The organism is Xanthobacter sp. NM-25, from assembly GCF_022138605.1.
Classification (GTDB): domain Bacteria; phylum Pseudomonadota; class Alphaproteobacteria; order Rhizobiales; family Xanthobacteraceae; genus Xanthobacter.
On the sequence record NZ_JACBFS010000011.1, the window covers coordinates 1 to 51,983 of the forward strand.

The 51,983-nt window shown below is 68.2% G+C and carries 55 protein-coding genes and 1 pseudogene; 26 read left to right on the forward strand and 30 right to left on the reverse strand.

Translation table 11 applies throughout. The annotated features are described in order from the left end of the window. From MEU52_RS21120 to motA, 22 genes are all read right to left on the reverse strand, one after another. On the reverse strand, window positions 1-238 hold a 238-nt coding region (locus MEU52_RS21120; RefSeq protein WP_238125027.1), incomplete at its 3' end, for a hypothetical protein. Beyond that, window positions 235-1,407, reverse strand: coding sequence for a MotB family protein (locus tag MEU52_RS21125; RefSeq protein ID WP_238123858.1), 1,173 nt, complete (start codon window positions 1,405-1,407; stop codon window positions 235-237). The genes MEU52_RS21125 and MEU52_RS21120, both read right to left, overlap by 4 nt. Beyond that, window positions 1,391-2,122 (reverse strand): hypothetical protein, encoded by a 732-nt coding sequence (locus MEU52_RS21130; protein WP_238123859.1) that lies wholly within the window; start codon window positions 2,120-2,122, stop codon window positions 1,391-1,393. Before MEU52_RS21130 ends, MEU52_RS21125 begins: the two co-directional genes overlap by 17 nt. Further along, window positions 2,119-3,798 carry a flagellar basal-body MS-ring/collar protein FliF gene (gene fliF, locus MEU52_RS21135; RefSeq protein ID WP_238123860.1) on the reverse strand — a complete coding sequence of 560 codons (1,680 nt, stop codon included), beginning with the start codon at window positions 3,796-3,798 and terminating at the stop codon, window positions 2,119-2,121. Before fliF ends, MEU52_RS21130 begins: the two co-directional genes overlap by 4 nt. Before the next feature lie 308 nt (window positions 3,799-4,106). Further along, window positions 4,107-5,150, reverse strand: a complete 1,044-nt coding sequence (locus tag MEU52_RS21140; protein ID WP_238123861.1) for a flagellin N-terminal helical domain-containing protein — start codon at window positions 5,148-5,150, stop codon at window positions 4,107-4,109. A gap of 260 nt (window positions 5,151-5,410) precedes the next feature. Continuing rightward, complete coding sequence (fliP, locus tag MEU52_RS21145; RefSeq protein ID WP_238123906.1) at window positions 5,411-6,199, reverse strand: flagellar type III secretion system pore protein FliP; 789 nt, start codon at window positions 6,197-6,199, stop codon at window positions 5,411-5,413. A gap of 56 nt (window positions 6,200-6,255) precedes the next feature. Continuing rightward, window positions 6,256-6,765, reverse strand: a complete 510-nt coding sequence (locus MEU52_RS21150) for a flagellar basal body-associated FliL family protein (RefSeq protein ID WP_238123862.1) — start codon at window positions 6,763-6,765, stop codon at window positions 6,256-6,258. 11 nt (window positions 6,766-6,776) lie between these two features. Then, the gene (locus MEU52_RS21155) at window positions 6,777-7,496 is read right to left on the reverse strand and encodes a flagellar basal body L-ring protein FlgH (protein WP_238123863.1); all 720 of its coding nucleotides are present in this window, start codon (window positions 7,494-7,496) and stop codon (window positions 6,777-6,779) included. Continuing rightward, on the reverse strand, window positions 7,493-8,119 hold the full coding sequence (locus MEU52_RS21160) for a MotE family protein (RefSeq protein WP_238123864.1): 627 nt from the start codon (window positions 8,117-8,119) through the stop codon (window positions 7,493-7,495). The genes MEU52_RS21155 and MEU52_RS21160 overlap by 4 nt, the downstream gene beginning before the upstream one ends. Window positions 8,120-8,244: 125 nt before the next feature. Next, a complete protein-coding gene (flgI, locus tag MEU52_RS21165) occupies window positions 8,245-9,363 on the reverse strand; it encodes a flagellar basal body P-ring protein FlgI (RefSeq protein ID WP_238123865.1) in 1,119 nt (372 codons plus the stop codon). Further along, the gene (gene flgA / locus MEU52_RS21170; RefSeq protein ID WP_238123866.1) at window positions 9,360-9,926 is read right to left on the reverse strand and encodes a flagellar basal body P-ring formation chaperone FlgA; all 567 of its coding nucleotides are present in this window, start codon (window positions 9,924-9,926) and stop codon (window positions 9,360-9,362) included. Before flgA ends, flgI begins: the two co-directional genes overlap by 4 nt. After that, a complete protein-coding gene (gene flgG, locus MEU52_RS21175) occupies window positions 9,926-10,714 on the reverse strand; it encodes a flagellar basal-body rod protein FlgG (protein WP_238123867.1) in 789 nt (262 codons plus the stop codon). Before flgG ends, flgA begins: the two co-directional genes overlap by 1 nt. 21 nt (window positions 10,715-10,735) lie before the next feature. Further along, on the reverse strand, window positions 10,736-11,062 hold the full coding sequence (locus tag MEU52_RS21180) for a flagellar hook-basal body complex protein FliE (RefSeq protein ID WP_238123868.1): 327 nt from the start codon (window positions 11,060-11,062) through the stop codon (window positions 10,736-10,738). Next, on the reverse strand, window positions 11,062-11,478 hold the full coding sequence (gene flgC, locus MEU52_RS21185) for a flagellar basal body rod protein FlgC (RefSeq protein WP_238123907.1): 417 nt from the start codon (window positions 11,476-11,478) through the stop codon (window positions 11,062-11,064). The genes MEU52_RS21180 and flgC overlap by 1 nt, the downstream gene beginning before the upstream one ends. A gap of 2 nt (window positions 11,479-11,480) precedes the next feature. Next, window positions 11,481-11,870, reverse strand: coding sequence for a flagellar basal body rod protein FlgB (flgB, locus tag MEU52_RS21190; RefSeq protein ID WP_238123869.1), 390 nt, complete (start codon window positions 11,868-11,870; stop codon window positions 11,481-11,483). Between the two features lie 69 nt (window positions 11,871-11,939). Next, window positions 11,940-12,398, reverse strand: coding sequence for a hypothetical protein (locus MEU52_RS21195; protein WP_238123870.1), 459 nt, complete (start codon window positions 12,396-12,398; stop codon window positions 11,940-11,942). Next, entirely contained in the window at window positions 12,385-13,461 is a 1,077-nt protein-coding gene (gene flhB, locus MEU52_RS21200; RefSeq protein ID WP_238123871.1) for a flagellar biosynthesis protein FlhB, read from the reverse strand. The genes MEU52_RS21195 and flhB overlap by 14 nt, the downstream gene beginning before the upstream one ends. 32 nt (window positions 13,462-13,493) lie before the next feature. Further along, entirely contained in the window at window positions 13,494-14,516 is a 1,023-nt protein-coding gene (locus MEU52_RS21205; protein ID WP_238123872.1) for a flagellar motor switch protein FliG, read from the reverse strand. Window positions 14,517-14,527: 11 nt separating this feature from the next. After that, window positions 14,528-14,956: a flagellar motor switch protein FliN gene (gene fliN, locus MEU52_RS21210; protein ID WP_443267961.1), complete on the reverse strand. Its 429-nt coding sequence runs from the start codon at window positions 14,954-14,956 to the stop codon at window positions 14,528-14,530. Window positions 14,957-14,986: 30 nt separating this feature from the next. Beyond that, a complete protein-coding gene (locus tag MEU52_RS21215) occupies window positions 14,987-15,265 on the reverse strand; it encodes a hypothetical protein (RefSeq protein ID WP_238123873.1) in 279 nt (92 codons plus the stop codon). Then, the gene (locus MEU52_RS21220) at window positions 15,249-16,175 is read right to left on the reverse strand and encodes a flagellar motor switch protein FliM (protein WP_238123874.1); all 927 of its coding nucleotides are present in this window, start codon (window positions 16,173-16,175) and stop codon (window positions 15,249-15,251) included. Before MEU52_RS21220 ends, MEU52_RS21215 begins: the two co-directional genes overlap by 17 nt. A 3-nt stretch (window positions 16,176-16,178) precedes the next feature. After that, entirely contained in the window at window positions 16,179-17,069 is an 891-nt protein-coding gene (gene motA, locus MEU52_RS21225) for a flagellar motor stator protein MotA (protein ID WP_238123875.1), read from the reverse strand. Between the two features lie 252 nt (window positions 17,070-17,321). Between motA and flgF the strand changes: the two genes are divergently transcribed. The 21 genes from flgF (at window position 17,322) to MEU52_RS21330 (ending at window position 37,458) form a co-directional block, all read left to right on the forward strand. Further along, the gene (gene flgF, locus MEU52_RS21230) at window positions 17,322-18,044 is read left to right on the forward strand and encodes a flagellar basal-body rod protein FlgF (protein WP_238123876.1); all 723 of its coding nucleotides are present in this window, start codon (window positions 17,322-17,324) and stop codon (window positions 18,042-18,044) included. Window positions 18,045-18,066: 22 nt separating this feature from the next. Continuing rightward, window positions 18,067-19,389 (forward strand): flagellar protein export ATPase FliI, encoded by a 1,323-nt coding sequence (gene fliI, locus MEU52_RS21235; RefSeq protein WP_238123877.1) that lies wholly within the window; start codon window positions 18,067-18,069, stop codon window positions 19,387-19,389. A 97-nt stretch (window positions 19,390-19,486) separates the two neighbouring features. Then, window positions 19,487-20,752, forward strand: coding sequence for a flagellar hook protein FlgE (locus MEU52_RS21240; RefSeq protein ID WP_238123878.1), 1,266 nt, complete (start codon window positions 19,487-19,489; stop codon window positions 20,750-20,752). Between the two features lie 35 nt (window positions 20,753-20,787). Next, on the forward strand, window positions 20,788-22,245 hold the full coding sequence (gene flgK / locus MEU52_RS21245; protein ID WP_238123879.1) for a flagellar hook-associated protein FlgK: 1,458 nt from the start codon (window positions 20,788-20,790) through the stop codon (window positions 22,243-22,245). Window positions 22,246-22,250: 5 nt separating this feature from the next. Beyond that, window positions 22,251-23,300, forward strand: a complete 1,050-nt coding sequence (locus MEU52_RS21250; RefSeq protein ID WP_238123880.1) for a flagellar hook-associated family protein — start codon at window positions 22,251-22,253, stop codon at window positions 23,298-23,300. 13 nt (window positions 23,301-23,313) lie between these two features. Continuing rightward, the gene (flaF, locus tag MEU52_RS21255; protein ID WP_238123881.1) at window positions 23,314-23,655 is read left to right on the forward strand and encodes a flagellar biosynthesis regulator FlaF; all 342 of its coding nucleotides are present in this window, start codon (window positions 23,314-23,316) and stop codon (window positions 23,653-23,655) included. Further along, window positions 23,652-24,071, forward strand: coding sequence for a flagellar biosynthesis repressor FlbT (gene flbT / locus MEU52_RS21260; RefSeq protein WP_238123882.1), 420 nt, complete (start codon window positions 23,652-23,654; stop codon window positions 24,069-24,071). The genes flaF and flbT overlap by 4 nt, the downstream gene beginning before the upstream one ends. Before the next feature lie 219 nt (window positions 24,072-24,290). Beyond that, window positions 24,291-24,707 (forward strand): flagellar hook assembly protein FlgD, encoded by a 417-nt coding sequence (gene flgD, locus MEU52_RS21265; RefSeq protein ID WP_238123883.1) that lies wholly within the window; start codon window positions 24,291-24,293, stop codon window positions 24,705-24,707. A gap of 3 nt (window positions 24,708-24,710) precedes the next feature. Next, on the forward strand, window positions 24,711-24,977 hold the full coding sequence (gene fliQ, locus MEU52_RS21270) for a flagellar biosynthesis protein FliQ (protein WP_238123884.1): 267 nt from the start codon (window positions 24,711-24,713) through the stop codon (window positions 24,975-24,977). Between the two features lie 47 nt (window positions 24,978-25,024). Continuing rightward, window positions 25,025-27,109, forward strand: coding sequence for a flagellar biosynthesis protein FlhA (gene flhA, locus MEU52_RS21275; protein WP_238123885.1), 2,085 nt, complete (start codon window positions 25,025-25,027; stop codon window positions 27,107-27,109). After that, complete coding sequence (fliR, locus tag MEU52_RS21280; RefSeq protein WP_238123886.1) at window positions 27,106-27,861, forward strand: flagellar biosynthesis protein FliR; 756 nt, start codon at window positions 27,106-27,108, stop codon at window positions 27,859-27,861. The genes flhA and fliR overlap by 4 nt, the downstream gene beginning before the upstream one ends. Before the next feature lie 11 nt (window positions 27,862-27,872). Next, window positions 27,873-28,280, forward strand: a complete 408-nt coding sequence (locus tag MEU52_RS21285) for a hypothetical protein (protein WP_238123887.1) — start codon at window positions 27,873-27,875, stop codon at window positions 28,278-28,280. 69 nt (window positions 28,281-28,349) lie between these two features. After that, complete coding sequence (locus MEU52_RS21290) at window positions 28,350-28,886, forward strand: rod-binding protein (RefSeq protein WP_238123888.1); 537 nt, start codon at window positions 28,350-28,352, stop codon at window positions 28,884-28,886. Continuing rightward, window positions 28,883-29,290 (forward strand): hypothetical protein, encoded by a 408-nt coding sequence (locus MEU52_RS21295; protein ID WP_238123889.1) that lies wholly within the window; start codon window positions 28,883-28,885, stop codon window positions 29,288-29,290. Before MEU52_RS21290 ends, MEU52_RS21295 begins: the two co-directional genes overlap by 4 nt. Continuing rightward, window positions 29,287-29,823 carry a hypothetical protein gene (locus MEU52_RS21300; protein ID WP_238123890.1) on the forward strand — a complete coding sequence of 179 codons (537 nt, stop codon included), beginning with the start codon at window positions 29,287-29,289 and terminating at the stop codon, window positions 29,821-29,823. The genes MEU52_RS21295 and MEU52_RS21300 overlap by 4 nt, the downstream gene beginning before the upstream one ends. A gap of 9 nt (window positions 29,824-29,832) precedes the next feature. After that, on the forward strand, window positions 29,833-31,506 hold the full coding sequence (locus tag MEU52_RS21305) for a methyl-accepting chemotaxis protein (protein WP_238123891.1): 1,674 nt from the start codon (window positions 29,833-29,835) through the stop codon (window positions 31,504-31,506). A 169-nt stretch (window positions 31,507-31,675) separates the two neighbouring features. Continuing rightward, a complete protein-coding gene (locus MEU52_RS21310; RefSeq protein WP_238123892.1) occupies window positions 31,676-34,459 on the forward strand; it encodes a hybrid sensor histidine kinase/response regulator in 2,784 nt (927 codons plus the stop codon). Next, entirely contained in the window at window positions 34,456-34,950 is a 495-nt protein-coding gene (locus tag MEU52_RS21315) for a chemotaxis protein CheW (RefSeq protein ID WP_238123893.1), read from the forward strand. The genes MEU52_RS21310 and MEU52_RS21315 overlap by 4 nt, the downstream gene beginning before the upstream one ends. An 11-nt stretch (window positions 34,951-34,961) precedes the next feature. Continuing rightward, entirely contained in the window at window positions 34,962-35,342 is a 381-nt protein-coding gene (locus MEU52_RS21320; RefSeq protein WP_238123894.1) for a response regulator, read from the forward strand. Beyond that, window positions 35,339-36,502: a protein-glutamate methylesterase/protein-glutamine glutaminase gene (locus tag MEU52_RS21325; protein WP_238123895.1), complete on the forward strand. Its 1,164-nt coding sequence runs from the start codon at window positions 35,339-35,341 to the stop codon at window positions 36,500-36,502. Before MEU52_RS21320 ends, MEU52_RS21325 begins: the two co-directional genes overlap by 4 nt. Continuing rightward, the gene (locus tag MEU52_RS21330) at window positions 36,499-37,458 is read left to right on the forward strand and encodes a CheR family methyltransferase (RefSeq protein ID WP_238123896.1); all 960 of its coding nucleotides are present in this window, start codon (window positions 36,499-36,501) and stop codon (window positions 37,456-37,458) included. Before MEU52_RS21325 ends, MEU52_RS21330 begins: the two co-directional genes overlap by 4 nt. A 216-nt stretch (window positions 37,459-37,674) precedes the next feature. Here MEU52_RS21330 and MEU52_RS21335 read toward each other — a convergent pair whose 3' ends face one another. Continuing rightward, window positions 37,675-38,373 (reverse strand): protein phosphatase CheZ, encoded by a 699-nt coding sequence (locus tag MEU52_RS21335; RefSeq protein ID WP_238123897.1) that lies wholly within the window; start codon window positions 38,371-38,373, stop codon window positions 37,675-37,677. A gap of 198 nt (window positions 38,374-38,571) precedes the next feature. Here MEU52_RS21335 and MEU52_RS21340 point away from each other — a divergent pair, with 198 nt between their 5' ends. The 3 genes from MEU52_RS21340 (at window position 38,572) to MEU52_RS21350 (ending at window position 41,951) form a co-directional block, all read left to right on the forward strand. After that, window positions 38,572-38,955 carry a response regulator gene (locus tag MEU52_RS21340; RefSeq protein WP_238123898.1) on the forward strand — a complete coding sequence of 128 codons (384 nt, stop codon included), beginning with the start codon at window positions 38,572-38,574 and terminating at the stop codon, window positions 38,953-38,955. A 426-nt stretch (window positions 38,956-39,381) separates the two neighbouring features. Next, the gene (locus MEU52_RS21345) at window positions 39,382-40,056 is read left to right on the forward strand and encodes a response regulator transcription factor (protein ID WP_238123899.1); all 675 of its coding nucleotides are present in this window, start codon (window positions 39,382-39,384) and stop codon (window positions 40,054-40,056) included. Between the two features lie 218 nt (window positions 40,057-40,274). Further along, window positions 40,275-41,951 carry a methyl-accepting chemotaxis protein gene (locus tag MEU52_RS21350; protein ID WP_238123900.1) on the forward strand — a complete coding sequence of 559 codons (1,677 nt, stop codon included), beginning with the start codon at window positions 40,275-40,277 and terminating at the stop codon, window positions 41,949-41,951. A gap of 148 nt (window positions 41,952-42,099) precedes the next feature. Here the strand turns inward: MEU52_RS21350 and MEU52_RS21355 are convergent, their stop codons facing one another. After that, complete coding sequence (locus MEU52_RS21355) at window positions 42,100-43,353, reverse strand: EAL domain-containing response regulator (protein WP_238123901.1); 1,254 nt, start codon at window positions 43,351-43,353, stop codon at window positions 42,100-42,102. Window positions 43,354-43,745: 392 nt separating this feature from the next. Here MEU52_RS21355 and MEU52_RS21360 point away from each other — a divergent pair, with 392 nt between their 5' ends. Beyond that, window positions 43,746-44,129: a response regulator gene (locus MEU52_RS21360; RefSeq protein WP_238123902.1), complete on the forward strand. Its 384-nt coding sequence runs from the start codon at window positions 43,746-43,748 to the stop codon at window positions 44,127-44,129. Beyond that, entirely contained in the window at window positions 44,113-46,248 is a 2,136-nt protein-coding gene (locus tag MEU52_RS21365) for an ATP-binding protein (protein ID WP_238123903.1), read from the forward strand. The genes MEU52_RS21360 and MEU52_RS21365 overlap by 17 nt, the downstream gene beginning before the upstream one ends. A 10-nt stretch (window positions 46,249-46,258) precedes the next feature. Here MEU52_RS21365 and MEU52_RS21370 read toward each other — a convergent pair whose 3' ends face one another. The 6 genes and pseudogenes from MEU52_RS21370 to MEU52_RS21395 form a co-directional block, all read right to left on the reverse strand. Then, the gene (locus MEU52_RS21370; protein WP_238123909.1) at window positions 46,259-46,951 is read right to left on the reverse strand and encodes an SGNH/GDSL hydrolase family protein; all 693 of its coding nucleotides are present in this window, start codon (window positions 46,949-46,951) and stop codon (window positions 46,259-46,261) included. A 189-nt stretch (window positions 46,952-47,140) separates the two neighbouring features. Then, entirely contained in the window at window positions 47,141-48,466 is a 1,326-nt protein-coding gene (locus MEU52_RS21375) for a TRAP transporter large permease (protein ID WP_238123904.1), read from the reverse strand. Beyond that, a complete protein-coding gene (locus MEU52_RS21380; RefSeq protein ID WP_238123905.1) occupies window positions 48,463-48,969 on the reverse strand; it encodes a TRAP transporter small permease subunit in 507 nt (168 codons plus the stop codon). The genes MEU52_RS21375 and MEU52_RS21380 overlap by 4 nt, the downstream gene beginning before the upstream one ends. Before the next feature lie 147 nt (window positions 48,970-49,116). Then, the gene (locus MEU52_RS21385; protein WP_443267985.1) at window positions 49,117-50,130 is read right to left on the reverse strand and encodes a TRAP transporter substrate-binding protein; all 1,014 of its coding nucleotides are present in this window, start codon (window positions 50,128-50,130) and stop codon (window positions 49,117-49,119) included. 141 nt (window positions 50,131-50,271) lie between these two features. Then, window positions 50,272-51,813: a malonate--CoA ligase gene (locus MEU52_RS21390; RefSeq protein WP_273546422.1), complete on the reverse strand. Its 1,542-nt coding sequence runs from the start codon at window positions 51,811-51,813 to the stop codon at window positions 50,272-50,274. Window positions 51,814-51,822: 9 nt separating this feature from the next. Continuing rightward, window positions 51,823-51,983 (reverse strand): annotated as a pseudogene (locus tag MEU52_RS21395) (MCD, Malonyl-CoA decarboxylase MCD); the annotation flags it as partial.

Here is a 51,983-nt window from a genome sequence, read left to right on the forward strand (position 1 = left end):
AGGCCGCGGGCGTGCTCTCCGCGGCCTCGGCCACGGGGCGCAGGCCGGCCCAGGGATCGACCGACTGGGCGTGGGCGCCGAGCGGCAGGGTGAGGCCGGCCAACACCAGCGCGACGCCGGCGGTGGACCGCTTGCGAGCCGCGCTCATGCCGGCAGTGCGGCAGCGGAAGGCGGTCATGGTGTCGCCGGTCATGGTGTCGCCGGTCATGGTGTCGCCGGTCATGGTGTCGCCGGTCATGGGGCGGGCGCCCGCAGCAGGATCTCGATGCGCCGGTTTTCCGGGGCATTGGGATCGTCGGCCTTCTTGGGATCGCGGGCCGCCACGCCCTCGATCTTCACCACCCGCTGCTCGTCGAGCCCGCCGCGCACCAGCATGTACAGGGCCATGTGGGCGCGGGCGCTGGACAGCCGCCAGTTGTCATAGGTGTCGGACCGGAACGGACGGGCGTCCGTATGGCCACGGATGGTCACCTCGCCGGGGCGCTGGGCGAGGGTGCGGGCGATCTGCTCCATGGCGCGCACCAGCCGGCCGTCGGGGATCGCCGAACCCACCGGGAACATGGCGAAGTCGATATTGTCGGTGAGGTCGATGATGAGCCCGTCCTGGCCGGCGCGCACCTCCACCTGGGGCGCGCGGCCGCCGGGGAAGCTGCTGGCGAGGGCGCTCTTCAATTCCTTCGCCAGCGCCTGGGCGGCCGGATCGCCGGTGGCGGGGGTCGCGCCGGTCGCGCCGGTCGCGCCATTCATCTTGGCGGCGCCGGCGGCTGCGCTGTCGCTCGCCTTCTGCGGGGCCGGGGGGCCACCGGCGTCGGGCCGCCCGGCGGCGGGCGGGGCGATCTTCGAAGGGCTTGGCCGCGCCACCCGGGCCTGCAGCGCCGCCGACATCTGCCAATAGGTGGGGTCGAACGGATCGCGGTTGACGTCGCCATTGCCGGTGCCGGGCGAGCCGAGGTCGCCGGCGGTGGCGTCGGGGGTGCCGCCCGGCCGCGGGTCGGCATCCCCGGCCAGCTTGTTGAGCACCGCATAGGGGTCCTGGAAGGCGGCGCGCTCCTTGTCGCCCTGCTGGCGATCGTCGCCGGCGCCGGATTTGCGGCCGGTGGTGTTCTTCAGCGACGACATCTTCTCGCCGTCGCTGGAGGTGCCCTTGGCCTGGGTATCCTCGGGGTCGTTGAGGCCGCGCACGTCGGTGATGGAGGAGGCGAGGTCCACCGGATTGAAGTAGTTGGCGATGGCCTTGCGGGTGTCCTTGTCGGTGACGTTGATGAGCCACATGATGAGGAAGAAGGCCATCATCGCCGTCATGAAGTCCGCATGGGCCACCTTCCAGGCGCTGGAATGGTGGTCGTGCTCCTCGTCGTCATGGCGTTTGACGATGATCAGTTCGCCGTGTTCATCCTTCCCCGACACCGGCGCCTCCCTGGTTCTGGGGCCGCGCATTGCCGCCGAGCCGTTCCACCCAGGCGGCCAGCCGGGTCTCGATGATGGTGTCGTCGCAGGTGACCGTCAGGTCCGCCGCACCGGTGGCGCAGAAGCGCACCCCCGCCGGGTCGCCGAGGCTGTGGGCGAGGGCGGTCACCAGGTCCTGCGGCCCGCTGACGGTGAGCAGCGGCGCGGCGTGGCCGGCGCGCAGCATGGCGATGTGCCCTTTCATCTCCTCCAGGGCACGGGCCCGCACGGCGGCGGTCACGAATGGCGTCAGCGCCTTGCCCAGCGCATTGCCGAGCCGCGTTTCCAGGTCGGCGAAGGCGTCGGCGACGGCCGCCGCCAGGCGCTCCGCCTCGCCCTGGCACCAGGCGACGCGGGCGTCCGCCAATTGCTGGTCGAAGGCCGCCTGCAGCCGCTCGGCGTCCGCGCTGCGCGCTGCCTCGCTGGCGGCCAGGGCGGCGCGGGCCTCGGCCTCGGCCTCGCTGCGGGCCTCGTTTCGCGCCTCGTGGCGGGCGCGCGCCACCGCCTGGCGCAGGTCGTCGCCGCTGAAGCTGGGCAGGGGCGCGCGGGGCGCTTCCGCCGCCGGCCCCTCGCGACGGGGCGGGGCGGCGATGTCACGCGCCTCGCCGTCGGCGGGCAGGGCGACCCCGGACGGGCCGAAATGGGGAAGATGGCGCAGCAGCGTGTGCATGGTCATGCCCGGGCCTCCTGGTGCAGCCATTGCCGCAGGATGGCTGCCGCCTGCTCTTCATCGAACTCGACGATCTGCTCCAGCCGCTTCTGCGGCGAGCGGTTCTTGCGGCTGGTGAGATCCTCGATGAGGTTGAGGGTGTCTTCGTCGCCCTCCGCCGCCGGCGCGGCGGCGGGCGCGCCGGCCGGCTCACCCGGGCCGCCCACCGCCGGGATCTGCGGCGCCGCCAGCATGGCGGCCTCGAGGCGCGCCACATCGGCCTCGATGGCTTCCGGCTCCGGACGGGCGAGAATGGCGCGCACCGCCGGCTTCAGCCCGAACCAGATCAGCAGGCCCGCCACCACCAGGATGGTCAGTGCGTTGATCATGGTGCCGGCCTGGCGCAGCAGCAGCTCGGTCCACGGCAGCGGCGGCACCGGCTCCAGCGCGTGGCCACCATCGGCGAACGGCACCGCCACCACCTTCAGCTTGTCGCCGCGCTCCTTGTCGAAGCCGGCGGCCGAGCCCACCAGCTGCTCCACCTCATAGATCTGCTGCTCCACCGGGATCACTTCGCCACCGGGACCTGAGGGCGCGGCGAGGCGCTCCTTGTTGACCAGCACGGCAATGGAGAGGCCGCGCACCAGATAGGCGTCGCGCACGGTCTGCACGGTGCGGGTGGAGACCTCGAAATTGGTCAGTTCCTCACGGCGCGAATTGTTCTCGCTGGAATCGGTGCCGTTGTCGGAGCTGCTCTGCTGGGCGGGAATGTTCTGCTGCACCGAGGTGGAGGGTTGCTTGGTGCGGTTCTGGGTCTGGCCCAGCTCCTTCACCACCCGCACCGAGCGTTCCACCTTGGAGGCGGGGTCGAACGTGGTTTCCTGGGTGGTCACCTTGTCGGTGTCGAGCCGGGAGGTGACCGAGACCTCGAAATTGCCCATGCCGAGATAGGGGGTGAGGGTGCGGCGGATCTTCTCCTCGGTCTCCCGATTGACCTGCTGCTGCAGCGCCGCCTTCTTGCCGGTGGCGGCATTGGCGCCGTCGTCGCTGGCGGAGAGCACCGCCCCTTCGGTGTTGAGCACCGTGACATCGTCGAGCTTGAGGCCGGGCACCGCGGCCGCCACCAGGTGGCGGATGGCCTGGGCGGTGGAGGCATCCTCGGCATTCTCGGTGCGGATCACCACCGAGGCGGAGGCCTGCTGCTGGTCGCGGCGGAACGAGGCGCGATCGGGCAGCACGATGTGCACCCGCGCGGCCTTGACGCCCTTCATGGTCTGGATGGTGCGGGCGAGCTCGCCCTCCAGCGCCCGCACCCGCGTCACCTCCTGCATGAAGGAGGTGAGGCCGAAGGCGCGCACGTCGTTGAACAGCTCGTAGCCGGTGTTGGCGCTCTGCGGCAGTCCCTTCACCGCCAGCAGCATGCGGGCCTTGGCGGTGTCGGAATGGGCCACCAGCACGCTGGTGCCGTCGGCGGCCACGTCGAATGGGATGCCGGCATCCTTGAGGGCGCCGCCGATGCGGTTCACATCCTCGCGGGTGAGGTTGGAATAGAGCGGCTCGCGCTCCGGCTGGCCGAGGTAATAGGCGCCAAGGGCGATGGCGCCCACCACCACCAGGGCGATGAGACCGAGCGCGATCAGCCGGCGGGTGCCGAGATCGCGCAGGTTCTTCCACAGGAGTTCGAGCTGGTCCTTGCCGATCATCGGCTGATCTCGTCCGATTGCGCCTCGCCCCGTGGCGCAATGCGCCGCCGGAGCTGTCGAAGTGAGGATCGGGCACACGGGGCTTTGTGGCCCCGCTCATGTGCCTTGGAGCAATCTCGACGTTCAAACTTGCCTGGGCGTTGCAGACGCCGCGGCCAGAAAAAAGGCCACGCTCCGGAGGGAGGCGTGGCCAGGGGGCCGGCGCGCGCGGCCGGCTGGCAAGGAGCGCTGCAGGGAAACCCTGCAGGCCGCCCGGGGGAAAGACGCCCGCGCCGGCGACCGGCGCGGGTGGAGGGCGTATGCCCAGCTCAGCGGAACAGGCTCATGACGTTCTGCGACGAGCTGTTGGCGATGGACAGCGACTGCACCGCCAGCTGCTGCTGGGTCTGCAGGGCCTTCAGCTTGGTCGATTCCTCTTCCATGTTGGCGTCGACCAGCGAGCCGATGGAGGAGGTGTTGAGGTCGATCAGGCTCTGGGCGAAGGTCTGCTGAGACCCCAGCCGGGTCGAGGTGGTGCCGAGCGTGGTGGCGCCCTGCTGCAGCTGCTGCATGGTGGCATCCACGATCTTCACATAGGCCTGGATCTTGGCCAGGTCCGCATCGGTGTTGCCGAGGGTCGACACGTCGAAGTCGGAGATGGACTCGGTGCCGGCCGTGGCGGTGCCGCCGATGACGTACTTGGTGTCCATGAAGCCCTTCAGGCTCCCGGCCGTGGTATCCACGGCGACAGTGGCGCCGCCGGTCACGTTGGCCGCCGTGGCCACCGCCGTCACCCCCTTGTCGATGGTGGAGGAGGAGCCGGTGGCGGTGTTGCCGGTGGAGGCGTCATAGACGGTGAACGAACCGGTATCGATGGCGGTGGAGCCCACCGTCACCGTGGAGCCGGTGCGCGAGAACGACGACAAGAGGTTCTTGGTGCCGTTGAAGCCAGACGCGCTGGAGTCCACCGAGAGCCAGTTGGAGCCGTTCATCACCGTGTTGTCGGAGGTTGTCTTGATCTCGCTGACGTAGGACGCGATCTCGGTCTGCAGCTTGTTACGGTCGACGTTGGGCGAGAGCGCGGCGGTGAGGTTGTTCTTGATCTTGGACAGCGAGGAAACCACCGCGTTGACGCCGGTCGACGCCGCATCCACCGAGTTCTTGTCGAGGCTCATGGCATCCTTCACCGCGCCCAGGGCCCCGTTGTCGGAGGTGAGGGTGGTGGCGATGGACCAGTAGGCCGCACCGTCAGCCGCGGAGTTGATCCGCTTGCCGGTGGAGACGTGGGTGTTGGTGGTGTCGAGGTTGGCGTTGATGGTCCGCAGGGTCTGCAGGGCCACCATCGCGGAGTTGTTGGTGATCAGGCTGGTCATGACGAAATGTCCCTCTTGGGTTGCAAGGTCTGAGTGTCAGGGGGACATGCCGGGCTTTCACCGGCATGGCAGGGCGGCATCATGCCTTTGATCGGCCGGCCCGCTCGGGGGTCCGGCACCGGCTCGCGAGAGCCGTTCAACCTGCCATGGGACACACCCTAGCGCGCCGAGCTTGCGCGGGGCTTGCGTCCTCGTCGTCCGGGGGGCGAAAACAAAAACCCGCGCCGGAGCGCGGGTTTTGCTGCGGGCTTCTGGCGGTTTCAGAAGAACGAGCGGATCAGCCCGCTGACCAGAAGATTCCAGCCGTCGATGAGGATGAAGAACAGCACCTTGAACGGCAGGGAAATCACCGCCGGCGGCATCATCATCATGCCCATGGACATCACCAAAGTGGCGACGATCATGTCGATCACCAGGAACGGCAGCACGATGAGAAAGCCGATCTCGAAGCCGCGCCGCAGCTCGGAGATCATGAAGGCGGGAATGAGCACCCGCATGGAGATCTTCTCCTCCGCCTTGGCCGGCGTCGCCGGGGTGGCGGGGGCGGGCTTGTCCTTGCCGCCGCCGGCCTGGCGGGCGGCGAGATCGCTGAACAATTGCAGATCCTTGGCGCGCACCTGGTTCAGCATGAAGTCGCGGAACGGGTCGGCGATCTTCTCCACCGCCTCCTGTTCGCTGATGCGGTTCTCGGTCAGCGGCGCCACGCCGTCCTGCCAGGCGCGTTCGAAGGTGGGGCCCATGACATAGAAGGTCATGAACAGCGACAGGGAGATCAGCACCAGATTGGCCGGGGTGGACTGCAGGCCGAGCCCCGAGCGCAGGAATGAGAAGGCGATGACGAAGCGGGTGAAGCTCGTCACCATGATCAGCAGCCCCGGCGCCACCGACAGCACGGTGAGCAGGGCCACCATCTGCATGACGCGGCCGGCGGCGCTGCCATTGCCTTCGGGTAGCAACTGATCCAGCGAGGGCAGCTGAGGCGCAGTCTCGGCGAGCCCCGGGGCGCTCGAGGCGGCCAGCAGCGCCGTGGCGGCCAGCAGCACCGCCATGGTGTGCCGCGCCGCGCGGGCGGCCGGATGGCGGACCGGCGTCGCCTGGGCGCCGCTCATTGCACCACCAGGGACACGAGCACCAGCTCGGCCACCTTGCCCTCGGAGCGCACGCCGGCGCGGTCATTCAGATCCTCGCGCAGGTGCTGGAGCGCGCTCGGGCCCTCCAGCTGGCTGAGCGAGAGGGTGCGCACATAGGCCATCATGTCCTCGCGGATCTCGGCGGCGGTGACATCGGGATTGGCGAGGGCGCCGTTCTTGAACACCAGGGCCGCTTCGAGGCGCACGAAGGCGGAGCTCGGCGCCGCCAGGTTCACCACCACCGGCTTCAGCTCCTTCAGGGTCATGTCGCCGGCGTAGCGCAGCGGCGGGGGTGGCTCCACCTTCGGCTCGGCGGCGATCTTGGCGCTGACCACCTTCTCGACGGTGCCGGCCAGCTGGTAGCCGAGCCCGCCGCCGAGTCCCGCCGCCAGCAGGGTGAGGATGAGGAGGGCGACGATCAGGCCGCCGCCCTTCTTGGCGCCGCCGGCGTCTTTGCCGGCGTCCTTGGACGGTGAGGGGGGCATGGGTCGCGTCCTCAGAACGGCACGACGAGATCGTAGATGCGCTGGCCCCAGGCCGGCTGCTGCACATCCATCTGCCGGCCACGTCCGCCATAGGAGATGCGGGCTTCGGCGATCTTGTCGTAGGGAATGACATTGCCCGAGGAGATGTCGAGCGGGTTGACGATGCCGGCGATGTTGAGCACCCGCACCTCGTAATTCACCTTGATCTCCTGTGAGCCGCTGATCATCAGATTGCCGTCGGGCAATACTTCCGTGACCACCGCGGCGATGGACAGGCGCAGCTTTTCCGAACGGTCGATGGTGCCCTTGCCCTTGGTCTCGGTGTCGGAGCTGATGTTGAGGTTGCCGGAGGCGGCCCCCGCGTTGGCACCCTTGCCGAGGCCGGAGAGGTCGATCCCGGTGTCGAAGCCCAATTTGCTCTTGGCCTCGCGGGAGCGGTCGGTGGCATTGTCGAACTGGGCCTTGTCGTCGAGGGCGATCGACACGCGCAGCACGTCGCCCACCTTGGCCGCGCGCAGGTCGCGATACATGCTGCCGGAGCGGTTCTGGTCCCAGGTGGAACGGAAGCTGCGCACCGGCGGCTGCTGGAAGGTGGTGGGCACCGGATCTCGACGGGTGTCGAGCCCCGAGCCCACCGGGCTCAGCGAGGGGCCGAGCAGCAGGTTGTCGTGGCTGGTCTGGCAGCCGGCGAGCACCAGCGCCAGCCAGACGGGCAGGGTGGCGCGCTTCATCCCGCCTTGCCTTCCGTGTTGCGGCGGCTGAGGCCCACCATGGTGGAAGTGAGGCGGGCGGCGCGCGCCGGGTCAATCTCGTTCAGGATGGCGCTGGCCACCCGCGGGTTGAGCTTGGACAGCAGCGCCGCCGCCATGTCCTCGTTCATGGCCGACATCTGGGCGGCGGCGGCATCGGGCCGCATCTGCGAGACCACCGCCACCAGCGCCTCGTCCGCCTTTTTCAGGAAGATCTCGCGGCGCTGCAGCCAGTCCTCATATTCCTTGCGCTTGGCTTCCAGCTGCGCCACCCGCGCCTCGATGGCCTTCTCCATGGCGGACAGGGCCTCCTTCTGCCGGGTGAAGCGGGCGTCGGCGGCCGCATCGGCGATGTTGCGGCAGTATTGGGCGGCATTGGTGTCTTGAGCGGCAGCCTGGGCCGTCGCCGGGCTGGCGGCCGCGACCACCGCCTGGGCGTGGGCATCCAGCGGCGCGCCGAGCAGCAGGCCGGCGGCGAGCAGTGGGGCCGCGTGGCGGGCGGTGCGACGCAGCGCGCGGGTAGGGCCTTGAAGCAGGCCGCCGAAGGCGCCTGCGGCGAGGCCGGCCGCAGCGGCCGCAAACAAAGCGGGCAGCGTGAGGCTCATGGGGGACACTCCCTGAAAAATCACCGCCGCCGCGCGGTGCGCTGCGGCGGCGGGCAGGTCGGTTCTAGGGAGGCTGACTTGCGTGGCGCTGTCATCCCCGGCCGGGGCTGGCGCGGGGCTGACGCCTATTGGAACACCAGTTCCGCCTGCAGCGCCCCGGAGGTCTTCACCGCCTGGAGGATGGAGATGATGTCGCTGGGCTTCAGGCCGAACCGGTTGAGGCCGTTCACCAGCGTGTGCAGGTTCGTGCCATGGACGATGCCGATGGGGCCGGAGCTTTCCTGGGCATCGATCTGGGTGCGGGGCACCACCACCGTCTGGCCGTCGGAGAACGGCTCCGGCTGGGACACGATGGGGGTCTCCGTCACCTGAACCGTCAGGTTGCCCTGGGTGACGGCGAAGGTGGACACCTGGACATTGCGGCCGATGACCACGGTTCCGGTGCGCTGGTCCACCACCACCTTCGCCGGCGTGTCCGGTTCCACCCGCAGCTCACCGAGCTCGGCGATGAAGCGGGCGGGATTGGCATTGGCCGGGCGCTGCACTTCCACCGTGCGCAGGTCCAGTTCCCGCGCCAGGCGCTTGCCATAACGCGCCTGCGTATAGGCGTTGATGACGTCGGACATGCTGGTGGCGGTGCGAAAGTCCGGGTTGGTGAGGGCGAGGCGGAACACGCCCAGCTCAGCGAGCTGGCCGGGGATCTGCTTTTCCACCAGGGCGCCGTTGGCGATGCGTCCGGCGGTGGGCACCCCCTGGGTGAGGGTTTCCGCCTGGCCGGTGATGGCGATGCCCGACACCAGCTGGCCCTGGGCGACGGCGTAGACGATGCCGTCGGCGCCGTTCAGCGGGGTGATGAGCAGGGTGCCGCCGCGCAGCGAGGTGGCATCGCCGAGGGAGGCGATGGTGACGTCGATGCGGGAGCCGACGGTGGCGAACGCCGGCAGCACCGCCGTCACCGCCACCGCCGCCACGTTCTTGGCCCGGAGCGAGAGGCCCTGCACATTGATGCCCATGCGGTCCAGCATGGATTGCATGGCCTGTTCGGTGAACGGCGAGTTGCGCAAGGTGTCGCCGGTGCCCTGCAGGCCGATCACCAGCCCGTAGCCCACCAATTGGTTGTCGCGTACCCCCTGCACCGACGAGATGTCCTTGATGCGGGTGAGGGCGGCGGCCGGTGTGATGGCCGCCGATGCGAGGCCGGCAATGAGGCAGAGGCCGAAGGCGAAGCGCAGCAATCGTCTCATGGCATGGGCACCCGCACCGATCCGTCGGCTTCCACCTGGCCGACGATGATCTGGCCGCTGTCCATGTTCTTGAGCCGGATGAAGGCGCCGACCGGACCGGACTCCAACGCCAGCGCATAGCCGGAGATGGCGAGCCCGCCGGCCTTGAGGTGGATCCGCGTCGCCACCCCCTTGGTCACCACGGTGGCATCGGTGATGGCATTGGTGGGCACCGGCTGGCCGGCGGGCAGGGTGCGCCGGGCCACCTTGCCGGCCAAGGCCTCTTCTCGGGCGATGATGCCGCCCCGGTCCACCAGCTCCTGCGGCACCATGCGGCTGCCGAAAGCGGCGCTCGCCAGGCTGTCGCCGGGATAGAGGGTCACTGCCGGCACCGGCACGGGAACCCCCGCCGCCATCGGCGCGGCCGCCGCGGCGGGAGGCGGCGCGGTGTCGGCCGGGGCCGCCCGTTCCGCCTCGGAGCGGGCGGTGAGGGTGGCGATGCTCTGCGCCGCCGCGCCGGCGCCGCCGAGCGGGGCCAGAAACAGGGCCACAAGCAGGGCCGTGAGGCCGGGTGCGCGGGGCATCAGCGGATGCCCTTGGAGACCACGCCGGCCATGTCGTCGGCGGCCTGGATCACCTTCGAATTCATCTCATAGGCGCGCTGTGCGGAGATGAGGGCGGTGATCTCCTTGATGGGATCGACGTTGGAGCCCTCCAGATAGCCCTGGACGATGGAGCCGAAGCCCACGTCGCCGGCCACCCCGCTCACCGCCTGGCCGGAGGCCGGCGTTTCCCGGTAGAGGTTGTCGCCCACCGGCTCCAGGCCGGAATCGTTGGCGAAGGTGGTGAGGGACAATTGGCCGAGGAGCTGCGGGCTGGTCTGTCCGGCCACCTGCGCATAGATCTGCCCGGCCTCGTTGATGACGATGCTGGAGGCGTTGCTGGGCAGGGTGAGCGAGGGGTTCACGGTATAGCCGTCGGCGGTCACCAGCTGGCCGGTGGGGCCTTTGTTGAAGCTGCCGGCGCGGGTGTAGAGGGTTTCGCCCGAGGGGCTGGTGATCTGGAACCAGCCGCGTCCGTTGAGGGCGAGGTCGAGGGGGTTGCCGGTCTGCGACAGCGGCCCCTGCAGGTGCAGGTTGCGGATGCCGATGGTGCGCACGCCGAGGCCCACCAGCGCCCCTTCCGGCACCGGCTCGGCCCCGTCCTGATTGGGTACGCCCTGGGCGCGCTCGGCCTGGTAGAGCAGATCGGTGAACTCGGCGCGGGCCCGCTTGAAGCCGGTGGTGTTGATGTTGGCGATATTGTTGGCGATCACTTCCACATTGGTCTGCTGGGCGGACATGCCGGTGGCGGCGATGGCAAGGGCGCGCATGGGTGGTTCCTCCAAGGCCGGTCAGATGGCCATCCGGCTGATTTCCTGATAGGCGGCGACCACCTTGTCGCGCACCGCGATGGCGGTCTGCAGGGTCTGCTCGGCGGACATCACCGCTTCCACCACCTGCTGCACGGACACCCGGCCCTGAATGCCGGAAATGGCCGCCGCCTCACCCGCCTTCACCGAATCCACCGCGGTGGAGGACATGCGGGCGAGCATGGTTGAGAAGTCCGCCAGGCCGCCGGCATTGGCGGCCGCGGCGGGGTCCACCTGAGTTTCGGTGCGGGCGCGGGTGACGCCGGCGGCGGCATGGCTCACCGACGAGAGGGAGAGGGGATCGATCATCACGGCGTCCTCAGCAAGTCGATGGTCATGGCGACCATCGCGCGGGCCTGCTTGATCATCTGCAGATTGGCCTCATAGCCCCGGCCGGCCTCGCGCAGGTCCGCCATTTCGATGAGCGGATTGACGTTGGGCAGCTTCACCAGGCCGTTGGCGTCGGCGGCCGGGTTGCCGGGGTCGTATTCGGTGACGAACGGCGTCTTGTCGGTGCCGGTCGACTTCACTTTCACCTGCGCCACGCCGAGCGTGCGGTCGAGTTCGGAGGCGAACGCGACGGTCTTGCGGGTGTAGGGATCGGCGCCGGGGGTGGCGCCGGTGGAGCGGGCGTTGGCGATGTTCTCCGCCACGATCCGCATGCGCGTGGACTGGGCCGCGATGCCCGAGCTGGCGATGGCGGTGGCCGCCTTCAGGGGATCGATGATCATGTCTTCACGCTCGTCAGAAGCATGCGGTGGAAGGTCCGCATGATGGTGGTGTCGAGGGAGTAGGCCCGGTTGACCTCGTCGGCCTTGAGCATCTCCGCTTCCAGGCTCACCGAATTGCCCGACAATGTGGTGCCCCAGCCGTCCTTTCCGCCCTTGGCGGCGTGGCCCTGGCGGATGGCATCGGCGGCGGGCAGCTCGAGATGGCCGCCGTCGGTGCGGGCCATGGCGAGCCGGGTCTTGTCCAGCACGGCGCTGAAGGGGGCGACGTCCATCGCCTGGTAGCCCGGCGTGTTGGCATTGGCGATGTTGCCGGCGATCGCCGCCTGGCGCAGGGTGGTCCATTGCGCGTGGCGAGATGCCAGACCAAGCAGGTAAAGGGGCTGCATGGCGATCTCCCTGGTGATGTGCGCAGCGTAGCGCGTCAATCTTGCCCGAGGCTGGAGGGCGGCGCCGGCTCAGTGGGGCGGCAGGCGGGCGGCCTCCAGGGCGCCGGCGAGCCGGCTGAGGCAGTCGTCATAGCCCTCATAGGCCTCGGTGAAGACGATGCTGGCGATCTCGATGCCCGCCGCCGTCTCGTCGAACACCATGCGGAAATAGACCCGCAGGTCCGTATGGTGCAGCTCCAGCGCGATGCTCACGGTGGGCGGGTGGCCCCAATCGGAGAAGGTGGAGGCGTGCCCGGCATAGGTGAGGGTGCCCGGCCGCAGCGAGCGCTCGGCGGAGGACACCACGAGATCCTCGATGATGGAGCGCTTGCCGGCGTTGATATAGGCGATCAGCAGCCCGGCATTGGTGAAGAACAGCTCCACCACCACCTCCCGCAGGGCGGTGGCGAGCAGGCGCTCGAACGCCATGCTCTCGAGGGCCGGGCGGGTCGACAGGTCGAGGATATGGTAATGGTCATGGGGTGCCATGGGCGCGCTTCGTGTAGATGTAGTGAAGGATCTGGGCGACCGGGCGATAGAATTCGCGCGGAATCCATTGGTCGACATGCACCGCGTCGTACATGGCGCGGGCGAGCGGACGGTCTTCGACCACCGGCACCTTGTGCTGCTCGGCGATCTCGCGGATCTTGAGGGCGACGAGGTCGGTGCCCTTGGCCACCACCAGGGGGGCGCCACCCAGCTCGCGGTCGTATTTGATGGCGATGGCGTAGTGGGTGGGATTGGCGATCACCACCGAGGCCTGCGGCACCGCCGCCATCATCCGCTGCCGGGCGCGCTCGCGGGCGACGGCGCGAATGCGCGCCTTCACCATCGGGTCGCCTTCGGACTGCTTGAACTCGTCCTTCAGCTCCTGCTTGGTCATGCGCAGCTCGGATTTCCAGTTCATGCGCGACCACACGAGGTCGGCCCCCACCAGGGCGATGGTGCCTACGCACACCGCCGACACCAGGCGGATGGCCAGGGTGAGGACAGTGGACGGCAGGGTCAGCGGATCGGAGAACATGGCATCCACCAGCTGGCGCTGCTGGCTGTAGAGCACCAGCGCGGCAATGACGCCGATGGCGGTGAGCTTGAACAGGGCCTTGCCGAATTCGATCCGCCCCTGGGTTCCCAGCAGCCGCTTCAGGCCGGCGGCGGGGGAAATGCGGTTCCATTTCGGGCTGATGCGGTCGAGCACCAGGGCAGGCACGTTCTGGAACGCAGCCGCCACCAGCCCGGCCAGCGCCAGCACCAGCACGATGGGGGTGAGGAAGCGCCCGCCGGCCATCATCACCTGCCACAGCAGGCCCACCGCATCGCTGCCGCGCTCCAGCCGGAAGCCGCCGGGGTCGTCCAGCAGCCGGGCGAGGTCGTCGGTCAGCAGCCGCACGGGGCCGCTGATGAAGAAGGCCAGCGCCGCCAAAACGCCCAGCAGCGAGGCGAACAGGGTGGCCTCCCGCGAGAACGGCACATTGCCCTTCTCGATGGCGTCGGCGATCTTCTTCTCGCTCGCCTCTTCGGTCTTGCTGTCCTTGTCGTGATCGTCAGACATGGACGCCTGCCGGGCGCCGGCGCGCCACCGCCTCAGCGCACATAGGCATCCTCCTCGGCGCCGCTGTTGAGCTCGATCTCGCCGCGGCCGGCCATGTCGAGGGCGAGATCGGTGACGGTGCGCCGCGCCTCCGCCACGTCGCGGGCGGGGGCCGGATCGGAATTGGACATCTCCTGCTCCACCATGCGCCGCACGCGGGCGCCCAGGGACTGCAGGATGATCTCGCGGAACTCCGGCTCGGTGCCCTTCAGCGCCAGCACCAGCTTGTCGTTGGGCACCTGGTCGAACAGCGCGGTGCGGGCGCGCGGGGTGAGCTTGATGATGTCGTCGAAGGTGAACAGCAGGCCCTTCAGGATCTCGGCGGACTTGGGTCGGGTGGCGGCAAGGCTCGTCAACACCGTTTCCATGTCATCGCGTTCCATCTTGTTGATGATGTCGGCCATGCGGGCGTGGGGATCGGCGCCGGCATTGCGCGAGAAGTTCATCATGAAGTCCTCGTGCACCGTGCGTTCGATCACCTGCATGGTGGCGTCGACGATGGGCTTGAAGGTGAGCATGCGGCGCAGGATGCCGTTGCGCCGCTCCTCGGGAATGAAGCTCAGCACCTTGGCGGCGCAGGCGGGGCGCACCTTCGAGAGCATCAGGGCCGCGGTCTGCGGATGCTCCTTCGCCACATAGGCGGCGAGCAGGCTTTCCGAGACGGTGGAGATGCGGTCCCAGATGGAGTGGTTGGCCGCGCCCAGCAGCTCGTTCATGATCTCGGTGATCTGCTCCGGCGGCAGCACGCCGGTGAGCAGGCGCTCCACGTCCGCTGCGGTGCCGACCAGGTTGGCGCCGGAGACGAAATGGTTCGCGAAATCCTCGATGATGCCTTCGATCTGGGTGGAGGAGACCGGCTTCAGCTCGGCGATGGAGCGGGTGACGAGCTTGATTTCTTCCGCATCGAAATGCTTGAGGATGCGGTTGGCCACGGGCGCGCCCATGGTCATCAGCAGCGCCGCCACCTTGTCGCTGCCGTGCAGGGGACGCGATTTGCTGGTGCTCGTCATCGCCATGGCGGCCTCGCTCAGCCCAGCTCGTTGCCGCCCGGCCCGACGATCTCCGTGAGAGAGACGCCGAAGCGGGAGTTGTCATCCTCCACCACCATCACTTCGCCGCGGGCGATGACGCGGCCGTTGACCACCACGTCCACCGGCTCGCCGACCCGGTGGTCCAGGGGCACCACGGCGCCGCGGCCGAGCTTCAGTAGGCTGGAGACGGGCATGGAGGCGGAGCCGAGCACCACCTGCAGCAGCACCGGGATGCGCTTGACGCTTTCCAGCCCGCGGCCGGCGCCCAGCGTCTCGGTGGGCTCGCTGGCGGTGGGGGTGAGCAGCGCCTCGTCAAGGGCGGCCTTGGCTGAGGGGCTGGCGCCCTGCGAGGTGGCGGCCTGCGAGGTGGCGCCCTGCGAGGTGGCGCCCTGGGGAGCGGCGTCGCGGAGATCGGTCTCGGTCATGGTGGGTTCCTGATGAACTGTTGCGGCCGGTCACAGGCTGTGGGCGCGGGCGCGAGCATCGAGCTCGGCGATGACGCCGTGCGCATCGTCGATGCGGCCGGCGAGCAGGGTCAGCACCTCGCGCCCGTCACTGGAGAAGGTGACGAGGGAATCGCGGGCCGCCAGCAGCGCCAGCGAGGCTTCGTCCAGCGCCCGCTCGTAATCGAGGTTGAGCCGGTCGAGCCGCGTCAGCCGCCGATGCAGCATCACGGTGCAGGTGGTGGTGGTGAGGAGAGCTGCCAGCAGCAGCATGTCAGCGGGGGAGAACATCGTCGACAAAGTCCTGGCTGGGGTTGATCTGTTCATCGAGGCGCACGACATAGGCGCCGTCGGCCTGGCCGAGCTGGCACCAGTACAAAGGCTGGTCGGCGCTCTCGAGCTTGACCTTGGTGGACGGGCTGGCGTTGAGGTGGATGACCTGCCCCACCTTCAGCGCCGCCACATCGCCCAGCTCCACCTCGCGCTCCTCCAGGATGGCGCGGACCTTGACGGAGGTGCGGTTCACCTCGTCGCGGATCTTCTGCGCCCACTTGGGGTCGCGGCTGGAGGATTCCGCATTGGCGGTGTGCGAGAGCACCCGCCGCAGCGGGGTGAGGGCCTGCTGGGGAATGAGGACGAACATCTCGCCGCCGCGGTTGAGCGCCTGCAGCAGGAATTTGGCGATCACCGCCAGGTTGTTGCGCCGGCCGATAACGGCGAAGTCCATGCGCGTTTCCTGCCGCTCGAACTGGAACGAGGTGTCGCTCACCAGCGCGAACGAGGCTTTCAGCGCCTTCGCCATCTGCTCGAACAGCAATTGGGCCACCCGGGCCTCGATGTTGGAGAAGGAGCGTTCATCCTCCACCGGCGGCTCGGAGCCGTCGGCACCGAACAGCGCCTCCACCATGGTGAAGATGAAGTCGCGGTCGAAGCCGACGATCAGCTGGCTGTCCCAGGACGGGGCCTGGAAGATGCCGGCGATGGCCATGCCCTCATAGGTTTCCAGCACGTCGCCGATGCGCCCGCTTTCGACGCTGCACAGGGAATAATAGGCCTGGGAGGCCGCGAACTGGCGCAGGCCGTCGGCGCAATGGGTCGCCATCCGGTCGAACACCACGTGCAGCATGGGCAGCCGGTCCAGGGAGAGGCCGGCCGCGTCCAGCAGCATGTCGCGGATGTCCTGGTGCTTGTGGCTCGACATGGTTCAGGCCGCCTGCTGCTGGACCGCGCCGCTGGACGAGGGCGCCGCCTGGATGGATTCGCTTTCCACTTCATCAATGCTCGGCCGCTCGCCGGCGGAGATGGTCTTGCGGCCGTGCTCCAGGGCGATGGGCGGCAGCGCGCCGTTCATGAAGGCGATGAGCGCCTGCTTGGTGATGATGAACGGCTGGCACTGCTTCTCGCGCGTCGCCTTGATCTTGGCCGACAGCGGCGTGAGGATCGCGTAGGACGAATAGATGCCCACGAAGGTGCCGATGAGCGCCGAGCCGATGTAGTGGCCCAGAATCTCCGGCGACTGGTCGATGGCGCCCATGGCCTTGACGATGCCCAGCACCGCCGCGCAGATGCCCAGCGCCGGCAGCGCCTCCGCCACCGTGGAAATGGCGCCGGCGGGCTTGGTCTTGTGCTTCTTGATGGTGGAGATCTCCTGTTCCATCAAGGCTTCGATCTCATGGGACTTGGCGTTACCGATGAGAATCAGGCGTGCATAATCGCAGATGTACTGGGTAAGCTCCTTGTCCTTCAGGATGCTGGGGAAGTGTCCGAACATCGGCGAATTCTGCGGATCGTCGATATGGGCTTCCACTTCATTGCGCGGCTTCTGGCGCATGTCGCGCATCAGCGCATAGAGAAGACTGAGAAGAGCCAGGAAATCCTTGCGCTTGGGCGAGACGCCCATGGCGGCATGCATGATGCCCGATCCCGTATCCTTGATGACCGAGATGGGGTTGGCGATGATGAACGTGCTGAGCGCGATGCCGCCGATGATGAGATATTCAAACGGCTGCCACACCACCTCCGGATGGCCGCCCATGGCCATGAAGCCGCCGAAGGTGGCGCCGAGGCCGAGTATGATGCCGATGATGACTGCCAAGACACCGTCCCCCTGACGTATCCGTGCCGCGCTCCTGACGCGGCGTTGCCCCAAGCAGTACGAGCGCAGGATTGCGCGAGGCTGCCATGGGCGATGTGCGGGGGCCGGGGGCGGTAGTTCGTGGCGGGGCAGGTTCGCGCAAGCCATCGCGCCTAGCTGTTCGGCGAGGAGGGTTGGACCCGCGTCCGACCCCGAATCCGATCCCGCGTCCTTCCTTGGCCGTTGCGGCTCCGCCCGCGCATGGAGGCTGCCGTGTCCTCGACCGTCTATGTGTCCCTGTCCGCGCAGATGGCGGCCGACAAGCGGCTCGCCACCATCGCCAACAATATCGCCAACCTGGGCACCCCCGGCTTTCGCGCGGAGGCGGTGCGGTTCGAGAGCGTCATGTCCGAGGCCGGCGGCGATAGCGTCGCTTATGTGTCGAAGGGCGAAACCTTCACCTCCCTCAAGGCCGGTTCGGTGACGCCCACCGGCAATCCCCTCGACATGGCGGTGGAGGGGGACGGCTGGTTCGCGGTGCGCACGGCCCAGGGCACCGGCTACACCCGTGACGGTCGGCTGAAGATGAGCCCGGAGGGCGAGCTGCGCACCATGGGCGGCGCGCCGATCCTCGATGCCGGCGGTGCGCCGGTGATGATCGACCCTACCGGCGGCGAGGTGCGCATCGGCGCCGATGGCGCGGTGTTCCAGGGCCGCAAGGCGGTGGCCCGGGTGGGGCTGTTCCTGCTGCCGCCGGGCGCCACCCTCACCCGCCACGACGGCGCGACGGTGATTGCCGACCAGCCCGGCACCCTGGTGCAGGACTTCACCCGCAACATGGTGCGCCAGGGCTATGTGGAAGGCGCCAATGTGGATCCGGTGCAGGAGATGACCCGCCTCATCACCCTGCAGCGGGCGTTCGAGGAGGCGGCCTCGGCGGTGTCGCAGAGCGAGGACGCCACGTCGAGCGTCATCCGCCAGCTCGGCCCCAGCTGAGCCGCGCGCCGGGAGGCTTGTGATGAACGCATTGGAACGCCTGGGCGCGGCGGTGGAAGCGGGGTTGGAGGCGTGCCCTCCGGTCCGGGTGGGGGGCGTGGTGCGGCAGGTGGCCCCCACCCATTTCGAGATCGCCGGCCTCTCCAGCCTGCTGAAGCTGGGCGAGCGCGTGGGCCTGGAGGGCGCGGGCGGCACCCGTTTCGGCGAGGTGGTGCGCATCGACGGCGCGGGCGCGGTGGTCAAGCCTTTCGATACGTCCACCGACATCGGCATCGGTGCCCGGGCCTACCGGCTCGGGCCGCTGGCGCTCAGCCCCTGCGCCGGCTGGCGCGGCCGCGTGGTCAACGCCCTCGGCCAGCCGTTGGACGGGCGGGGGCCGCTGCCGAAGGGCGAGCGGGCCATGCCGCTCGATCGCGAGCCGCCGCCCGCCATGGCACGGGGGCGGGTGCACCGTCCGCTGCGCACCGGCGTGCGGGTGGTGGATCTGTTCACGCCGCTCTGCGAAGGCCAGCGCATGGGCATTTTCGCGGGCTCCGGCGTCGGCAAGTCGACGCTGCTGTCGCTACTGGCCCGCTGCACCGGCTTCGATACGGTGGTGGTGGCGCTGGTGGGTGAGCGCGGCCGCGAGGTGCGCGAATTTCTGGAAGGGCCGCTGGCCGCCAATCGCGACCGCGCCGTGGTGGTGGTCTCCACCTCCGACGAAAGCCCGATGATGCGCCGCATGGCGCCCCAGGCGGCGCTGGCCATCGCCGAGCATTTCCGCGATGCCGGCGAGAGCGTGCTGCTGATCGTCGATTCCGTCACCCGCTACGCCCATGCCGCCCGCGATGTGGCGCTGGCGGCGGGGGAGCCGGCGGTGGCGCGGGGCTATGCCCCCAGCGTGTTTTCTACCCTGCCCAAGCTGCTCGAGCGGGCCGGGCCGGGCACAGAGGGCACCGGCGCCATCACCGGCATCTTCTCGGTGCTGGTGGATGGCGACGACCACAACGACCCGGTGGCCGATGCCATCCGCGGCACGCTGGATGGCCACATCGTGCTCGATCGCGGCATCGCGGACCAGGGCCGGTTTCCGGCGGTCAATGTGCTGGGCTCCGTGTCCCGCCTGGCCGGCGAGGTGTGGAGCCCGGCGGAGCGGGACCTGGTGCGGCGGCTGAAGGCGATGGTGGCGCGCTTCGAGGATACCCGCGACCTGCGGCTGATGGGCGGTTACCAGGCCGGGGCCGATGCCGATCTCGACCAGGCGGTGGCGGCAGTGCCGCGCATCTACGAGGCGCTGTGCCAGACCCCCGACATGGCGCCGAGCACCGATGCGTTTTCCGAGCTGGCGGCCGCCCTGCGGCCCTAGGGGCAGCCTCGCACAAGCCATCGCGCGCCAGATGAACGGTGAAGAAAATCCAAATATCCGCCGCGTGAGCGGTTCTCTGATTTGAGGAACGGGACCGATGAGCCTTTATGGAATGCTCAACACCAGCGTATCGGGCATGAACGCGCAGTCGAACCTGCTCGGGACCGTCTCCGATAACATCGCCAATTCCGGTACGGCGGGATACAAGGCGGCGGATACCGAGTTCACCTCGCTGCTGCTGCAGTCTGGAGAGACGAGCGGGGCGGAATACCAGCCCGGCGCCATCAACACCAAGGTGCGCTATGCGATCTCCCAGCAGGGCGCGCTGAACTACACTTCCTCGCCCACGGATCTTGCGGTGCAGGGCAACGGCTTCTTCGTGGTGAACGACACCGCCGGCCAAGCGCTGCTGACCCGCGCCGGCGGCTTCCATGTGGATGCCACATCCGGCAACCTTGTGAATGCCGGCGGCTACACGCTGATGGGCTATGACGTGCGCGACGGCGCCGCCGATCCGGTGCTGAACGGCACCGCCGGCCTGGTGCCGGTCAATCTCGGCAGCACCACGCTGGCGGCCAGCCCCTCCACCACCGGCACCTTTGCCGCCAACCTGCCAGCGGCGGCCGACGTCATCACCGGCGCCACCGCGGGCAGCAATGGGGCGGGCGCCACCTTCAGCGAGAAATCGTCCCTCGTCACCTATGACAATCTGGGCGGCCAGGTCACCCTCGACATCTATCTGAGCAAGACGGCGCAGAGCCCGGCCCAGTGGGAAATGGCGGTGTACAACCGCGCCGATGCCCCCGCCAGCGGCGGCTTCCCCTACGCCTCCGGCTCACTCGCCACCCAGACCCTCAGCTTCGATGCCAGCGGGCGGCTGTCGTCCAGCGGCACCGTGGACATTCCTGTGCCCAATGGGTCCACGCTCGCCCTCGACATCTCAGGCATGTCGCAGCTCGCCACCGGCTACACGCCGCTGACGGCCACCGTGAACGGCAATGCGCCGGTGTCGGCCTCCGACGTTTCGGTGGGTGCGGATGGCACCGTCTATGCGGTGGACCAGACCGGCCAGCGGGTGCAGCTGTTCAAGCTGCCGCTCGCCTATGTGGCGAGCCCGGACGAGCTCGCTCCCGTCACCGGCAACGCGTTCTCCATCTCCGAGAAATCCGGCAACCTGCAGGTGGGCTTCGCCGGTGAAGGGGGCCTTGGCGCGGTGGTTTCCGGCGCCACCGAGCAATCCAACGTGGACATGGCCTCGGAATTGACCCGCATGATCGTCGCCCAGCGCGACTACACGGCCAATTCCAAGGTGTTCCAGACCGGCGCCGAGCTGCTCGACGTGCTCATGAACCTGAAGCGCTGAGCGCTTCGCCCTGACGTTCCCGGGAAGGATCGGCCATGTCCCTGTCGCTCGCCTTCAACACCGCGCAGTCGGCGCTCGCCACCACGGCGACGCAGCTGCAGGTGTCGAGCCGCAACGTGGCGGCGGCGAACGATCCTTCCGCCGCCCGCAAGATCGCGGTGACGACCACCACACCCGATGGCTCCACGCGGGTGGTCTCCATCACCCGGGCGGCGGGCGGACAGCTGTTCGTGCGCATGCTCGCCGCCACCGCCGGCACGGCGGCCCAGCAGGCGGTGGATGAGGGGCTGACCACCCTGAGGAGCACGGTGGACGACAGCAACACCCCCACCTCGCCCGCCGCCCGCATTGGTGTGCTCGCCGATGCCCTGTCGCAGGCGGCCAACACGCCCGATGATCCCACCCTCGCGCGCCAGGTGGTGACCGGCGCGCAGGACCTCGCCGGCGCGCTCAACAGCGCCACCGCCACGGTGCAGCAGGCCCGCGGCGCCGCCGACAGCGCCATCGCCAGCTCGGTCACCCAGATCAATGATCTGCTGCGGCAGTTCCAGGTGGAGAATGCAGCGGTGGTGCGCGGGGTGTCGGCGGGCGCGGACATAACCGACACCCTCGATCGCCGCGATGCCATCCTCTCGCAATTGTCGCAGGAGATCGGCATCTCGACCGTCACCCGCGCCAACAACGACATCATGATCTACACCGATAGCGGCGCGACCCTGTTCGAGACCACGCCGCGCGCGGTGACCTTCCTGCCCACGCCGGTGATGGATGCCACCACGAGGGGGGGCGGCGTGTATGTGGACGGGGTGGCTGTGGCCGGTCCCGGCGCCACCATGCCGGTGCAGTCGGGGCGCATCGCCGGCCTGACCCAGCTGCGCGACCAGATTGCGCCCAGCTATCAGACCCAGCTGGACGAGATGGCGCGGGGCCTCATCACGGCCTTCGCGGAAGCCGACCAGAGCGGTGCCGGCGGCCCGGCCCTGGCGGGCCTGTTCACCGGCACCGACGCCGCCGTGCCCGACGGGCTGACATCGGGCCTCGCCGGTTGGCTGCGTGTCAACGCCGCCCTCGATCCGGCCCAGGGGGGCGACCCCATGCGGCTGCGCGATGGTGGCATCAATGGCGCGGCCTATCTCTACAACACCAGCGGCACCGCCAGCTTTTCCGGCCGGCTGGCGGAGCTCGGCACCGCCCTCGGGGCCCAGCAGAGCTTCGATGGGGCGAGCGGCCTGCCGGCCGCCGCCAGCCTCGACCAGCTCGCCACCGCCTCGGTCAGCTGGCTGGAGGGCGCGCGCAAGGCGAGCGCCGTGCGGCTCGACAGCGAACAGGCGGTGCTCACCAAGGCCACCACGGCCCTGTCGGCCGGTGCCGGGGTCAATCTCGACCAGGAATATGCCGCCCAGCTGGAGCTCGAACGCAGCTACCAGGCCTCCTCCAAGCTGATCGGCGTTGTCGGCCAGCTTTATGATTCCCTTTTCGCGGCAATCGGATAATGGCGATGATGAGCAATTCCATCTCCACCCTCGCCTGGACCAGTCCCGCCCGCTCGGCGTTGCCGCGCCTGCAGACGGACATCTCCAGGGCCTCCGTGGAGCTGTCCACTGGCACCAAGGCCGACATCGGCCTTGCCCTCGGTGCAGGCGTGGGCGAGAGCCTGGGTCTCAGCGTGGCCCGCGCGCGCATCGACGCGCAAATTCAGAGCAATGCCTTCGCCACCGGTATCCTCGGCCGGGCGCAGACCGTGCTTGGCCAGATCTCCGATCAGGCCAACGGCTTCCTGAAGGACCTGTTGGCCGGGCAGTCGGGCAACGCCAACGGCGCCATTCTCGCGGCCCAGGGCCGTGCCGCGCTGGCCACCTTCACCGCCAGCCTCAACACGTCCGACGGCCAGCGCTACCTGTTCGGCGGCATCAACAGCGCCCGCACGCCCATGGCCGATTATGCCGCTGGCCCCAAGGCGGCGGTGGATGCCGCCTTTGCCACCGCCTTCGGGCTCGATCCGGCCGACCCGCAGGGCGATCCCAGGGTGGGCTCCATCGCGGCCGACGACATGGCGCGCTTCCTCGACACCACTTTTGCGGATCTGTTCGCCGATCCGGCGTGGGGCGACAGCTGGTCCGCGGCCTCGAGCCAGCCGCTGACCGCGGGCATCAGCCAGGATAGCCGGGTGCGGATTTCCGCCAGCGCCAACGCGGCGCCGCTGCGGCAGCTGGCCATGGCCTTCACCATGGTCGGTGAGCTCGGCACCGCCAGCCTGTCCGACGCCGCCCGCAAGGTGGTGATGGAGAAGGCCACCGCTGTGCTGGGCGAAGCGGTGAGCGGGGTGACGGCGCTGGGCGCCGACCTCGGCGTCTCCCAGCAGCGGGTCACCGCCGCCAACGCGGCCCTGTCCCAGGCGGCGAGCCTCACCGACCGCCGCCTCAACACCCTGGTGGGGGTGGACCCCGCCGAAGCGAAGACCCGGCTCGATACGCTGACCACGCAGCTGCAGATGTCCTACGCCACCACGGCCAGGATCATGCAGCTGTCCATCATGAACTATGTGTGAGCACGAGGACGCCATGTACAAGTTCGCCTATGCGGAGATCCTCGACGAATCCGCGACCCTGAGCCGCGAACGCGAGCGCCAGGCGCTCGACCACGCGGTGGACCTGCTGGAGCGGGCCACCGGCGCCGCCGCGCCGGAGCGGCAGGCGGCGCTCCTCACGCTGCAGAAGCTGTGGAGCTTCTTCATCGCCGATCTGGCCGATGGCCATAATGAGCTGCCGCAGGCGCTCAAGGCCGATCTCGCCTCCCTGGGCCTGTGGGTGATCCAGGAGGCGGATCGCGCCCTCAACGAACAGGCCCACCCGCTGCGGGGGCTGATCGACGTCAACCGCGCCATTCGGGATGGGCTGAAATGAGCAAGACCATGCGCCTTTCGCTGCGTGCCGGGGAGAAGATCTATCTCAACGGCGCGGTGCTGCGGGCCGATCGCAAGGTGACGCTGGAGATCCTCAACGACGCGACCTTTCTTCTGGAAGGCCACGTGATGCAGGTGGAGGAGACGGCGACGCCGCTGCGCCAGCTCTATTACATCATCCAGTCCATGTTGATGGACCCGGCCCACGCGGCGGATGCCCGCGCGCTGTGCTATCGGCACCTGGCGGGCCTGTTTCAGGCCTTCTCCAATGCCTCCATGCTGATGAGCCTGGACGAGGTCGGGCGGCTGGTGACCGAGGAGCGCTGCTACGACGCCTTGCGCGCCCTGCGCGGGCTGTTCCCCCTGGAAGACGCCATCATGGGTCGCACCGGCTCGGTGCCCCCCAAGGCCGCCTAAAGGGCGGCCGGAGGGGCTGCACCTCGCTCATGACAACGCCCTGAGCGGGCTGCCGTGTTGATCATCGCCCGGCCCAAGGCCGGGCGCTTTGTTGTCTCGCTGAGGGTCCGCGCGTGTCCGCGCCCCGCTCCATGTCCCCTCTGCGCCCCTCCCTGCCCATTTGCACGACGGCCTCACGCAACCTTCGCCGGGCACAAGGGGGCAACGGAGGATTTTCCGATGACCCAGATCTCCAGCACCATGCCCGCGTCGGGGCTGACATCCAGCGCATCGACGGCGGCCACCACGTCCACCGGCTCGCCGTCCAGCGTGGACTATCGCGCGTTCCTGCAGCTCCTGGTGGCCCAGCTGCAGAACCAGGATCCCACCTCGCCGATGGATTCCACCGCCTACATGTCGCAGCTCGCCTCCTTTTCCCAGGTGGAGCAGAGCGTGGCCAGCAACGCCAAGCTGGACTCGCTTCTGGCCGCCAGCGCCCTGCAGACCGCCGACCTCGCCCTGGGCCGCACGGTGACGTCGGCCGACGGCAGTGTCAGCGGCACGGTGGCGTCGGTGCAGATCACCTCGTCCGGGCCGGTGGCGACGCTCACCAACGGGCAGAGCGTGGCGCTCGGCGCCGGCGTGACCCTGAGCTGAGCCATGAACGAGGCCGATGCGCTCGACCTCACCCACGCCGCCATTTCCACCGTGCTGGTGGCGGCCGGGCCGGCGGTGGCTGCGGCCATGCTGGTGGGCATCCTCATCGCCCTGTTCCAGGCGCTGACCCAGATCCAGGAAGTTACGCTCACCTTCATCCCGAAGATCATCGCGGTGCTGGTGGTGTCGGCCCTCACCGGCTCGTTCATGGGGGCCCAGATCATGGCCTTCACGGAGGAGCTGTACGGCCACATCGCCAACGGCTTCTGAGGGCCCCGCGATGTGCTGCGCCACGCCCGAACGAGGGAATCTGACCGATGGCCGATCTGTCCGTGATCGATGAACCGGGCGTCCGCTCGCGGCGCGACATCGGCTTCGCCATGGGCATCGTGGCGATCCTCGCGGTTCTGTTCCTGCCCATTCCGCCGGTGCTGATCGACATCGGCCTTGCTCTGTCCATCGCCCTGTCGGTGCTGATCCTGATGGTGGCGCTGTGGATCCAGAAGCCGCTGGAATTCTCCGCCTTTCCCACCGTGCTGCTGATCGCCACCCTGCTGCGGCTCGGCCTCGGGGTGGCCACCACCCGCCTCATCCTCTCCCACGGGGGGGATGGGGTGCATGCCGCCGGGCGCATCATCAACGGCTTCTCCCAACTGGTGATGAGCGGCGACTTCGTCATCGGCATCGTGGTGTTCCTGATCCTGGTGACGGTGAACTTCCTGGTCATCACCAAGGGCGCCACCCGCATCGCCGAGGTGGGGGCGCGCTTCACCCTGGATGCCATCCCCGGCAAGCAGATGGCCATCGACGCCGATCTCAACGGCGGCCTCATCGACGACAAGGAGGCGCAGCGCCGTCGCAGCGAGCTGGAGGAGGAAAGCTCCTTCTTCGGCTCCATGGACGGCGCCTCCAAATTCGTGCGCGGCGAGGCGGTGGCGAGCCTCATCACCATCGCGGTCAACATTTTCGGCGGCATCATCATCGGCGTCACCCGCCATGGCATGCCCATCGGCGATGCGGCGGACATCTTCACCCGCCTGTCGGTGGGCGATGGCCTGGTGTCGCAGATCCCGGCCCTCATCGTGTCGCTGTCCGCCGGCCTCCTGGTCTCCAAGGGCGGCACCCGGGGGCGGGCGGAAAAGGCGGTGCTGGGCCAGCTCGGCGCCTATCCGCGCGCCCTGTTCGTGGCCGCCGGCCTCATGTTCGCTTTGGCACTGGTGCCGGGCCTGCCGCTGCTGCCGTTCGCGCTGCTGGGCGGGATCATGACCTTCGTCGGCTATTCCATTCCCCGGCAGCTCGCCAGGCAGCGCGCCGAGGAAGAGGCCAAGGCCGAGGCGCAGAAGCAGGAGGCCGAGCGCGAGGCGCGCGAATCCGTCAAGGAAAGCCTGCGCACGGCGGAAATTGAGGTGTGCGTGGGCAAGCAGCTGGCGGGCCAAGTGCTGCGCGCGCCCACCGAGCTCAACCATCGCATCGGCAAGATGCGGCGCAAGTTCGCCATGCGCTATGGCTTCGTGGTGCCGGACATCCGCATGACGGAGAGCCTCGGCGTGCCGGCCAAGGGCTATCAGCTCAAGATCCACGGCACGGTGGTGAGCGTCCAGGAGCTGCGCATCGGCGAATTGCTGGTGGTGGTGGGCGATGGGCCGGCGCCGGACGTGCCCGGCGACGAGGTGCGCGAGCCGGCGTTCGGCATGAAGGCCATGTGGGTGGCGGAAGCCTATGCGGGCGAGGTGAAGCGCGAGGGCTTCGCGCCGGTGGACAATCTCACCGTGATCCTCACCCATGTCAGCGAGGTGATCGCCAACAACCTGCCGCAGCTTCTGTCCTACAAGGACATGCGCGGCCTGCTCGACCGGCTCGATCCGGAATACAAGCGCCTGATCGAAGACATCTGCCCCGCGCAGATCTCCTTCTCCGGCCTGCAGGCGGTGCTCAAGCTGCTGTTGTCGGAGCGGGTGTCCATCCGCAATCTCAACCTCATCCTGGAAGCCATCGCCGAGATCGTGCCCCACGCCCGCCGGTCCGAGCAGGTGGCCGAGCATGTGCGCATGCGCATGGCCCAGCAGATCTGCGGTGATCTCGCCGAGGGCGGGGTGCTCAACGTGCTGCGGCTGGGGTCCAAATGGGACCTGGCCTTCCACCAGGCGCTCAAGCGCGACGCCAAGGGCGAGGTGATCGAGTTCGACATCGACCCGCGCCTGGTGGAGCAGTTCGGCGCCGAGGCCGCCACCGCGGTGCGCGAGCGCATGCGCGCCGGCACCGCCTTCGTGCTGGTGACGGCGCCGGATGCCCGCCCCTATGTGCGCATGATCGTGGAGCGCATGTTCCCCTCGCTGCCGGTGCTCTCCCATGTGGAGATCGCCCGTGGTGTGGAGATCAAATCCCTGGGGGCGATCGCGTGAACCCCCTCACCGGCACCGTCATCCTCACCTGCTTCCTGGTGTTCTGCCGGATCGGCGGGTGTCTGATGCTGATGCCGGGGGTGGGCGGGCGCAACCTGCCGCCGCAGGTCCGCCTGTTTCTCGGTCTCGCGGTGGCCCTGGCCTTCGTGCCGGCCACCTATGGGCTGGTGGCGCCGCAGGTGGAGGGGGCAAGCCCGGCACGGCTGCTGGTGATGATCGCCGGCGAGGTCGGCACCGGGGCGCTGATCGGCCTTTTGGCGCGGATCTACATCCTGGCGCTGGAGACCCTGGCGAGCTTCATGGCCCAGGCGGTGGGCCTGGCCGCTATGCCGGGCCTTTCAGTGGAGGACAACGCGCCGCTGCCCACCCTCGCCACCCTGTTCACCTTCGCCGCCGTGGCGCTCATCTTCATGGCGGACCAGCATCTCGAGCTGGTGCGCGGCCTGTTCGACAGCTATCGCCGGGTGCCGCCCGGGGCGCTGTTTGGCGCGCGGCCGGCGCTGGTGGATCTGGTGGACCAGCTCACCGCCGCCTTCCTGCTCGCGCTGCGCATCGCCAGCCCGTTCATCCTCTATTCCATCCTGGTCAATTTCGCGGTGGGGCTCATCAACAAGTTCACGCCGCAGATCCCGGTGTTCTTCATCGCCGGGCCGTTCGTCACCGCCGGCGGTCTGCTGCTGCTCTATGCGAGCGTCGAGCCGCTGCTGTCCGGTTTCCTGCTGGCGTTCAGCCAGTGGCTGCGCAATGGCTGAGGGAGAGGCCCATGGATCCGCGACACCGCAAGACCGAGCGCATCCTCGCCGTGCGTGAGCAGCTGCAGCGGGCCGCCGAATGGCGCCTTGCCGAGGCGAGCCGCGAGCGGGCACGGCTGGACCAGACGCGGCAGGCCCTGTTGTCCACCCTCTCCTGTGATCTGCTCGGGCCGGTGCTGCTGGAGCATGCCGCGCGCCACCTGCAGCGGATCGCCGCCGAAAGCAGCCGGGCCGAGGCCCGCCACCAGGCGGAGCAGGCGCGGGTGCGGGAGGAAACGCTGGCCACCAAGCGGGCGGAGCGGCTGGCGACGGCGGCAGCGGCGACCGCGCGCGCCGCGGCCGAGCGCAGGCAGATGGCGGAAATCGCCGAGGCGAGTGCCCTGCGCGCCGCCGACGATGGGGATGCAAGCCTCGCATAAGCCAGCTCCGGCACCCTGATGGGGTCATCGTTCCCGCGCGTTTCAGGGAGCCTTACAGGGAGCCAGAGCATGGGCATCCGTCCCCCTTCCGATCTCGTCTTCGACGTGATGCAGGCCGCCGATGCCTCCCGTGCCCGGGCGGTGGTCGGTAAGCTGCAATCCCTGTCGCCGGGGGACGGCGCGGCTTTCGCGCGGGCGCTGGACGCCACCGAGGAGGGCGCGGCCCCCGCCGCCGCCGCCAGCGCCGCCCGAGCCGCGGCCCTCATTCCCCCGGGACTGGGCTTCTCCGGCACCACCCTCACCCATCTGCGCAACGCCCATGCCCTGAGCGAACGCGGGGCCACCGGGTTCGCCGCCGCCACGCCGGGCAGCGCCACCTTGAAGAAATTCGAGGCTATGGCGGTCTCCCGCTTCCTCGACCAGATGATGCCTGCGTCCAGCAGCATCTATGGCAGCAGCCAAGCCGGCCAGACCTGGAAAAGCCTGCTCACCGAGAAGCTCGGCGAGCGTATCGCCGATGCCGGCGGCATCGGCATCGCCCGGCGGCTGGAGCAGGCCGCGCGCGCCCATGGACCCCTCCTTGAGAAGACCGGAGCCACGGCATGAGCATCGAGTTTTTCGCCCCCCTCCTTCCCGGTGGCCGCAGCGCATCGACACCGGTGCGCACCACCCTCATCAGTGCCCTCGACCGCCTGGAGGAGGTGCTTGACGTGGAGAATGGCGCGCTTGCCGGCGGAGGCGATCTCGACATCGAGGAAATCAACCGCCGCAAGACCCGCAGCCTGCTGGAACTGAGCCGCGCCGCCCGGGCGCTGCCGCCGGGGGAGGATGCGGAACTGGCGGTGCGCGTTGGGCGCCTGAAGGACAAGCTCGACGAGAACCGCTACCTGGTCTCGGTGCAGCTTGGCGCTGCCCAGGAGGTGGGTGCGATCCTCGATACGGCGCTGCGTGAGGCGGAGTCGGACGGCACCTATTCGGCGCGGCCGGTGCGGGGCGAGACGCCGCGATGATCCGTTTCATCATCATCGGCGTGTGGGTGTGCGCGGTGGCGCTGGGGTCGAGCTATGCGGCGGCCTACTGGACCGCCGGCGCCGCCTCAAGCAAGGCGGAGGAGCCCTATCTGGCCGGTCTCGAATACCGGCGCACGCCCAACGTCACCATTCCGATGATCGTCAACGGCGGGGTGCAGGGCTATGTGCTGGCGCGGCTGGTCTACACCGCCGACGCCGCGATGCTGCGCACGCTTCCGGTGGAGCCCGTCATCTTTGTCGTCAATGCCGCTTTTGAAGAGATCTACACCAATGGCCGCGTCGAGAGCGGCAAGGTGTCGAAATACAATCTCAACGAGATGCTTCAGCGCATCAAGGTGGCAACCAATACCAGACTCAACGGCGAGGTCATTCGCGACGTTCTGGTCGATTCACTGAACTATATCGACAAGACCGACATGCGCAGCGGCGTTGGCGTGAATACGGCGTCGTCGGCCTCGCCCAAGGATCACGGAAAAGATCACAAGTCGTCCGAAGGTAAATCCGGGCACTAGGGGTGAAACATGAGAATTACAGGGAAGATATATGCCATCGTCGGTGTGCTGGGCCTGACCACGGTCGCGGTCTGCGGGGTGGCGATCTATGGGCTGAGACTGGAGACGGAGGCGAGCCAGCGGCTCGACCAGGTCTCCCAGCGCGCCTTCCTTGTCCAGAGCCTGAACGCGGGCATCACCGAGGTGGTGATGGAATCGCGTGGCATCTACATGGCCAGTGACGTCGCGCAAGTGAAGAAGTTCGCCGCCGGGCTCGAAAGGGCGCTGGGCGGCATGGAGAAGGACCTGGCGGCGCTGCGACGGCTCACCCCGCTGGCCGATCTGCGCAGCTTCGAGCAGGTGGCCGCCGGTGTGAGTGCCTTCCGCGATTTTCGCCTGGAGACGGTGCGGCTCGGCCTCGAGCAGGGGGCGGCGGCGGCCAACCTGCAGGGCAACAACGAGGCCAATCGCAACAACCGCAAGGCGCTACAGGCGTCCCTCGATCAGGTCACCGAGCAGATCCGGGCCCAGCTCGCGCCGCTGCGCGCGGAAGAGGCGCGGGTGGCGGAGTGGACCTTGTGGCTGCTGCTGACCTTCACCGGCAGCGGCCTGGTGGTGGGCATGGGCACCGCCCTGTGGATCGGCACGCGGCTGCTGAGCCGGCCGCTGGGGCAGGTCTCCACCGCCATCGGGCAGCTGGCCAGCGGCCAGCTCGCGGTGGAGCTGGCGACGCGGCGTGGCCGCGACGAGATCGGCGACCTGTGGTCCAGCACCGAGCGGCTGCAGCGCGAGCTGACGACGGCGGAAGCGGCGCGGCTGGAGCAGGAGGAGGCCGCCGGGCGCTATCAGGACGAGAAGCGAGCCAGCATGCATCAGCTGGCACAGGATTTTGACGTGGCGGTTTCCGGCGTGGTGCAGACGGTGGCCGATGCGGTGGGGGTGCTGGAGCGCAATGCCAGCGCCATGCGCCTGTCGGCCGATGACACCTCGCGGCAGTCCACGGTGGTGGCCGCCGCCGCCGAGCAGGCCACCAGCAATGTGCAGATCGCCGCCTCGGCGGCGGAAGAGCTGGCCGCCTCGGTCCGGGAGATCGGTGGTCAGGTGGCGACCGCCGCCAAGGTCGCCGCGGAGGCCACCTCCCAGGCGTCGGGCACCGCCGAGGTGGTGCGCGGCCTCGCTGTGAGCGCGGGGCGGATCGGGCAGGTGGTCAATCTGATCACCGACATTGCCGCCCAGACCAATCTCCTGGCCCTGAACGCCACCATCGAGGCGGCGCGCGCCGGCGAGGCCGGACGGGGCTTCGCCGTGGTGGCGCAGGAAGTGAAGAGCCTCGCCGAGCAGACCTCCAAGGCCACCGAGGAGATCTCGTCGCAGATCGCCGAGGTGCAGCGCGCCACTGGTGAGGTGGTGCAGGCCATCGAGGACATCACCGGCACCATCCGGCGCATCGACGACATCTCGGGGGCCATCGCCACCTCCATCGAGGAGCAGGGCACCGCCACCGGAGAGATTGCGCAGAACGTGCACCAGGCCGCCCGCGGCACCCGCGACGTCTCCACTTCCATCGCCAGCGTGAGCACCGCGGCGGCGGACACCGGTCGCGCCTCCGGGGACATCGTTCATGCGGCCAGCGATCTGTCGACCCAGGCCGAGCAGCTGCGCACCCAGGTGAGCGCCTTCATCACCCGGGTGCGGGCCGCCTGAGCGGCCTTCGTTCGGAGCGGCGGTGTGGCCTTCCCTCCATCCCGCGCTGCCGCTCCTTGGTCCCCGCGCCGCCGGATCGTTCCGGCCGGCGCGACCCTCGACGGCGCGGGGACGTCTTTTCTTGAAGCCCTGACCGGCTGCTGCGCCGCGTCTGCTCGGAGTTGAGATCATGGATGATCTTTTGCGGGAGTTCCTGACCGAGACCAACGAGAGCCTCGACGTGGCCGACGTGGAGCTGGTCAAGTTTGAGCAGGATCCCAACAATGCGGAGATCCTGAACAACATTTTTCGCCTGGTGCACACCATCAAGGGCACCTGCGGCTTCATCGGCCTGGCGCGGCTCGCCGCCCTGGCCCATGCTGCCGAAACCTTGATGGACAAGTTTCGCGAGGGGCGCCCGGTGACCACCGATGCGGTGGGGCTGGTGCTGAGCACCATCGACCGCATCAAGGTGCTGATGGCGGCCCTGGAAGACAGCGGCGGCCGGGAGCCGGACGGCAGCGACCGCGACCTCATCGCCCTGCTCGAGGCCATGGCCGCCGCCGAGCCGGAACCCGTCGCCGCGCTGCCGGAGCCTGAGCCGGAGATCGCGCCCGCGCCGCCCGCCCAGCAGCTGGAACGGGACCTGCTGCCGGGGGAGATTCCCCTCGACGAACTGGAGCGCCTGTTCCGTGAAACCGAGGTGGAACTGCCCGCCCGTGCGCCGGTTGCCGCCCCCGCTGCTGTTGCGCCTCCCGCCGCCAAGGTCCTCGACCTGCCGGCGGCAGGCAAGGCGCTCGATAAGGCGCCTGTTGGCAAGGCCCCGGCCGGCAAGCCCCAGGGTGCGGCGGCCGTTCCGCCGGCATCGCCCAAGGAGGGAGCGCCGCGGGGGGAGGAAGTGGCCCACGCCTCCGCCATCTCGGCCCAGAGCATCCGGGTCAGCGTCGGCGTGCTGGAACAGCTGATGACCATGGTGTCGGAGCTGGTGCTGACCCGCAACCAGCTGATGGAGATCGCGCGCCGGCACGAGAATTCCGAATACAAGGTGCCGCTGCAGCGCTTGTCCAACGTGACCGGCGAACTGCAGGACGCGGTCATGCGCACCCGCATGCAGCCCATTGGCAACGCCTGGCAGAAGCTGCCGCGCATCGTGCGCGATCTGGCCCAGGATCTGGGCAAGCTGATCGACCTGGAACAGATCGGCGCGGAGACGGAGCTCGACCGCCAGGTGCTGGACCAGATCAAGGATCCGCTCACCCACATGGTGCGCAATTCCGCCGACCATGGGCTGGAGAGCCCCGATGAGCGGCGCGCCGCCGGCAAGTCGGAACGGGGGCTGATCCGCCTCTCCGCCTATCACGAGGGCGGCCATGTCATCGTCGAGATCTCCGATGACGGGCGCGGCCTCAACGTGGCCCGCATCCGCACGAAGGTGATCGAGAACGGTCTCGCCGCTGAGGCCGAGGTGGCCAAGATGTCGGACGCCCAGGTGTTCCGCTACATCTTCCACGCCGGCCTCTCCACCGCCGAGAAGGTCACCAACGTTTCTGGCCGCGGCGTCGGCATGGATGTGGTGCGCTCCAACATCGAGGCCATCGGTGGCACGGTGGAGGTGCGTTCGCGGGCGGGGCAGGGCTCCACCTTCATCATCAAGATCCCGCTCACCCTCGCCATTGTGCCGGCGCTGATCGTGCGGGCGGAGGGCGAGCGGTTCGCGCTGCCGCAGAGCGCGGTGGTGGAGTTGGTGCGCGTGCAGCCCGGTTCCGACCACGCCGTGAAGTGGCTCAACGACGCGCCGGTGCTGTGCCTGCGCGACAAGCTGTTGCCCATCGTCTCCCTCGGCAGCCTGCTTGGTCTTTCGACCGGCGGCGCGGCACGGCCCACCGGTGGCAGTGATGATGCGCTGATCGTGGTCCTGAAGGTGGGCCACCAGACCTTCGGCGTGGTGGTGGACGCGGTGTCCCACACCGAGGAAATCGTGGTGAAGCCCATGTCGTCGGCGCTGCGGCAGATTCCCATGGTCTCCGGCAGCACCATTCTCGGCGACGGGCGGGTGATCATGATCGTCGATCCGGGCGGCCTCGCCCAGAGCGCCGCCGCCCGCGCGGCGGAGGCCGAGGAGGACAGCCGCGCCGCCCATGAGGAGGTGCGTCGCGCGGTCAGTGAGGAGCGCACCTCGCTGCTGCTGTTCCGCGCCGGATCGCGCAATCTCAAGGCGGTGCCCCTGGCGCTGGTGACCCGGCTGGAAGAGCTGGAAGTGGCCAGCATCGAGCGGGTCAAGGGCTATCCGGTGATCCAGTATCGCGGCGCGCTGATCCCCGTGCTCTATGCCAATGAGGAGGTGCGGCGGGCCGAGAGCGGCACCCAGCCCATGCTGGTGTTCTCCGATGACGGGCGCACCATGGGCCTGGTGGTGGACGAAATCGTCGACATCGTGGAGACGCCGTTCGATCTCCAGTTGTCGCCCTCGAACATGCCCGAGGTGCTTGGCGCCACCGTGGTTTCCGGCCAGGCCACAGAACTGCTGGACGTGGGCTTCTACATCAATGTCGCGTTCGGCGAGCGCTTCGTCCAGATGCTGCGTCCGGCGGCGCGGGCGCGGCTGTTGCTGGTGGACGACAGTTCGTTCCATCGCGACATGCTGGCCCCTGTGCTCAAGGGCAATGGCTATGAGGTGACGGCCTGCGCCTCCGCCCGCGAAGCGCTGGAACGGCTGGAGGACGAGGGCGGCTTCGACGCCATCGTCAGCGACGTGGAGCTGCCCGACATGGACGGCTTCGCCCTCGCCAGCGCCGTGCGCAGCAATCCGCGCCGGCAGAACCTGCCCATCATCGCCCTTTCCGCCGGCCGGGACCGGGACGCCATCGAGCGTGGCCGTGCCGCCGGCTTCACCGACTATGTGGCGAAGTTCGACCGCTCCGGCCTCATCGCCGCGCTGAAGGAGTTCGCCGGACACCAGGGAGCCGCCGCATGAGCGAGCTTGCACACATCGGCAAGGATGCCGCGGGTGGATCAACCCAGCAATACGTCACTGTCCGCATCGGGCCGCAATTGTTCGGGCTGCCCATCCACATGGTGCACGAGGTGTTCGTGCCCGAGGCGGTGACGCGGGTGCCCCTTTCAGCGGAGGCCATCGAGGGGGTGCTGAACCTGCGCGGGCGCATCGTCACCATGCTGAACCTGCGCCGGCTCCTGGGCCTCGACCGGCCCGAGGGGGACGGCATGGCGGTGGGCATCGAGCATCAGGGCGAGGCGTTCGGCCTGATGATCGATGACGTGGGCGAGGTGCTGGCGCTGGATGCCAACAGCCGCGAGGCCAATCCCGCCAATCTCGACGCCCGCTGGGCGGCATTGGCGGCGGGGGTGCACCGGCTCGCCGATGAACTGATGCTGATCTTGAACGTGGAACTGGTGCTGCAGCGCGCCGGCACGGCCCACGGCCTGCCCGCCGCGGTCGCCCATTAGGACGCACTGTCATGAAGACCTGTCTTGTGGTGGACGATTCCCGCCTGGTGCGGAAGGTTGCCCGCAACATCCTGGAGGGGCTGGCGTTCTGCGTGGAGGAAGCGGTCGACGGCCAGACGGCGCTCGACTTCTGCGCCCATGCCATGCCCGATGCGATCCTGCTCGACTGGCAGATGCCGGTGAAGGATGGCCTCCAATTCCTGCAGCAGCTGCGCGCCAGCGATGGCGGGGCCCTGCCGAAGGTCATCTTCTGCACCTCCATGAACGACCTGGACCACATCGCCCGGGCCATCGCGGTGGGGGCCGACGAATACATCATGAAGCCGTTCGACGCCGACATCCTGCGCGAGAAGCTGGAAGCGGTGGGCCTGGTAGGGAAGGAACCGTCATGACCTTAGCTTCGTCTTCCGGGCCCGCCGTCGCCGGCCATGCCGTGCGGGTCATGGTGGTGGATGATTCCGTGTTCGTCCGCGGCATCCTCTCGCGCTGGCTCGCCGATGATCCGCTGTTCGAGGTGGTGGCCACCCATGCCAATGGCCGGCGCGCGGTGGAGGATCTGGAGCGCGCCCAGCCGGATGTGGTCATCCTGGATCTGGAGATGCCGGAGATGGATGGCCTCACGGCGCTGCCGCTGATCCTGAAGCAGCGTCCGAGCACCATGGTGGTGGTGGCTTCCACCCTGACGCGGCGCGGCGCGGAGGTGAGCCTGAAGGCGCTTACCCTGGGTGCTGCGGATTACCTGCCGAAGCCCGACGCCGGCCGCGGCATCGCCGCCACCGACGAGTTCAAGAGCGAGCTGATCGCCAAGGTGCGCAGCCTTGGCCAGAAGGCCCTGCGCCGCAGCGGCCGGGCCCCCGTGGTGGAAACCCGGCCGGCCCCGGCCACTCCCGCGAGCCATCGTCCGGCCCCTGCGGCGCCGGCGAGCCGGGGGGCCATGCCCGAGCGGCTGCACCCCTATTCCATGTCACCTGTGACCATCCTGGCCGTGGGCAGCTCCACCGGTGGCCCGCAGGCCCTAACCCGGCTGTTCACCGCCATCGGCCCCTATCTCGAGCGCCTGCCGGTGGTGATCACCCAGCACATGCCGGCCACCTTCACCGCCATCCTCGCCGAGCATGTGAGCCGGGCAGCCGGCCGCCCGGCGGCGGAGGGGGTGGACGGCGAGCCGCTGCGGCCCGGCCATATCTATGTGGCGCCGGGCGGACGCCACATGCTGATCGAGGGCGCGGGCGGCAACGCCAAGATCCGGCTCTCCGACGGGCCGCCGGTCAATTTCTGCAAGCCGGCGGTGGATCCCATGTTCGGCTCGGTGGCCACGGCCTTCCGGCGCAACGTGCTGGCGCTGGTGCTGACCGGCATGGGCAGTGACGGGGCCAAGGGCGCGGGCGTGGTGCTGGACGCCGGCGGCAGCGTGATCGTGCAGGACGAGGAGACGTGCGTGGTGTGGGGCATGCCCGGCGCCACCGCGGCGCTGGGCAACACCTGCGAGGTGCTGGCGCTGGACGCCATCGGCCGCAAGGTGATCCGCCTGATCGAGGGGGGCGCGCGATGATCAGTGCATCGGATTATGACTTCTTCGCCGCTTTCCTGAAGCAGAGGTCCGGGCTGCAACTGAGCAACGACAAGCACTATCTGCTGGAAAGCCGCCTGGTGCCGCTGCTGCGCAAGTTCGAGCTCGCGGATTTCGCGCGGCTGGCGCAGGTGCTGCGGGAGGGAGGCTCCCCCCTCATTTCCGACGCGGTGGTGGAGGCCATGACCACCAACGAATCCCTGTTCTTCCGCGACAAGACGCCGTTCGACGACTTCACCAAGACCATGCTGCCGGCCCTGCACGCGAGCCGGGCGCCCGGTCAAAAGCTGAGAATCTGGTGCGCGGCCGCCTCCACCGGGCAGGAGCCGTATTCGCTGGCCATGCTCCTGGACGAGCACATGGCGCAGATCGGCGCGCGGCGGGTGGATATCGTCGGCACCGACCTGTCGTCCGATGTGCTGGAACGGGCCCGTGGCGGCCGCTACAACCAGTTCGAGGTGCAGCGCGGGCTGGGGGTGCAGCAGCTGCTCAAGCATTTCAGCAAGGTCGATGACTGGTGGGAGGTGAAGGCCCACCTGCGGGCCATGGTGGAGTTCCGGAAGTTCAATCTCCTGGAGCCGTACCATGGGCTGGGAACGTTCGACATCATCTTCTGCCGCAACGTGCTCATCTATTTCGATACGCCGACCAAGGCCGATATTCTCGGCCGCATGGCGCGGGTGCTGGCGCCCGATGGCTATCTGGTGCTGGGCGCCGCCGAAACGGTGATCGGCATCAGCGACGCGTTCAAGCTGCTGACCGGCCATCGCGGCACCTATGTGCACCACGCGGCGCACCACGCTGGGCACCCCGGTAAGGCTGCTGGCGCGGGTCACGGCCATGGGCACGGCGCGGGCTCTCACGCGGCGCCGGCCTCGTCGGCCCCGCGTGCCGGCCCTGCTGGTCTCAAGCCGCCGGTCAAGCAGATCGGCAGCTAGCACCGTCAAGGCGCGCCACCCCCCGGGGGGCGGCGCGCCAGGGACGGCACAAGGGGGCTCCCACAGACCAATCTTCCATGCAGCACTCAGGTGCAAAGACGATAATGGCGCCGGGCCTTGGGCCGGGCGCCATTATCGTCTTTGCATGCCGCTTGGGAGGGCCGGCGGGCGCGATCTTGCGCTGCCGGCGTGGGTGGACCGGCGCCGAGGCGCCGGTCAGGGGAAGAGATTGTCGATATCGTCCTGGGACACCACATCAATGTCGCAGGCGAGGGCCGGGCCGTTCAGCAACGCCTCGTCGCCTTCCCGCTTGAGTAGTCCGGAGGCCTGGGCCACCAGCTCGGCGCCGCCCCAGATGTCGGTCATGCGGGTCACCCGCTCCTCGATGAACACCAGCAGCTTCACCACCTTGCGGATGCGTTGGCCGGTGATGTCCTGGAAATTGCAGGCCTCGAACGTCCGGACCACTTCCGCCTGGATGGCATGGGCCATCTCCAGCTCGTCGCCGGCGAGGCGCTTGAGCAGCTGCTGGGTGAGGGTTTCGATGGTCTCCGCCGACGAGAGGATGGTCTCGGTGGCACTCTCGGTGTCGGTCACCACCGCCTCCAGCTCGCTGGTGGCGCGCAGCAGCCGCTCTCCGCGCGGGCCCTCGGTATGGAGGGTGGCGATCTCCATCTTGGTGTTGCGGATGGCGTCCTGGATGGTTTCGATGCCGGTCCACAGCACGTTGCGGTCGCGCTCGCGGTCCACGGTGGGGTCGCGCTCCTGGAACCGCACGATTTCCTGCCGGACCAGGCTGAGCTCATCAAAGATACGCGTGAGCTGCGCGTCGATGGGGGGCAAGTCCATGGGGGCCTTCTCCTGATCGGCGCCAACGACTGCCTCGATACGGAACGGTCGACGCATGGCGGACATCCAGCTCTCCTGGCGGGCGGTTTATATTTGGAATGACTTTTTGTCACTATTTTATAATCTCACTTTCAGAATTCAGGAAGATCTCTGAAAGTCTCCGCGCAAGCCTCATGCAAGCTCATGAGGTGAAAAAGGGATCGACAGGTCAGGCGCTGCTCGCGACGGGCCTGCGTGATTTCTCGCCCGCTTTCGGAGTGTGTCATGGCGGTTGATCTGACGATGCCGGTCCTCGTGGTGGACGATTACAAGACCATGGTCCGGATCATTCGTAATCTGCTGAAGCAGATTGGGTTCGAGGACGTGGATGAGGCTGCCGACGGAACCGAGGCGCTCACCAAGCTGAAGGAGCGCAGCTATGGGCTTGTGATCTCCGACTGGAACATGGAGCCGATGACCGGCTACGAGTTGTTGAAGCGGGTGCGCTCCGACGACGCCCTGAGCGCCATCCCCTTCATCATGATCACCGCAGAGGCGAAATCGGAGAACGTGATCGCCGCCAAGAAGGCCGGGGTGAGCAACTATATCGTCAAGCCATTCAATGCGCAGACCTTGAAGGGCAAGATCGATACGGTCTTCGAGGCCTGAGCGGCCTGTTCCATGCTGAAGGGATCGAGCACGCGCCGCCGGGGGCTCCGGCGAGCGCGCGTTCGCACATGCGGCGTGTGCCAAACGCGTCCCTGCCGTACCCCGATGCGCCCGAGCCGCGGCGCGTTATCTCCAGATTGGATCAAATGAAGCCGCCGGCACGGGGGCGTAAGGGGGCCTTTTGGCGCCAAAAGGCCGGCGATGGAGGAGAATCTAAGCCGAAGGTCGAGGGCGCGCGCCGATCGTGGAGGGATTTTGCGGTGATAGCCACCAGTTCGGAGCGAACGTCGATCCAGAGTGGTTATACTTGAAGTTGTCGGTGAATATCGGGTGAATTAGCGAATCTCCATCCGCAATCGAAAGCATCGGTTGCCCCGGCGCCCGGCAGTGGCGCCGCTGCGAAGCAGAGCAACGATGGAGGGACGCATGTATGTGGTGGTCGATGAGCGCGCCAGCGTGGCTGAGAGCTATGTCTCCGCGTTTTCTCGCGAAGGTTTCGCATCCCAGGGGTTCTCACACATCGAATTCCAGGACTGGATCAACACCACATCCGAGCAGGATCTCGGCGCGGTTCAGAGCTTCGTGGTGGGCGATGTCGACGGGCGGACCGGCTATCCGGACCTGATCCGCAGCCATTCCACGGCGCCGATCATCGCCCTCGAGGACGTCAAGTCCCTCGCGCAGACCCTGGAATTGTTCACCGCCGGCATCGACGACGTGGTGCGCAAGCCCGTCCACGTCAAGGAGATCATCGCCCGCGCCGATGCGGTGTGGCGGCGGGTGCGCTCGGGGGATACCTCGTCGGTGGCGGACAGCGGGCGGCTGAAGGTGTTCTTCGATGGCCGCGATCCGCAGGTGGACGGCGAGCCGCTGATGCTGCCGCGCCGCGAGCGCCACATTCTCGAATACCTGGTGAAGAACAACAAGAAGCGCGTGACGAAGACGCAGATCTTCAACACCATCTACGGCATCTTCAATGACGATGTGGATGAGAGCGTGGTCGAAGGCCACATGAGCAAGCTGCGCAAGAAGCTGCGGCTGAAGCTCGGCTACGACGTGATCGATGCCAAAAGGTATCTCGGCTACCAGTATATCGGCTGAAGCTTTTCCATGCCGGTCAGCGCGCGCCTCGCCGTTCCGCGGCGAGGCGCTTTGCGTCATGGCCCCGAGCGGCACGGGCTGCTCCCTCAACCCGGGATCGCGCGCAAGCCCGAAGTCAGCTTGCGATGATAGAGCGTTATTCGGCTCCGTTCGTTCCACGCAGAAAAAATAGCGTGCGGCGGGGATAGAACCAAACTTAGCGAAGTGCGGAGAAGGTCATGCGCCTCACGGTGAAGAATTCACTGATCGGGACGATCCTGTTGTTGCTGGCGTGTCTGGTGGGGCAAGGCGTCTTGTCCACCGCGCAGCTGGCAAGGGTGGCGGAGAATGCGGAGGAGATCAGCACCAACTGGCTGCCCAGCGTGCGCGCCCTCGGCGAAGTGAAATACGCCATGACGCGCATCCGCGTGGCGGCGGTGCGGATGCTGATGGTCCAGGATGAAAGGGAACAGGCCCAGCTGGAAGCCGTCAGCGCCCGGCTGAGCACGGAGCTCAAGACCCATCAGACCACCTATGAGCGCCTCATCAGCTCGCCGGAAGAGCAGGAGGCCTGGCGCACCGTGCTGGCGAGCTGGGCGACCTATCTGAAGGCGCAGGAGGCCTTCGTGGCGGCCAACATGGCGAAAGACCACGAGAAGACCATGGACCTCGTGGAAAAGGCATCCCGCAGCTTCGATGAGGTGGTGTCTGCTTTGCAAGTCAATATCGACATGAACAATCGGGGCGCCAACCAGGCCGCCGCCGATGCGGCGGTGAGCTATGAGACCGGCCGCTCGATGATCATCCTGGCCAGCATTCTTGCCGTTCTGGTGGGCGTGGGCGCCGCGGTGTTCGTGCTCATGGGCGTGGCGCGGCCGCTGGGCCGCATTACCGAGGCCATGGAAGCGGTGTCCGCCGGCAAGCTCGACACGGACATTCCGAACCTCGCGACCGCCAACGAGATCGGCGACATCGCCCGCACCCTGCAGGTGTTCCGCGACAGCCTGGCCGATGCGCAGAAGCTGCGCGACGAGCAGACGGTGAAGGAGCAGCAGATGGCGGAGCAGATGGTGGAGGAGCGCCGGACCATCGCCAACAGCTTCCAGGACCGCATGGGCGCCCTGGCGGACCGCTTCGCCGGGTCCTCCAGCGAGGTGGCCGATGCCGCCCGCAACCTGTCGGCCACCGCCGAGGAGACCTCGCGGCAGGCGCAGGCGGTGTCTGTGGCGGCTGAGGGCGCCTCGGACAATGTGCAGACGGTGGCGGCCTCCGCGGAGGAATTGTCCGCCTCCATCCGCGAGATGAGCGACCAGGTGTCCAATTCGGCGGAGATCGCCCGCTCGGCGGCGGAAGAAGCCGAGCGCACCAGCGAGAACATCCGCCAGCTGTCGGCGGCGGCCCAGTCCATCGGCCAGGTGCTCAACCTGATCAAGGAGATCGCCGAACGGACCAACCTCCTGGCCCTCAACGCCACCATCGAGGCGGCGCGGGCGGGGGATGCTGGCCGCGGCTTCGCCGTGGTGGCCGCCGAGGTCAAGGCGCTGGCGGCGCAGACCGCCAAGGCCACCGACGAGATCTCGCTCAAGATCGGCGAGATTCAGCAGGCGACCTCCGCCACGGTGGGGTCGATCGAGAGCATCGTCACCACCATCAACAATGTGCGCGACCTGACCGCCATCATCGCCGGCGCGGTGGAAGAGCAGCGCGCGGCCACCGGCGAGATCGCGGCCAACACCCATCGCGCCGCCCAGGGGGCCACCCAGGTGACCGGCAACATGAGCGGCGTGGGCCAGGCGGCGGGCATGACCGGCTCGGCGGCCACCCAGCTCATGAGCCTGTCGGCGGCCCTGTCCGAGCAGTCGCAGGACCTGCAGCGGGAGGTGACGAGCTTCGTGGTGTCCCTGCGCGCCGCCTGAGCGGCCTCTCACTCGAGCCAGACAAGAAGGGCCGGAGCGGTGCCACCGCTCCGGCCCTTCTTGCGTTCGCTCGCCCTGCCCGGCGAACGGTTGCGCCGCCCATGGGGGCGGCGATGTCTTCGGCAGCGGCCCGGGGGGTGTCGGGAGATCAGCGCAGGCTCTGCGCCCCGGTGGAGGGGAGTGGCGCGATCGGGGCGCCGCCCATGGCCTCGTGGGTTGGTGCGGCGCCCGTCGGTCCGGGGAGCCAGGTCAGCAGCGCCTCCAGCGGCATCTTGCGGGCGATGAGGAAGCCCTGCAGCAGGTCCACGCCCTGGGCCCGAGCGAAGGCGAGATCCTCTTCGGTCTCCACCCCCTCGGCCACCACTTTCATGGCGAGGCGGTGTCCCAGCTCCACCAGAGAGGCGAAGATGTTCCGCGCCTTGGCGGAGGTGCGCGACTGGTGCAGCAGGTCGATGTCGATCTTCAGCTCAGTGACCGGCAGGCGCGCCAATTGGAGCAGCCCGCTCTGGCGCTGGCCCACGTCGTCCAGCGACAGGCCGAAGCCGGCGAGCCGCATCTGGGCGAGGGCGATCAGCGCTTCGCTGGAGGAATCATAGATCGCATCCTCGGTGAGCTCGCACACCACGGCGGCGGGTTCGACCCCGGCGGTGCGCGCCAGCGCCGCGAAGGTGGCGCCGGCGTCGGGCTCCAGCAGGATGTCGCGCGGCAGGTTGATGTTGACCGGCCCCCCATAGCCCCGCGCCCGCCAGGCCTTGAGACCCTCCAACCCGGCGACGAAGGTATAGCGGGTAAGCCGCGCCAGCAGGCCACGGGTGCGGGTGGCCACCGTGATCATCTCCGGCACCGGCACCACGCCGATCTGCGGAATGGTGTTGCCCAGCAGCAGCTCGGCACCGGCAAAGGCGAGGGTCTGCGCGGCGACCTTGGGTTGGAAGGTGATGGGCAGAATGCCCTGGTTGAGCGCCTGTTCCATCGCCCGCACCAGCCCAAGGCTGCAAACATGGGTCTCGGCCGCGTGGCGCAGGGGCGGGCTGGCGCCGGCCCGATCGATCAACTGAAGCAGCGCCTCGGGATCGAATGGCTTCTTGAGGGTGCCGAGGATGCGCGTGCCGCGCAGCCGGGCGGCATCGGCCACCGCCTGGATGACGTCCTCGGACTGGCCGCTGAGCAGAATGACTTCCGGCGCCGGCATGGCCAGGGGGAACTGACGGATGACGGCGGCACCATCCATCTCCGGCAGCGACAGGTCGAGCAGCAGCACGTCGGTCTGTGCCAGCACCTCGGGGGTGAGCGCGCGCGGATCCCCGGCGCCGTTCACGGTGTGACCGGCGAAGGTCAGCAACTCGCCGAGATCGTCCCGCAAGGCCTCGTCATCGTCGAGGATGAACAGCCGCTGTCTCATGTCAGTGGCTTCGTGCGGGGATCGACGTCAGTCAGGCCCTTACCCACCATCTTCAACCCCGCTCGCATATTCATTGGCGTCACCCCAGCGGATGCTGGGGCCGCAGTCGGTAGGTCCAGCAGTGCCGGCGGGTCGGGGCGGTTGTCCGCTGGCGAGGCAACGGGCACCAGATCCTGCGGCTGCACATGCTACCGTGTGGATGCAGGAGAATGCAATCTCAGGTGCATTCCCGCCCTGTCGGACGGCGCAGCCCTTGGCAGAGAGCCACGTGAACCTTGCCCGAGGCTGCCGCCACAGGGGCGTTTCGATCCAGAATGGAAGTGATCCTCCTTGACCGGGAAGGCGCTTCGACGATCCATACAACCTGGGCGCGGGGGGAGCCGGTGGATATCATGGGACGCTTGCTGATCGTCGACGACGAACCGGATTATCTGGACGAACTGGCCGAGGCGCTGGAATTCGTTGGCGTCGCGTCGGTCAACGTGTCCCGGGCGGCGGCGGCGCTGGAGGCGGTGCGCGGTGATCCGCAGATCCACATGGTGCTCACCGACATCCGCATGCCGGACATGGACGGCGTGACGCTCATCGAGGCGCTGCGCGCGACCTTTCCCGAACGCCATCTCACCTTCATCGTCATGACCGGGCACGCCGCTGAAGTGGATGTGCGCCGGGCCGAGGCGGCGGGCGCTGCCGCCTGCTTTTCCAAGCCGCTCGATTTCGAGGCCCTGTGCGCGGCCATCGCCACCATGGAGGCGGCGCATGAGCAGCAATCGTGAGCCCGGAGTGGTCCAGGGCCTGTTCAATCCCGTCACCCTGTTGCTGGCGGCGCTGCTGATCCTGGTGGGCTGCCTGCCGTTCGCCGCGGCGGTGATGCTCTACACGCTGCACAGCCGGGCCGAGCTGAGCGAAGCGGAGGTGAACGCGGCGAAGACGGCGACATTGCTGCTGCGCAGCTTCGAGCAGACCATCGAGCCCATCGATTCCCTGCTGCAGAATTTCGCCAGCACCTTCGATCCCAGTTGGACGCCACAGCAGACCTATGACGTGCTCAGGGCCTATAGCCTGCCGGCCTCCATCGTCCAGGTCGCGGTGATCGACCGGGAAGGGATCATGGTCGCGAGCAATCTGGCGATGCCCGATGGCAAGCGGCTGGACCTGTCCGATCGGGAGCACTTTCGCGTGCACCGGGATCGCAACGTGGCGCATGGCGAGCTCTTCATCTCCAAGCCGGTGCTCGGGCGGGTCTCCAATACCTGGACCGTGCAGCTGACCCGGGCCCTCGATGACGGCCATGGCCATTTCGGCGGCGTCATCGTCGCGTCCTACGCAATCTCGGACTTCATCGACTTCTACAAGAAGCTGCGCGTGGAAGACGACATGCTGATCGCGCTGGTGGGCTTCGATGGCATCGTTCGGGCCCGCGCAGCGGGCCGCACCAGCTTTGGCGACGACATCTCCAAAAGCTCCGCCTTCACGCGCATCCAGGGGGTGCATGAGGCGGTCTACGAGTTCACCAGTTCACTCGATGGGATCGAGCGGGTGGGCTACATGATCAAGTCCGAGCGCTATCCCATCTTCGTCGTGGTGGCCTATTCCCTGGAATATGTGCGCGAGCAGACGCGCGATTTCCGGGCCGCCATCTGGGGCACCGCGCTGGGCCTCGCCGTGGCGTTGCTGATCCTGGTGCTTCTGGCGCGCCGCTATCTCAACATGCAGAACCGGCTCTACACCCGCGAACTGGAAGGGTTGGCGCGTCAGCGCGAGGCCGACGTTCTGGGTGCCATCAGCCGTGTGCCGGGCATCTGCGTGATGCAGGTCAACGAAGACGGGCCGACCTTGATCGGGGGGGCCGGCAGCGGGCCGCTCTCGGCGGCGCTGGGCCGCTATCTCAAGGGCGGCCGGTTCCAGGCCCTCTCCGCCGGCCTCAAGGCGCCGCTGGTGTGCAGCGAGCATCTCTCGGGCGCCGGCCAGGATCTGGAAGTGGAGATGGTGGTGGCGCCGCTGCGGACCATCGAGGCCGGCGAGCGGGCCGAGGGGGCGCGCAAGGAAGTGGTGGTGTTCGCCCTCGACCAGACCCCCCGGCGTATGGAGGAGAACCAGCTCTATCAGATGTCGAAGCTCGCCTCCCTGGGCGAGGTGGCGACGGGTCTCGCCCATGAGATCAACCAACCGCTGGGGGTGATCCGGCTGGCGGCCACCAACGCCCTCACGGGCATGAAGAAAGGGCTGCCGCCGGAGCACCTCAGCGGCAAGCTGCAGCGCATCATCCAGCAGACCGAGCGGATGAGTCGCATCATCGATCACATGCGGATCTTCGGGCGCAAGAGCGACGAGCGGCTGCAGCCAAGCGAGGCGACGGCCGCGGTGGAGGGCGCGCTGCAGGTCGTGGGCGCCCATTTCCGCCTGGACAACATCGACCTGAGCACGCGCTTCGAGCCGGCGCTGCCGGAGGTGCTGTGCCGGCAGGACCAGCTGGAGCAGGTGATCATCAACCTGCTGCAGAATGCGCGCGATGCGCTGGTGGAGCATCGCCCGGATGTGAGCGGCGCCGCCCGCCGGCGCATCCGCATCGACGTGGCGCGAGAGAGCGCGGCCACCAGCCCCGCCATGGTGCGGATCGAGGTGGCGGACAATGCCGGTGGCATTCCCGAAGGCATCATCGAACGGGTGTTCCAGCCGTTCTTCACCACCAAGCCCCCGGGCAAGGGCACCGGGCTCGGCCTGTCGGTGAGCTTCGGCATCATCCGCGATCACGGCGGCAGCCTGAGCGTGCGCAATGGCCCCGATGGCGCGGTGTTCACCATCCGCCTTCCGGCGCGGGGGGCCGATACGCCCCCTCCGTCACCGCCGGACGCGCCTCCTGCGATCCCCGCCGCGTCCGATACGCCGAGCTGAGTGCCGCGGCTCAGTGGCAGGCGACGCGGCTCAGCCGGTCGCGCCACAGGGCGGCGCCGGCGGGGGAAGGATGCAGGCCATCGAACGTCAGCGCATGGGTGGGAGCGGGCACCAGCTGCGCGCCGGTCTGCGTCGCGATCTCGCGCAGCGCAACATTCTGCCGGGCCATGTAGGCCCGGTCATAGAGGCGGTTGCGGTTCGGATAGGTCTCGTCGATGGGGTTGATCTCCACCAGGATGGGGTGGGCCGGGGCCAGCTTCGCCAGCAGCGCGAGATAGCGCTGCTTCCAGGTGTCCACGCTCTCCTTGGGCAACACCGCGTCATTGACGCCGATGGCCACCACCACCGCCTTCGGCTGGATACGGGCCACCACCGGCGGGCCATCGGAGAGCACGTCGCGGACGGTGCTGCGCGGCACGGCGGCATTGAAGACCGGCTGGCCGCACAGGCTGGCCGGTCCGGCCCCATAGGCGATGCTGTCCCCCAGCAGAACCACGGGGGCGTCACTGAAGTGGGATTCGATGGCCACTTCCGCCCGGATGGCGGTGGCGCGGGGGATCCGCTCCACCAGGATCACCGCCAGGATCACGGCAAAGAGGACGCCGCCGATGATCCCCGCCTGGACCAGCGCCGGGGGCCTGACGGTGTGGTGTCGATCGGTGCGGCCCCCGGGGGGCATGGCGCCGGCGGAAGGGGGAAGCATGGTCAAGAGCAGCCTCATCTGCAGCCTGTCGGACCCACCGTATGGCGGAAGGCGATGGGCATTGTGAGGCGTGCCGAGGGCACGGATGCGGCTGCTGCGCTGCGTTTATTTGCGAGATTGTGTCGGAGTGTTGCTCCGCGCCACATTCCCCGCTCACCGCGGCCTGTACCGCCGCGGTGAGCGGGGCGATCAGGTGGCCGGGCCCATCACCAGGTCCGGCAGCCAGGTGGCGATCTGCGGGAACACGCACATGATGATGATGCCGAGCGCCATCACCAGCACATAGGGCAGTGCGCCCCACAGGATCTGGCTGGTGGGGATCTGCGGGGCGATGGCGTTGACCACGAACAGGTTGAGGCCCACCGGCGGGGTGATGAGGCCGATTTCCATGTTGATGGTGAGGATCACCGCGAACCAATAGGGGTCGAAGCCCGAGCCCACCACGATGGGATAGAGCAGCGGCGCCGACATGACGATGATCGCCACCGGTGGCAGGAACATGCCGGCCACCAGCAGGAACACGTTGATGAGGCCCATCATCACCCAGCGGTTCACCTCCAGCGCCGCGATGGAGGCGGCCAGGGACTGGGTGATGAACAGCGACGACAAGGCGAAGGCGAACAGCTCCGCCGAGGCCATGATCATCATGATCATCACGCTCTCGCGCATGGTGGCGGAGAAGATGCCGATGATCGGCTTGGGGCGGAACAGGCGATACATGATGATCACCACGCCCAGGGTAAGGAAGGCCCCGGCGCCCGCCGCTTCCGAGGGGGTGGCCACCCCGCCGTAGAGCACATAGAGCGTGCCCAGGATGATCAGCAGGAAGGGGATCACCCGCGGCAGCGCCGAGAGCTTTTCCGCGAAGGTGAAGCGGTTCGTCACCGCGCTGAACTGCATGTTCTTGCGTTTGCAGTCGATCAGCGCCCAGGCCATGAACATGGCGGTGAGCATCAGCCCCGGCATCACCCCGGCCAGGAACAGACGGCCGATGGAGGTCTCGGTGGCGATGCCGTAGACGATCAGCGTCACCGAGGGCGGGATGAGGATGCCGAGCGTGCCGCCGGCGCAGATGGAGCCGGTGGCCACCGAGGCCGGATAGCCGCGCTTCAGCATCTCGGGAATGCCCATCTTGCCGATGGCGGCGCAGGTGGCGGGGCTGGAACCGGTCATGCCGGCGAAGATGGCGCAGGCGCCGATGTTGGACAGCACCAGCCCGCCGGGCACCCGGTTCAGCCAGCGGTCGAGGGCCTCATAGAGGTCGCGGCCGGCCGGGGTGGCGGCGATGGCCGCGCCCATCAGCACGAACATGGGGATGGAGACATAGGCGAGGTTGGCGATGCCCGCGAACATGGTCTCCGCCAGCACGTCGAACACGCCGATGCCATTGGCCACCAGCAGTCCGCCGATGGCGGCAAGGCCGAGGGCGAAGGCGATGGGCATGCCGGTGGCGAGCAAGGCCAGGAGCAGGCCGATGACCAGGGCCCCGGCGGTGGAGGGAGAAAGAGCCATCATGGGTGGACTCCGAAGCCGTCGCGGCCTTCGACGCGGCGCACGAGCTCGGCGATGTATTGCAGGGCAAGGAGCGAGAAACCCACCGGCACCGGCAGCAGCGCCGGCCACAGCAGGATGGCGGCGGCAGAGGAGGTGCGCCAGTCGTTCACCAGTGCCTCATGGAAGAAGATCAGGCTGGCGATGCTCATCGCCACGGCGAACAGGAAGCCGAACACCGCGCCGAGCAGGCCGATCCAGTACCGCACCCGGGGCGGGAACATGAGCTCGACCACGTCGACGCCCACATGGCCGCGGGTCTGCAGCACATAAGGCGCGCCGAGGAAGACGGCGGCGGTGGCGGTGAAGATGACGAAATCGGTCTGCCAGATGGTCGGCGCGCGGAACACATAGCGCAGGAAGATCATCTGGCAGATCACCAGCATGGACGACACCAGCATGAGGCCGGCGATGATGGCGGCGAGCTGGGACAGGCGGTCCACTGCGTTGAGGAACAGACGGGTCATGGAAGATCTCGTCGGGCGAGAGGATGCAGGCGTGCCAAAGGTGCGTGCCAAAGGTGCGGGCGTGCCAAGGCCACCGGGGCGCCACGGCCACCGGGCACGAGGCGCCGCCGGATGGGGCTGTGGCCATCCGGCGGCGCCTCGATCAGGTCACTGGACCGCCAGCGCTTTCTTGATCAGCTCGTCGCCGCCCTTCACCTTTTCGGCGAAGTTCTTGTAGGCGCTGTCCTGAGCCACCTTCAGCCAGGCCTCGTAATCGGCCGGCGACATTTCCACCACCTCGACGCCGGCCTTCTTGTAGGCGTCGATGAGCTTCTGGTCGCCCTTGCGGACTTCGGTGGCGAACCAGGCTTCGGCCTTCTTGCCGGCGGCCAGGATGGCCTTCTGCTGCTCCGGATTGAGGCGGTTGAACACCTGCTTGGACATCACCACCGGCTCATACATGAACCACAGAGCGTTGGCGCCGGGGGCGGTGAGGCATTTCGCCTGCTCATAGAGGCGATAGGAGACGAAGCTCTCCGACGAGGTGTTGGCGGCGTCCAGAACCCCCGTCTGCATGCCCGAATAAACCTCCGAGGAGGGCATCGAGGCGATGGAGGCGCCGGCATGGGCCAGCATCTGCTCGAACGCCGGGCCGGCGGCGCGGGTCACCTGGCCCTTGATGCTGTCGGGGCTGGTGATGCACCCCTTCTTGGAGGCGAAGCCGCCGGACAGCCAGGCATCGGCGATGACGATAGCGCCGTTCTTGTCGGCGATCGCCTTGATCTCCTGCATGAAGGGGGAGGAGTTGAGCCGCTCGGCGCGATCGAAATTGCGCACCAGGCCGGGCATCAGGGTGGCGGAGAACTGGGGCACGCGGCCGGAGGCGTAATCGAGGGGGAAGGCGGCGATGTCCAGCTGCCCCTTGGTGAGGGCGCCCCACTGCTCGTTGGGCTTGTAGAGGGAGGCGCCGGGGAACACCTGGATCTTCAGGCCCACATTGGCGGCGTCCACGTCGCGGGCGATCATCTGCACCATCTCGTCGCGGGGGTCGCCCTTGCCGCCGGGAAACTGGTGCGAGGCGCGCAGGGTGATGTCGGCGGCGCACGCCGCGCCGGCGGCGGACGACAGCGCGGTGGCGAGCGCGAAGGCGCGGCCGAGACGGCCGAGGGTGTGATTCAACATGACTGTCCTCCCATGTGGCCCATCGGGCCGGATTGGCGTTCCCTGTCCCGTGGGGGTCCCCTGTCTGGGGGCCTCTATCGGGGTCCTCGGGCCGGCCCCGGTTGATCCGGGGCTCAGGCCGTTCGCGTCAGGCGAGCGAATTCACGCGACGTTGCGATAGATGTCCTTGTAGGTGTCGCGCAAGATGTTCTTCTGCACCTTGCCCATGGTGTTGCGCGGCAGCTCGGGCACGAAGAACACCTTCTTGGGCAGCTTGAACTTGGCGAGCTTGCCGTCGAGGGCGCCGTGGATGGCCTCCTCGGTGAGGCTGGCGCCGGGCTTTGCCACCACCACGGCGGTGACGCCCTCGCCGAAGTCCGGGTGGGTGACGCCGATCACCGCGCTTTCGAGCACGCCGGGGATGGCGTCGATCTCGCTCTCCACTTCCTTCGGATAGACGTTGAAGCCGCCGGTGATCACGAGATCCTTGCCGCGGCCGACGATGTGCACATAGCCGGCGCCGTCGATCTTGCCGAGATCGCCGGTGATGAAATAGCCGTCGTGGAATTCGGAGGCGGTCTTCTCCGGCATCCGCCAATAGCCCTTGAACACGTTGGGGCCCTTTACCTCGATCATGCCGATCTCATCGGCGCCGAGGATGCGGCCGCTTTCGGGGTCGCTGACCCGCACGCTGATGCCGGGCAAGGGAAAGCCCACGGTGCCGGCGATGCGGGCGCCATCATAGGGGTTGGAGGTGTTCATGCCGGTCTCGGTCATGCCGTAGCGTTCCAGGATGGCATGGCCGGTGCGGGTCTCGAAGGCGCGGTGGGTCTCGGCCAGCAGCGGCGCCGAGCCGGAAACGAACAGCCGCATGTGGGCGGTGGCCTCGCGGGTGAGGCCGGGATTGTCCAGCAGGCGGGTGTAGAAGGTGGGCACGCCCATCATCACCGTGGGGCGATGGTCGCTCCAGCCCATCATGGCGAGGGCCTCGCCCGCATCAAACTTCGGGCAGAAGATCATGGAGGCGCCGGACAAAAGGATGATGTTGGACGCCACGAACAGCCCGTGGGTGTGGAAGATGGGCAGCGCGTGGATCAAGACGTCGTCGCCGGTGAAGCGCCAGTCATCGCGCAGCACGGCGGCGTTAGAGAGCAGGTTTTCGTGGGAGAGCATGGCCCCCTTGGCGCGGCCGGTGGTGCCGGAGGTGTAGAGGATGCCGGCGAGATCCTCCGGGCCCCGCTCCACATCCTCGAAGGCTTCCGGCTGGCCGGCGGCGGCTTCGGTGAGCGAGCCGACCCCGTCGGCGCCGAGGGTCTCGACGCAGGGCACCTTCACCTTGTCCGCCAGCGCTTTGGCCTCGGCGAGGATCTGCGGCCGGCAGACGAACACGGTCGGCTGCGCGTCGGAGAGGAAATAGTCCACCTCGTTCAAGGTGTAAGCGGTGTTGAGCGGCAGATAGACGGCGCCCGCGCGCACCGCCGCGAGATAGAGCGCCAGCGCCGGCCAGGACTTGTCCACCTGCACCGCCACCCGGTCCCCCGGCTTCACGCCGCGCGCCACCAGCAGGTTGGCGAGGCGCCCGGACAGGGCCAGGGCATCGGCATAGGTCTCGATGCCGCCATCGGGATGGATCACCAGCGCCTTGTCCATGGCGGGAATGGCATCACGGAAGGCGCGGAACAGGTGGTTGCGGCTTGGGGTCATGGATCTGGCTCAGTTGGTGGTGACGAGGGCGCGCGGGGCCCCCTCTTGGCGCAGGATGTCTTGGCGCAGGAGCTTCTTGACGGGGGCGCTGGCGACCACGTCGCCCTTGGCGGCGAAGGCCTCGTGGTTCTTCTCGATATCGGCCAGCACGTAGCGATAGTTCACCATCA

What these genes read in the sequence shown, in the direction of transcription:
- MEU52_RS21195 (WP_238123870.1), bottom strand. Translation starts at nt 12,398, where the DNA reads ATGGCACCCCATGACCATTACCATATCCTCGACCTGTCGACCCGCCCG.
- fliI (WP_238123877.1), top strand. Translation starts at nt 18,067, where the DNA reads ATGAACGCATTGGAACGCCTGGGCGCGGCGGTGGAAGCGGGGTTGGAG.
- MEU52_RS21360 (WP_238123902.1), top strand. Translation starts at nt 43,746, where the DNA reads ATGGGACGCTTGCTGATCGTCGACGACGAACCGGATTATCTGGACGAA.
- MEU52_RS21180 (WP_238123868.1), bottom strand. Translation starts at nt 11,062, where the DNA reads ATGATCGATCCCCTCTCCCTCTCGTCGGTGAGCCATGCCGCCGCCGGC.
- MEU52_RS21370 (WP_238123909.1), bottom strand. Translation starts at nt 46,951, where the DNA reads ATGCTTCCCCCTTCCGCCGGCGCCATGCCCCCCGGGGGCCGCACCGAT.
- MEU52_RS21310 (WP_238123892.1), top strand. Translation starts at nt 31,676, where the DNA reads ATGGATGATCTTTTGCGGGAGTTCCTGACCGAGACCAACGAGAGCCTC.
- flhB (WP_238123871.1), bottom strand. Translation starts at nt 13,461, where the DNA reads ATGTCTGACGATCACGACAAGGACAGCAAGACCGAAGAGGCGAGCGAG.
- MEU52_RS21295 (WP_238123889.1), top strand. Translation starts at nt 28,883, where the DNA reads ATGAGCATCGAGTTTTTCGCCCCCCTCCTTCCCGGTGGCCGCAGCGCA.
- flgA (WP_238123866.1), bottom strand. Translation starts at nt 9,926, where the DNA reads ATGCCCCGCGCACCCGGCCTCACGGCCCTGCTTGTGGCCCTGTTTCTG.
- flgB (WP_238123869.1), bottom strand. Translation starts at nt 11,870, where the DNA reads ATGCAGCCCCTTTACCTGCTTGGTCTGGCATCTCGCCACGCGCAATGG.
- MEU52_RS21345 (WP_238123899.1), top strand. Translation starts at nt 39,382, where the DNA reads ATGTATGTGGTGGTCGATGAGCGCGCCAGCGTGGCTGAGAGCTATGTC.
- MEU52_RS21375 (WP_238123904.1), bottom strand. Translation starts at nt 48,466, where the DNA reads ATGATGGCTCTTTCTCCCTCCACCGCCGGGGCCCTGGTCATCGGCCTG.
- MEU52_RS21325 (WP_238123895.1), top strand. Translation starts at nt 35,339, where the DNA reads ATGACCTTAGCTTCGTCTTCCGGGCCCGCCGTCGCCGGCCATGCCGTG.
- MEU52_RS21155 (WP_238123863.1), bottom strand. Translation starts at nt 7,496, where the DNA reads ATGAAGCGCGCCACCCTGCCCGTCTGGCTGGCGCTGGTGCTCGCCGGC.
- MEU52_RS21390 (WP_273546422.1), bottom strand. Translation starts at nt 51,813, where the DNA reads ATGACCCCAAGCCGCAACCACCTGTTCCGCGCCTTCCGTGATGCCATT.
- fliF (WP_238123860.1), bottom strand. Translation starts at nt 3,798, where the DNA reads ATGATCGGCAAGGACCAGCTCGAACTCCTGTGGAAGAACCTGCGCGAT.
- MEU52_RS21250 (WP_238123880.1), top strand. Translation starts at nt 22,251, where the DNA reads ATGATGAGCAATTCCATCTCCACCCTCGCCTGGACCAGTCCCGCCCGC.
- flaF (WP_238123881.1), top strand. Translation starts at nt 23,314, where the DNA reads ATGTACAAGTTCGCCTATGCGGAGATCCTCGACGAATCCGCGACCCTG.
- fliP (WP_238123906.1), bottom strand. Translation starts at nt 6,199, where the DNA reads ATGGCGGTGCTGCTGGCCGCCACGGCGCTGCTGGCCGCCTCGAGCGCC.
- MEU52_RS21305 (WP_238123891.1), top strand. Translation starts at nt 29,833, where the DNA reads ATGAGAATTACAGGGAAGATATATGCCATCGTCGGTGTGCTGGGCCTG.
- MEU52_RS21205 (WP_238123872.1), bottom strand. Translation starts at nt 14,516, where the DNA reads ATGGCGATGACGAGCACCAGCAAATCGCGTCCCCTGCACGGCAGCGAC.
- MEU52_RS21380 (WP_238123905.1), bottom strand. Translation starts at nt 48,969, where the DNA reads ATGACCCGTCTGTTCCTCAACGCAGTGGACCGCCTGTCCCAGCTCGCC.
- MEU52_RS21130 (WP_238123859.1), bottom strand. Translation starts at nt 2,122, where the DNA reads ATGACCATGCACACGCTGCTGCGCCATCTTCCCCATTTCGGCCCGTCC.
- MEU52_RS21215 (WP_238123873.1), bottom strand. Translation starts at nt 15,265, where the DNA reads ATGTTCTCCCCCGCTGACATGCTGCTGCTGGCAGCTCTCCTCACCACC.
- fliN (WP_443267961.1), bottom strand. Translation starts at nt 14,956, where the DNA reads ATGACCGAGACCGATCTCCGCGACGCCGCTCCCCAGGGCGCCACCTCG.
- flgG (WP_238123867.1), bottom strand. Translation starts at nt 10,714, where the DNA reads ATGCGCGCCCTTGCCATCGCCGCCACCGGCATGTCCGCCCAGCAGACC.
- MEU52_RS21150 (WP_238123862.1), bottom strand. Translation starts at nt 6,765, where the DNA reads ATGCCCCCCTCACCGTCCAAGGACGCCGGCAAAGACGCCGGCGGCGCC.
- MEU52_RS21315 (WP_238123893.1), top strand. Translation starts at nt 34,456, where the DNA reads ATGAGCGAGCTTGCACACATCGGCAAGGATGCCGCGGGTGGATCAACC.
- flbT (WP_238123882.1), top strand. Translation starts at nt 23,652, where the DNA reads ATGAGCAAGACCATGCGCCTTTCGCTGCGTGCCGGGGAGAAGATCTAT.
- flhA (WP_238123885.1), top strand. Translation starts at nt 25,025, where the DNA reads ATGGCCGATCTGTCCGTGATCGATGAACCGGGCGTCCGCTCGCGGCGC.
- MEU52_RS21320 (WP_238123894.1), top strand. Translation starts at nt 34,962, where the DNA reads ATGAAGACCTGTCTTGTGGTGGACGATTCCCGCCTGGTGCGGAAGGTT.
- MEU52_RS21240 (WP_238123878.1), top strand. Translation starts at nt 19,487, where the DNA reads ATGAGCCTTTATGGAATGCTCAACACCAGCGTATCGGGCATGAACGCG.
- MEU52_RS21365 (WP_238123903.1), top strand. Translation starts at nt 44,113, where the DNA reads ATGAGCAGCAATCGTGAGCCCGGAGTGGTCCAGGGCCTGTTCAATCCC.
- MEU52_RS21385 (WP_443267985.1), bottom strand. Translation starts at nt 50,130, where the DNA reads ATGTTGAATCACACCCTCGGCCGTCTCGGCCGCGCCTTCGCGCTCGCC.
- MEU52_RS21340 (WP_238123898.1), top strand. Translation starts at nt 38,572, where the DNA reads ATGGCGGTTGATCTGACGATGCCGGTCCTCGTGGTGGACGATTACAAG.
- MEU52_RS21330 (WP_238123896.1), top strand. Translation starts at nt 36,499, where the DNA reads ATGATCAGTGCATCGGATTATGACTTCTTCGCCGCTTTCCTGAAGCAG.
- flgI (WP_238123865.1), bottom strand. Translation starts at nt 9,363, where the DNA reads ATGAGACGATTGCTGCGCTTCGCCTTCGGCCTCTGCCTCATTGCCGGC.
- fliQ (WP_238123884.1), top strand. Translation starts at nt 24,711, where the DNA reads ATGAACGAGGCCGATGCGCTCGACCTCACCCACGCCGCCATTTCCACC.
- MEU52_RS21160 (WP_238123864.1), bottom strand. Translation starts at nt 8,119, where the DNA reads ATGAGCCTCACGCTGCCCGCTTTGTTTGCGGCCGCTGCGGCCGGCCTC.
- MEU52_RS21290 (WP_238123888.1), top strand. Translation starts at nt 28,350, where the DNA reads ATGGGCATCCGTCCCCCTTCCGATCTCGTCTTCGACGTGATGCAGGCC.
- MEU52_RS21140 (WP_238123861.1), bottom strand. Translation starts at nt 5,150, where the DNA reads ATGACCAGCCTGATCACCAACAACTCCGCGATGGTGGCCCTGCAGACC.
- flgK (WP_238123879.1), top strand. Translation starts at nt 20,788, where the DNA reads ATGTCCCTGTCGCTCGCCTTCAACACCGCGCAGTCGGCGCTCGCCACC.
- MEU52_RS21335 (WP_238123897.1), bottom strand. Translation starts at nt 38,373, where the DNA reads ATGTCCGCCATGCGTCGACCGTTCCGTATCGAGGCAGTCGTTGGCGCC.
- MEU52_RS21350 (WP_238123900.1), top strand. Translation starts at nt 40,275, where the DNA reads ATGCGCCTCACGGTGAAGAATTCACTGATCGGGACGATCCTGTTGTTG.
- flgD (WP_238123883.1), top strand. Translation starts at nt 24,291, where the DNA reads ATGACCCAGATCTCCAGCACCATGCCCGCGTCGGGGCTGACATCCAGC.
- MEU52_RS21285 (WP_238123887.1), top strand. Translation starts at nt 27,873, where the DNA reads ATGGATCCGCGACACCGCAAGACCGAGCGCATCCTCGCCGTGCGTGAG.
- MEU52_RS21220 (WP_238123874.1), bottom strand. Translation starts at nt 16,175, where the DNA reads ATGTCGAGCCACAAGCACCAGGACATCCGCGACATGCTGCTGGACGCG.
- MEU52_RS21355 (WP_238123901.1), bottom strand. Translation starts at nt 43,353, where the DNA reads ATGAGACAGCGGCTGTTCATCCTCGACGATGACGAGGCCTTGCGGGAC.
- MEU52_RS21300 (WP_238123890.1), top strand. Translation starts at nt 29,287, where the DNA reads ATGATCCGTTTCATCATCATCGGCGTGTGGGTGTGCGCGGTGGCGCTG.